The organism is Paralimibaculum aggregatum (genome assembly GCF_030270585.1).
GTDB classification, from domain to species: Bacteria; Pseudomonadota; Alphaproteobacteria; order Rhodobacterales; family Rhodobacteraceae; genus Thermohalobaculum; species Thermohalobaculum aggregatum.
Genome location: NZ_BSYI01000025.1, coordinates 1 through 51,827 on the forward strand (window position 1 = coordinate 1; position 51,827 = coordinate 51,827).

Consider the following 51,827-nt stretch of genomic DNA (forward strand, 5'->3'; position numbering starts at 1 on the left):
AACCTCGGGAAACGCGGTCGACCCACGGCGCGGTTCGTGCCGTGGGTTTCGCTATTCAAGGCACCGGACATGCAGATGGCAGCGATAGAGCGAGACGAGAGGGAGGCGGCCGGCGGCGCAACCGTGCCGTTCGCCGTCGATCTCGGCCCGTCGGCGCTGCCCTGCAGCGGCTGCGGCGGCATCGCGGGCAACCGCATGCTGTCGCTGCCGGGCGAGCCGGCGGCGACGGCGCCGGCGGCGCGGTTCGCCTACAGCCTCTGCGGCAGCTGCGAGAGCCTCGACCTGGTCGACGTGCCGGCGGAGATGGCGGGCTATTACGGCGGCGCGTACTACTCCTTCCGCAGCGGCGGGGCGGCGCGCGGGCTGAAGGCCGGCATCGCGCGGCTGCGCAACCGGGCGGAGGCCTTCGGCAGCGGCGGCCTCGGCGGGCTGCTCGCCCGGATCGCGCCGCATGCCCGGCTGCGCCAGCTCCGGCCGCTGGTGGCGGGCGCCGTCGGCAGGCCGCTCGGGCGCGACGCGCGGATCCTGGATCTCGGCTGCGGCGATGGCGGCTGGCTGCGCCAGCTGGCCGAGCTCGGCTTCCGCGACCTGACCGGGGCCGATCCCTATCTCGAGCCGTCGGAGGCGCCGGGGCTGCGGCTGATCCGGGCCGGCATCGACGAGGTCGAGGGGCGGTTCGACCTGGTGGCCTGCTCGCATGCGCTCGAGCACATGGCCGATCCGGAGGCGGCGCTGGCCGCGATGGCGCGGCTCGCCGGCCCGGACGGCGTGGTGATGGTCGCCATTCCGCTCGCCGCCTCCTATGGCTGGCGGCGCTATGGCGGGGAATGGGTGCAGCTCGACGCGCCGCGGCACCTGCACCTCTACAGCGCGCGGGGCTTCGCCTCGCTCGCCGGGCGCGCGGGGCTCGAGCTCCTGCGCACGACATTCGATGCGACCGAGTTCATGGTGCTTGGCTCCGAGGCCAGGCTGGCCGGGATCGGCCCGCATCAGCGCCGCGAGGGCCTCGGCGATGTGAAGGCGGCGATGCGCGCCTTCGATCGTGCCGGCGCCCGCCGGATCGCGGCGCTCACCAACCGCCTCGGCACGGCCGATCAGGCGACGTTCTATCTGAGATCAAAATCGGCGCCCGGGCGCCCAAGGCAAGGCTGAGACATGCAAGGTCAGAACATTCGCATTCGCCTCAAGGCGTTCGATCACCGGGTGCTCGATGCGAGCACCGCGGAGATCGTCAACACGGCCAAGCGAACCGGCGCCCAGGTGCGGGGGCCGATCCCTTTGCCGAACAAGATCGAGAAATTCACCGTTCTGCGTGGACCCCATATCGACAAGAAGAGTCGTGAGCAGTTCGAGATCCGCACGCACAAGCGCCTGCTGGATATCGTGGATCCAACGCCGCAGACGGTGGATGCGCTCATGAAGCTCGACCTCGCGGCGGGCGTCGATGTCGAGATCAAGCTCTGAGGAGGCGGCCATGCGAGCTGGCGTGATCGCAAAGAAGCTGGGCATGACCCGGCTCTTCATGGAGGACGGACGGCAGGTGCCGGTGACCGTTCTCCAGATGGAAAAGGTTCAGGTGGTGGCACAGCGCACCGCCGAGCTCGACGGCTACACCGCCGTCCAGCTCGGTGCGGGCATGGCCAAGCCGAAGAACGTGTCGCAGCCGATGCGCGGGCACTTCGCCCGGGCCAACGTGGCTCCCAAGCGCAAGCTGGTGGAGTTCCGGGTGGCGCCGGAGAACCTGATCGACGTGGGTGAGGAGATCACCGCTGACCACTACTTCGAGGGTCAGTTCGTGGATGTCTCCGGCACCTCGATCGGCAAGGGCTTCGCCGGTGCCATGAAGCGGCACAACTTCGGCGGCCTGCGCGCCTCGCACGGCGTGTCGATCAGCCACCGTGCGCATGGCTCGACCGGCCAGTGCCAGGACCCCGGCAAGGTGTTCAAGGGCAAGAAGATGGCCGGCCACATGGGCGATGCGCGGGTGACCGTGCAGAACCTGCAGGTGGTCCGCACCGATGCCAGCCGTGGCCTGATCATGGTCAAGGGCGCGGTGCCGGGCTCCAAGGGCGGCTGGGTGACGATCAAGGACGCGGTGAAGAAGCCCTTCCCCGAGAACGCGATCCTGCCGGCGGCGCTGAAGTCGAAGGCGGACGAGGCGGCCCGGCTTGCCGAGGAGGCTGCGGCCGAGGCGGCGGCGGCCGAGGCCGAGGCCGAGGCGGCGCGTCAGGCCGAGCTCGCGGCCGAGCAGGCCAAGGCCGCCGAGGACCAGGGCGCCGGTGACGATGCGGGCGGCGCGCCCGAAGGAGGCGATAAGGCATGAAGCTCGAGGTGATCAATCTGGAGGCTGCCGCGGCCGGCGAGGCTGAGCTCGCCGACGACGTCTTCGACGTCGAGCCGCGCGCGGACATCCTGCACCGGGTGGTGCGCTGGCAGCTTGCCGCGCGCCAGGCCGGCACGCACAAGGTGAAGGGCCGCTCGGAGGTCAGCTATTCCAGCCGCAAGATCGTGCGGCAGAAGGGCTCGGGCGGCGCGCGTCACGGCGACCGCAACGCCCCGATCTTCCGCAAGGGCGGCACCTACAAGGGTCCGACCCCGCGGAGCCACGCGCACGACCTTCAGAAGAAGGTCCGCAAGCTCGGCCTGCGCATGGCGCTCTCCGCCAAGGCGCGCGATGGCAAGCTGGTGGTGCTGGACGAGGCGAAACTGCCCGAGGGCAAGACCAAGGCGCTCAAGGAGCGCGTTGCGAAGCTCGGCTGGGGCAAGGCGCTGGTGATCGACGGGCCGGAGCTCGACGAGAACTTCGCCCGCGCCGCGCGCAACTTCGAGGGCGTGCAGGTGCTGCCGAGCCAGGGGGCCAATGTCTACGACATCCTGCGCCAGGACCTGCTGGTGCTGACGCGGGCCGGTGTCGAAGCGCTGGAGGCGCGGCTGAAATGACCGAGAAGGCAGAACTCTACGAAGTGATCCGCCGTCCGATCGTGACCGAGAAGACCACGAGTGCCTCCGAGCACAACGCCGTGGTCTTCGAGGTGGCGGTGGATGCGACCAAACCCAAGATAACCGAGGCCGTCGAGACGCTGTTCGGCGTCAAGGTGAAGGCGGTGAACACCGTGCTGACCAAGGGCAAGGTGAAGCGGTTCCGCGGCCGTCCCGGCCGCCGCCGCGATGTGAAGAAAGCCTATGTGACCCTCGCCGAGGGCCACATGATCGACGTGACCACGGGCCTCTGAGGCTCGCTGACAGCAAACGGGCGACAGCAAGATGGCGTTGAAAACATACAAGCCGACCACGCCAGGCCAGCGCGGGCTGGTTCTGATCGACCGTTCGGATCTGTGGAAGGGCCGTCCGGTCAAGTCCCTCACCCAGGGACTGACCGGCAAGGGCGGCCGCAACAACACCGGACGGATCACCATGCGCCGCCGCGGCGGCGGGGTGAAGAAGCTCTATCGGATCGTCGACTTCAAGCGGCGCAAGTTCGACGTGCCGGCGGTGGTCGAGCGGATCGAGTACGACCCCAACCGGACCGCGTTCATCGCGCTCATCAAGTATGAGGACGGGACGCAGAGCTACATCCTGGCGCCGCAGCGCCTCGCCGTGGGCGACACGGTGGTGGCCGGCGCCAAGGTCGACATCAAGCCGGGCAACGCGATGCCGTTCCGCGGCATGCCGATCGGCACCATCGTCCACAACGTGGAGATGAAGCCGGGCAAGGGCGGGCAGATCGCGCGCGCCGCGGGCACCTATGCCCAGTTCGTCGGCCGCGACGGCGACTATGCCCAGCTCCGCCTCAACTCGGGCGAGATGCGCATCGTGCGCCAGGAGTGCATGGCGACGGTGGGCGCGGTGTCGAACCCCGACCACTCGAACCAGAATTTCGGCAAGGCCGGCCGCATGCGGCACAAGGGCATCCGCCCGAGCGTGCGCGGCGTCGTGATGAACCCGATCGACCACCCCCATGGTGGCGGCGAGGGCCGCACCTCGGGCGGGCGCCATCCGGTGACCCCCTGGGGCAAGCCGACCAAGGGTCGTCGGACGCGCAGCAACAAGCAGACCGACAAGTTCATCATCCGGTCGCGCCACGCGCGCAAGGGCAAGTGAGGTTAGACGATGTCTCGATCCGTCTGGAAGGGTCCGTTCGTCGACCCCTATGTTCTGAAGAAAGCCGCCAAGGTGCGCGAGTCGGGCCGCAACGAGGTGATCAAGATCTGGTCGCGGCGCTCGACCATCCTGCCGCAGTTCGTGGGCCTGACCTTCGGCGTGCACAACGGCAAGAAGCACATCCCCGTGAACGTCTCCGAGGAGATGATCGGGCACAAGTTCGGCGAGTTTGCGCCCTCGCGCACCTATTACGGCCACATGGCCGACAAGAAGGCGAAGCGGAAATAAGTCATGGGTAAGGAAAAGAATCCCCGGCGCTGCGCCGACAACGAAGCGATGGCGGTCAACCGCATGCTGCGCACCTCGCCCCAGAAGCTCAACCTGGTGGCCGGGATGATCCGCGGCAAGCCGGTGGCCCGCGCGCTGGCCGAGCTCACCTTCTCGAAGAAGCGCATCGCGCAGGACGTGAAGAAGACGCTCGAGAGCGCGATCGCCAATGCCGAGAACAACCACGGCCTCGATGTCGACGAGCTGGTCGTCGCCGAAGCCTATGTGGGCAAGAACATGGTGCTGAAGCGCGGCCGCCCGCGGGCGCGCGGCCGGTTCGGGCGGATCGAGAAGCCGTTCAGCCAGCTCACGATCAAGGTGCGCCAGCCCGAGGAGAGTGCCTGATGGGACACAAGGTCAATCCGATCGGCCTTCGGGTCGGCATCAACCGCACCTGGGACAGCCGCTGGTTCGCCAACACCAAGGAGTATGGCGACCTGCTGCACGAGGATCTCGCGATCCGCGCCTTCATCAAGAAGGAGTGCAAGCAGGCCGGCGTCAGCCGCGTGGTGATCGAGCGTCCGCACCGCAAGTGCCGGGTGACGATCCACACCGCGCGCCCCGGCGTGATCATCGGCAAGAAGGGTGCGGACATCGAGAAGCTGCGCAAGAAGCTCTCGAAGTTCACCGACAGCGAGCTGCATCTCAACATCGTCGAGATCCGCCGCCCCGAGGTCGATGCCCAGCTGGTGGCCGAGAACATCTGCCAGCAGCTCGAGCGCCGCGTCTCGTTCCGCCGGGCGCTGAAGCGCGCCGTGCAGAACGCCATGCGGATGGGTGCCCAGGGCATCCGGATCAACGCCGCCGGCCGTCTCGGCGGCGCCGAGATCGCCCGGACCGAGTGGTACCGCGAGGGCCGCGTGCCGCTGCACACCCTGCGCGCGGATATCGATTACGCCCATGCCGAGGGCCTCACTGCCTATGGCGTGATCGGCGTGAAGGTCTGGATCTTCAAGGGCGAGATCATGGAGCATGATCCCTCCGCCCGCGACCGCCGCGAGAGCGAGATGCAGGAGACCGGCGGTGGCCGGCCCCGCGGACGCGACCGCGACCGCGATCGCGCGTGATCGGGAGCTGAGGAGGACTAGCGATGCTGCAACCGAAACGCACGAAGTTCCGCAAGGCCCACAAGGGCCGGATCAGGGGCGAGGCCAAGGGCGGCACGGAGCTCAACTTCGGCACCTATGGGCTGAAGGCCGACGAGCCCGAGCGCATCACCGCGCGGCAGATCGAGGCGGCGCGCCGCGCGATGAACCGCTACATGAAGCGCCAGGGCCGGATCTGGATCCGGATCTTCCCCGACGTGCCGGTGACCCAGAAGCCGACCGAGGTCCGCATGGGCAAGGGCAAGGGCTCGGTGGAATACTGGGCGGCCAAGGTGAAGCCCGGCCGCGTCATGTTCGAGCTTGACGGCGTGACCGAGCCTGTGGCACGAGAAGCGCTCCGACTCGGGGCCATGAAGCTGCCGATCAAGACCCGGATCGTCGTCCGCGAGGATTGGTGAGAAATGTGAGGCAGGGCCTTCGGTGGTCCTGCCGCGAAACTGTTTTCAGGGCGCAAGCCCCGAGAGGAGTCTGAAGCGATGAAAGCGATCGATCTGCGCGACAAGACGCCCGATCAGCTGCGCGACGAGCTCGAGGCGCTGAAGAAGGAGGCGTTCAACCTCCGCTTCCAGGCCGCGACCGGGCAGCTCGAGAACACCGGGCGGGTGCGCGCGGTGCGCCGCGACGCGGCGCGGGTGAAGACGGTTCTCAACGAGAAGGCGATCGAGGCGGCCCGTGCCGCGTCCTCGTCGGCGGCGGGCACGGAGTAAGGCATGCCGAAGCGAATCCTGCAGGGCAAGGTGGTGAGCGCCCAGAACGACCAGACCGTGACGGTCCTGGTCGAGCGTCGGTTCACCCACCCGGTTCTGAAGAAAACGATCAAGAAGTCGAAAAAATACCGGGCGCATGACGAGGCGAACGCCTTCAAGGCGGGCGACGAGGTCCGTATCCAGGAATGCGCCCCGAAGTCGAAGACGAAACGATGGGAGGTGGTGTCGCAGCTCAGCTGAGGCAGCATCTCCCTTCGAAACCCCGGGCGCATGCCCGAAGGTCGGAGGTTTGACCAATGATCCAGATGCAGACCAATCTGGATGTCGCCGACAATTCCGGTGCGCGCCGGGTCCAGTGCATCAAGGTGCTGGGCGGTGCGAAGCGGAAATACGCTAGCGTCGGCGACATTATCGTCGTTTCCGTCAAGGAGGCGATTCCGCGGGGCCGCGTGAAGAAGGGCGATGTGCGCAAGGCCGTCGTCGTTCGCACGGCCAAGGAGGTGCACCGTCCCGACGGCACCACCATCCGCTTCGACCGCAACGCGGCGGTGATCATCAACAACAACATGGAGCCGATCGGCACCCGCATCTTCGGCCCGGTGGTCCGCGAGCTGCGCGCCAAGGCCTTCATGAAGATCATCAGCCTCGCGCCGGAGGTGCTGTGATGGCGGCCAAGCTGAAGAAGGGCGACAAGGTCGTGGTCATCACCGGCCGCGACAAGGGCAAAGAGGGCGAGATCCTCGAGGTGCGCCCGAAGGAGGGCCGCGCCATCGTGTCCGGCGTCAACATGGTGATCCGGCACACCAAGCAGAGCGCGCAGAGCCAGGGCGGCCGGATTCCCAAGGAATCGGCGATCCAGCTCTCCAACCTCGCGCTGGTCGATCCCGAGAAGGGCGGCCCCACCCGGGTCGGCTTCAAGTTCCTCGAGGACGGCACCAAGGTGCGCTACGCCAAGAAATCCGGGGAGGTCATCGATGGCTGACGGTTCGCGTTATGTGCCCCGGCTGCGCACGCTCTATGCCGACGAGATCCGGCCGAAGCTGAAGGAAGAGTTCGGCTACAAGAACGACATGATGATCCCGCGGCTCGACAAGATCGTGCTGAACATGGGCGTCGGCGAGGCCGTGGCCGATTCGAAGAAGATCAAGTCGGCCCATGACGACATGATGAAGCTCTCCGGCCAGAAGCCGGTGATCACCCGCGCGCGGAACTCCATCGCCGGCTTCAAGCTGCGCGAGGGGATGCCGATCGGCGTGAAGGTGACGATGCGCCGCGAGCGCATGTACGACTTCCTCGACCGCCTGATCACCATCGCGATGCCGCGTATCCGCGACTTCCGCGGGGTGAACCCGAAGAGCTTCGACGGCGCCGGCAACTACGCCTTCGGAATCAAGGAGCACATCGTGTTCCCCGAGATCGAGTACGACAAGGTCGAGGCGATCTGGGGCATGGACATCATCATCTGCACCACCGCGGGCAATGATGATGAGGCGCGCTCGCTCCTTCGGCATTTCAACATGCCGTTCACGAAATAGGCGCGGGAGGGATTTGATATGGCGAAAGTCAGCATGGTCGAGCGCGAGAAGAAGCGCCAGCGCCTGGTCGCGAAGTACGCCGAGAAGCGTGCGGCGCTGAAGGCGGCTGCGACCAACGAGGACCTCTCCCCGGAGGAGCGGTTCAAGGCGCGGATGAAGCTCGCGAAGCTGCCGCGCAATTCGAGCCCGACCCGGTTGCACAACCGGTGCCAGGTGTCCGGCCGGCCCAAGGCCTATTATCGCAAGCTCAAGATGAGCCGTATCGCGCTGCGCGATCTTGCCTCCCGCGGCGAGATCCCGGGCATGGTCAAGTCGAGCTGGTGAGGGGGAGCGAATGTCTGTGAACGATCCGCTCGGGGATATGCTCACCCGGATCCGCAACGCGCAGATGCGCAAGCGGTCCACCGTGCGCTCGCCCAGCTCCAAGCTGCGCCTGCGCGTGCTCGAGGTGCTCCAGGAGGAGGGCTTCATCCGCGGCTACGAGGTGATCGACAAGGGCGACCACAAGCCCGAGGTCGAGATCAGCCTGAAGTATTTCGACGGCCGTCCGGTGATCCGCGAGCTCAACCGCGTGTCCACCCCTGGCCGGCGCTACTATTCCGGCGTGAGCGAGCTGCCGCAGGTGCGCAACGGGCTTGGCGTCTCGATCGTCTCCACGCCCAAGGGCGTGATGTCAGATGCGCGCGCGCGTGCCGAGAATGTCGGCGGCGAAGTGCTCTGCCAGGTGTTCTGAGGAGGGCCCCATGTCACGTATCGGCAAGCGACCCGTGGAGGCGCCGAAGGGCGCCGAGTTCAAGCTCAACGGGCAGACCGTGGAGTGCAAGGGCCCGAAGGGCACGCGCAGCTTCACCGCAAGCGAGGAAATCGAGCTCCTGCTCGATGGCAACACGATCTCCGTCAAGCCGCGCGCCGACACCAAGCGCGCCCGGCAGATGTGGGGCATGACCCGCAGCCAGATCGCCAATATCGCGCAGGGTGTGACCGAGGGCTTCAAGAAGGAGCTCGAGATCACCGGCGTCGGCTATCGTGCGCAGGTCCAGGGCAAGATGCTCAAGATGGCGCTCGGTTACAGCCACGACGTGGAGTTCCCGATCCCCGAGGGCATCGACGTGAAATGCGCCAAGCCCACCGAGATCGAGATCACCGGGATCGACCAGCAGCTCGTCGGCGAGACGGCGGCGAAGATCCGCGAGTGGCGGCCGCCCGAGCCCTACAAGGGCAAGGGCATCCGCTACAAGGGCGAGTACATCTTCCGCAAGGAAGGCAAGAAGAAGTAAGGGCACGCGATCATGGCGAACAAACGCGACTTGTTCCAGCGCCGCCGTATGCGCGTGCGCAACAAGCTGAGAAAGATGGCGGGCGACCGCCTGCGGCTGACGGTTCACCGCTCGTCGAAGAACATCAGCGTCCAGCTGATCGACGACGTGCAGGGCCGTACCCTGGCCGCGGCGTCGAGCCTCGAACCGGCGCTCGGCGTCGTCGGCAAGAACAACCTCGAGGCGGCGGCCAAGGTCGGCGCGGCGATTGCCGAGCGGGCCAAGGCCCACGGCGTCGAGGAAGTGTTCTTCGACCGCGGCGGGTTTCTCTATCACGGCAAGCTCAAGGCGCTGGCTGATGCCGCGCGCGAGGGCGGGCTGAAATTCTAAGGAGGCCAAGATGGCAGAACGGGACGGAGGCGGCCGCGGCCGCGGGGGTCATCACGACCGCCGGGACGACAGCGATCCCGAGCTTTCCGATCGCCTCGTGGCGATCAACCGCGTCTCGAAGACGGTGAAGGGCGGCAAACGCTTCGGCTTTGCGGCACTCGTCGTCGTCGGCGACCAGAAGGGCCGCGTGGGCTTCGGCTCGGGCAAGGCCAAGGAGGTCCCCGAGGCGATCCGCAAGGCCACCGAGGAGGCCAAGCGCACGATGATCCGTGTGCCGCTCCGCGAGGGCCGGACGCTGCATCACGACATCCGCGGGCGCCACGGCGCCGGCGTGGTGGAGATGCGGACGGCGCCGCAGGGTACCGGCATCATCGCCGGCGGCCCCTGCCGCGCGGTGTTCGAGATGCTCGGGGTGCAGGATGTCGTCGCGAAATCGACCGGCAGCCAGAACCCCTACAACATGATCCGGGCCACCTTCGACGGGCTGCTGCGCACGCAGTCGCCCCGCCAGGTGGCCTCGCGCCGGGGCAAGAAGGTCGCCGACATCCTCGGCGCCCGCGACGATCAGCCGGCCGCCGAGCCGGCACAGGCGGAGGCTTGATCCATGGCCAAGACCATCGTCGTCAAGCAGATCGGCTCGCCGATCCGCCGCCCGAAGGTCCAGCGCGAGACGCTGAAGGGCCTCGGCCTCAACAAGATGCACCGGACCCGCGAGCTTGAGGACACGCCCGCGGTCCGGGGCATGGTGGAGAGCATCCCGCATCTCGTCGAGATCGTCGAGGAGCGGGGCTGACAGCCTTGTGGCCCCGCGGGGCCGTTGTACAGGCCGTGGCGGCGGGGGCGCGCATCGCCCCGCCGATCCGGCATGAGGAGATGCGACAATGAGACTGACCGACCTCCGCGACAATCCGGGCGCGTCGAAGAAGAAGAAGCGCCTCGCGCGCGGCCCGGGCTCCGGCAAGGGCAAGACCGCGGGCCGCGGCATCAAGGGCTACAAGTCCCGCTCCGGCTCGACCGTGAACGGCTTCGAGGGCGGCCAGATGCCGCTCCACCGTCGCCTGCCGAAGCGCGGCTTCAGCAAGCCGTTCCGCAAGGCGTTCACGGTGATCAATCTCGGCCAGATCCAGCGCTTCATCGAGGCGGGCAAGATCAAGGCCGATGCCGAGATCACCGAGGCGGTGCTGCTCGAGTCGGGCCTGGTGCGGCGCATCAAGGACGGCGTGCGGGTGCTCGGCAAGGGCCTGGTGGATCACGAGGCGGAGGGCGGCGATGTCGTCGTCAAGCCGCTGACCAAGGGTCTGAAGATCACCGTCACCGGCGCCTCGCAGGGGGCGATCGAGGCGGTTGCGGCCGCCGGCGGCACCCTCACGGTGACCGCGCCGAAGGCCGAGGAAGCCCCGGCCGAGGGCTGATCCGATCCCGGGGCAGGGCGGCCGATGGTCGCCCCGCCCCGCCGATCGCGACGGGTCTGCCACAGGGCGGGCCCGGGGGGCTGACCCCAGACTTGACCACGGGCGCCGGAGGGTCGATGTGAGGGGACGCGCAGGTCGCGCCTCCATGCCGTCCGCGCGGCATGCCCACATACCGGGAGGATCCCCATGGCCTCGAGCACCGAACAGATGGCTGCCAATCTGAGCTTCGGCTCGTTCGGCAAGGCCAAGGACCTGCAGCAGCGGCTGCTCTTCACGCTCGCCCTGCTCTGCGTCTATCGGGCGGGGACGTTCATCCCCCTTCCCGGCATCGACACCGTCCAGCTGCAGCAGTTCATCGAGCAGACCCAGGGCGGCATCATCGGCGTCTTCAACATGTTCACCGGCGGCGCCGTGCAGCGCATGGCGATCTTCGCGCTCGGGATCATGCCCTACATCTCCGCCTCGATCATCATGCAGCTCGCCACCTCCATGGTGCCCGAGCTCGAGCGGCTGAAGAAGGAAGGCGAGGCCGGGCGCAAGAAGATCAACCAGTACACCCGCTACGGCACGGTGTTCCTCGCCACGATCCAGGCCTATGGCATGGCGGTCGGGCTCGAGGGGCAGGGCATGGCGGTGGAGCCGGGCATGTTCTTCCGGGCGACCGCGGTGATCACGCTGGTGGGCGGCGTGATGTTCCTGATGTGGCTCGGCGAGCAGATCACCGCGCGCGGCGTCGGCAACGGCATCTCGCTGATCATCTTCGTCGGCATCGTCGCCGAGCTGCCCGGCGCGCTGGCGCAGTTCTTCGAGCTCGGCCGCACCGGCCAGCTCTCCACGTTCGCGATCATCGGCATCATGCTGATGGCGATCGCCGTGATCTACGGCGTGGTCTATGTCGAGCGCGCGCAGCGGCGGATCCTGATCCAGTATCCCAAGCGCCAGGTCGGCCAGAAGATGTATGGCGGCGAGAACCAGTTCCTGCCGCTGAAGATCAACACCGCCGGCGTGATCCCGCCGATCTTCGCCTCCTCGCTGCTGCTGCTGCCGACCACGGTGGCGAGCTTCTCGGCGGCCGACGGCTCGGCCGGCTGGCTCGGCACGGTGGCGGCGCTGCTCGGCCATGGCCAGCCGCTCTTTCTGGTGCTGTTCTCGGCGCTGATCGTGTTCTTCGTGTTCTTCTACACCGCGGTGGTGTTCAACCCCGAGGACGTGGCGGAGAACCTCAAGAAGCATGGCGGCTTCGTGCCCGGCATCCGGCCCGGCAAGCGCACCGCGGAGTATCTCGACTTCGTGCTGACGCGGCTCTCGGTGGTGGGCGCGATCTACCTGGTGGTGGTCTGCCTGCTGCCGGAACTGCTGATCGCCGAGGTCGGCGTGCCGTTCTATTTCGGCGGCACCTCGCTGCTGATCGTCGTCTCGGTCACGATGGACACGATCACCCAGATCCAGAGCCATCTCATGGCGCACCAGTATCAGGGGCTGATCGAGAAATCGAAGATCCGCGGCAAGAAGCGCTCTGGACCGCGCCGAATCTAGGCTGCACACCCACTGCGTCGACTATCAGGTCAAGGTGAGAGAAGAAGACGTGGAGGGACGTTGATGAACATCATTCTGCTCGGGCCGCCGGGGGCCGGAAAGGGCACCCAGGCACGGATGCTGGTGGAGCGTGACGGCATGGTGCAGCTGTCGACCGGAGACATGCTGCGCGCGGCGGTGGCGGCGGGCACCGAGGTCGGGCAGAAGGCCAAGGCGGTGATGGAGGCCGGCGAGCTGGTCTCCGACGACATCGTCATCGGCGTGGTCTCCGAGCGGCTCGACGCGCCGGACGTCTCCCAGGGCGTGATCTTCGACGGCTTCCCGCGCACCGCGGCGCAGGCCGAGGCGCTCGACGGGCTGCTGGCCGAGAAGGGCCTGACGCTCGATGCGGTGGTCTCGATGGAGGTCGACGACGAGCTGCTGGTGGACCGCGTCTCCGGGCGCTACACCTGCGCCGGCTGCGGCGAGGGCTATCACGACCGGCACAAGAAACCGACCGCCGAGGGCGTCTGCGACAAGTGCGGCGGCACTGAGTTCAAGCGCCGGCCGGACGACAATGCCGAGACCGTGCGGGCGCGACTCGGCGCCTATCATGCCGAGACGGCGCCGCTGATCGCCTATTACCAGCAGGCCGGCAAGCTGAAGAGCGTCGACGGCATGGCCGAGATCGACGATGTCTTCGCGCAGATCCGCAAGGCCATGGGCCTCGGCTGACGATGCGGGACGGTTCGCGCGGGCGCGACGCGATTTGGGGGTTGCGCCCGGCAGCGGCATGGCTATATTGCGCGCTTCCTGAGGGCTGCTCGGTCACGGGTCGGAACCATCCGGCCCGCCGCGCGGCCTTCGCGCGATAAGGCGATACGGACAAACACGGACGAGCCAGGGCGGCATTGCCGCCGGCGCGAGCCGGCCACCGGAAGCGGGGCCGGAGCAGCAAGACGGAGAGACAGGTGGCGCGCATCGCAGGCGTTAACATTCCGACGGCCAAGCGTGTGCCGATTGCCCTGACCTATGTTCATGGCATCGGGCACACCACGGCCAACAAGATCTGCAACGATCTGAGCATTCCGATGGAGCGTCGTGTCAACGAGCTCTCGGACGCCGAGGTGCTCGCGATTCGCGAGTATGTCGACGCGAATCTCACGGTCGAGGGTGACCTCCGCCGCGAGCGCGCGGTGGACATCAAGCGGCTGATGGATCTCGGCTGCTATCGCGGCCTGCGGCATCGGCGCGGTCTGCCGGTGCGCGGCCAGCGCACCCACACGAATGCCCGCACCCGCAAGGGCCCGGCAAAGCCGATCGCCGGCAAGAAGAAGTAATTCGCAAGAGGTCCGAACATGGCGCGCGACAAGCGGGCGGTTTCCCGCAAGAAGGTCTCGAAGAACATCACCTCGGGCGTGGCCCACGTGAACTCGTCCTTCAACAACACGATGATCACGATTTCCGACGCGCAGGGCAACACGATCGCCTGGTCGTCCGCCGGCACGATGGGCTTCAAGGGCTCGCGCAAGTCGACGCCCTATGCCGCCCAGGTGGCGGCCGAGGATGCCGGCCGCAAGGCGCAGGAGCACGGCATGCGGACCCTCGAGGTCGAGGTGCAGGGGCCCGGCTCGGGTCGCGAATCGGCGCTGCGCGCGCTGCAGGCCGTGGGCTTTCAGGTGACCGCGATCCGCGATGTCACCCCGATCGCGCACAACGGCTGCCGGCCCCCCAAGCGCCGTCGCGTTTGACCAGATCCGGTCCAAGAGGCCCGGCCCGCGCTCCGCGCGGGCCATTTCGCATTTCCTCGGGTGTGACCGGCCTAGGGTCAGGCCGGTCACTGGCATGGAGGGCAGACGCATGATCCACAAGAATTGGCAGGAGCTCATCAAGCCGCGCGGCCTCGAGGTCACGCCCGGCCGCGACCCCAAGCGCGTCGCGACCGCCGTGGCGGAGCCGCTGGAACGCGGATTCGGCCTGACGCTCGGCAACGCGCTGCGGCGCGTGCTCCTCTCCTCGCTGCAGGGCTCGGCGATCACCGCGGTGCAGATCGACGGTGTGCTGCACGAGTTCTCGAGCGTGACCGGCGTCCGTGAGGACGTTACCGATATCGTGCTCAACCTCAAGGGGGTTGCGATCGCGATGGACGGCGACGGCAGCAAGCGGCTGCAGCTCTCGGCCTCCGGCCCGGGCGTGGTGACCGCGGCCGACATCGTCGAGATCGCCGGCGTGACCGTGATCAACAAGGATCACGTGATCTGCCACCTCGACGAGGGCGCGAGCTTCCATGCCGAGCTCACCGTCGGCGTCGGCAAGGGCTATGTCGCGGCCGACAAGAACCGGCCCGAGGACGCGCCGATCGGCTATATCCCGATCGACGCGCTCTACTCGCCGGTGAAGCGGGTGTCCTACAAGGTCGACCCGACCCGCGAGGGCCAGGTGCTCGACTATGACAAGCTCTCGATCACGGTGGAGACCGACGGCTCGCTGAGCCCGGACGATGCGCTGGCCTATGCCGCGCGCATCCTGCAGGACCAGCTCCAGACCTTCATCAACTTCGAGGAGCCGCAGGCCGCCTCGCGGGCGGAGGAGGAGAGCGATCTCGAGTTCAACCCGCTGCTGCTCAAGAAGGTCGACGAGCTCGAGCTCTCGGTGCGCTCGGCGAACTGCCTGAAGAACGACAACATCGTCTATATCGGCGACCTGATCCAGAAGACCGAGGCGGAGATGCTCCGGACCCCGAACTTCGGGCGCAAGTCGCTGAACGAGATCAAGGAGGTCCTCACCACCATGGGCCTGCATCTCGGGATGGATGTGCCGGAATGGCCGCCCGAGAACATCGAGGATCTCGCGAAGAAGTTCGAGGACCATCTCTGACGGTCCTCGCGACGACGGTACGGATGGGGGCCTCGGCCCCCCAACCAACAAAGCATAAACCCCGTAGACGGAGAACAGACCCATGCGCCACGGCAATGGCTACCGCAAGCTGAACCGCACCCACGAGCACCGCAAGGCGATGCTCGCCAACATGGCCTGCTCGCTGATCGAGCACGAGCAGATCAAGACCACGCTGCCCAAGGCGAAGGAGCTTCGCCCCTATGTCGAGAAGCTGATCACGCTGGCCAAGCGCGGCGACCTGCATGCCCGTCGCCTGGTGGCGGCGCAGATCCGGCAGGAGCCGGCGGTGAAGAAGCTCTTCGACACCCTCGGCGAGCGCTATGCCAAGCGCCCCGGCGGCTATTCCCGCGTGCTGAAGGCCGGCTTCCGCTATGGCGACATGGCGCCGATGGCGATCATCGAGCTGGTCGACCGCGATCTCGACGCCAAGGGCGCCATTGACCGCGAGCGCGTCGCCGCCGAGGAGGCCGCGGAGGCGTGAGCCGCGCCCTGGCGGGGGCCTGAGGGCTTTCGCCGCCGACACCGCTGGCCTAGGTTTGGGGTGTCGGTCGTGACACCGGGAGCCCGCCCATGAGCCTGCGTCTCGTCCTCGTTTCCCTGATCTTCGCGCTGGCCGCCTGTGCGGCCGGCGTCGAGCGTCCGGCTGCCGGCCCCGCGGCCGCGACCGATGCGCCCGGCACCGATGCGCCCGGCCCGGTCCGCGCGGCGCAGACCCGGACATCGCCGCAGCCGGAGCCGCGTCCCGCCCTGCGGGTGCCCGAGAGCCGCGGCCAGATCCAGCTCAGCTTCGCGCCGGTGGTGAGGAAGGCCGCGCCCGCGGTCGTCAACATCTATGCGCGCAAGGTGGTGGCCGGGCGCCGCAGCCCGTTCGGCAACGATCCGTTCCTGCGCGAGTTCTTCGGCGACGTGTTCCGCGACATGCCCGGCGCGCGGCGGATCGAGAACTCCCTCGGCTCTGGCGTGATCCTCGACCCGGCCGGCATCGTCGTCTCCAACCATCACGTGGTGGCCGGGGCGGACGAGATCACCGTGGTGCTCGCCGACAAGCGCGAGTTCGAGGGCCGGGTGATCTTCGCCGACGAGCAGTCCGACCTCGCGGTGGTGCAGCTCAAGGGCGCGCATGACCTGCCGGCGCTCGACATCCGCGACAGCGACACGCTGGAGGTCGGCGACCTTGTGCTGGCCATCGGCAACCCCTTCGGCGTCGGGCAGACGGTGACCTCGGGCATCGTCTCGGGGCTGGCGCGCAGCGGCGCCGGGCGGCGGCTGCGCGACGGCTACTACATCCAGACCGACGCGGCGATCAATCCGGGCAATTCCGGCGGCGCGCTGGTCGACATGGACGGCCGGCTGATCGGCGTCAACACCGCGATCCTGTCGCGCTCCGGCGGCTCCAACGGCATCGGCTTCGCGGTGCCGGCCAATCTGGTGGCGCGCGTGGTCGAGGCGGCGCGCACCGGCGAGGCGGAGCTCGAGCGGCCCTGGCTCGGCATCGACGGCGCCGCCGTCACCGGCGATCTGGCCGAGGCGCTGGGGCTCGAGGAGGCCCGCGGCGTGGTGATCGAGGCGCTGCACCCGGCGAGCCGGCTGGCCGCGGCGGGGCTCGAGCCCGGCGACGTGCTGACCGGGCTCGGCGGCCAGAAGGTCGACAGCATGTCCGAGCTCAACTTCCGCGCCGCGACGCTCGGCACCGGGCGCGGCGCCGAGGTCAGCTATCTGCGCGACGGCGAGCCGCGGCGCGCCTCGGTGCGGCTGGTGGCGGCGCCGGAGATCCCGCCCCGCGAGGAGACGCTGATCCGCCGCGGCGCGCTGCGCGGGCTGGAGCTGGTCAGCGTCAACCCGGCGGTGATCCAGGAGGCCGGGCTGCCGGTCACCACCCGCGGCGTGCTGGTGGTGCGGGCGCGCGACGTCTCGCGCCGGGTCGGGCTGCGCGGCGGCGACGTGATCCTCTCCGCCGACGGGCAGGAGGTGCGCAAGGTCGGCGAGCTGCTGGACGCCTTCCGCAGCGCCCGCACCCGCATCGTGCTGGAGATCCTGCGCAACGGGCGCCGCGGCCAGCTGGTGATCGGCGGCTGATGGGCGACCTGTTCTCCGCCGGGGCACCCGATGGCGGCGCGGCGGCCGCCGGCCCGCGCCCGCTGGCCGACCGGCTGCGCCCGGGCCGGCTCGCCGAGGTGATCGGGCAGGAGGGCGCGATCGGCCCGGACGGCCCGATCGGCGCGATGCTGCGGGCGGGCGAGCTCTCCTCGCTGATCCTCTGGGGCCCGCCCGGTGTCGGCAAGACCACCATCGCGCGCCTCCTCGCGGCCGAGACCACGCACCGCTTCGTGCAGATCTCGGCGATCTTCACCGGCGTCGCCGATCTGCGCCGGGTGTTCGAGACCGCCGAGCGCGCCCATGCCGCGGGGCAGGGCACGCTGCTCTTCGTCGACGAGATCCACCGCTTCAACAAGGCGCAGCAGGACGGCTTCCTGCCGCATATGGAGCGCGGCACGATCATCCTCGTCGGCGCGACCACCGAGAACCCCTCCTTCGCGCTCAACGCGGCGCTGCTGTCGCGCGCCGAGGTGGTGCGGCTCTACCGGCTCGGCGAGGATGCGCTGGCGGCGCTGCTGGCCCGCGCCGAGGCCGAGATCGGCGCCCTGCCGCTGACCGGGGAGGCGCGGGCGGCGCTGGTCGCGATGGCCGATGGCGACGGGCGGGCGCTGCTCAACCTCGCCGAGCAGGTCGGCCGGCTCGGCGCCGGGCCGCATGATGCCGAGGGGCTGCGCGCGCGCCTGACCCGCCGCGCGCCGGTCTATGACCGCGCCGGGGATGCGCATTACGGGCTGATCTCGGCGCTGCACAAGTCGGTCCGCGGCTCCGATCCGGATGCCGCGCTCTACTGGCTCGCCCGCATGCTCGAGGGCGGCGAGGACCCGCATTACCTGGCGCGCCGGCTGACCCGGATGGCGGTGGAGGATATCGGCCTCGCCGATCCGGAGGCGCAGGCCCATTGCCTCGCCGCCTGGCAGGTCTACGAGCGGCTCGGCAGCCCGGAGGGCGAGCTGGCGCTGGCGCAGGCCTGCCTCTATCTCGCGCTGGCGCCGAAATCCAATGCCGGCTATGCCGCCTACAAGGCGGCGCGCCGGATCGCCAAGCAGACCGGCTCGGCGCCGCCGCCGGACCATATCCTGAACGCGCCCACCGACCTGATGCGCGCGCAGGGCTTCGGAAAGGGCTATGCCTATGACCACGACGCGCCGGATGCCTTCTCGGGCCAGGACTATTTTCCCGACGGCATGGCCCGGGCCGAGCTCTACGAGCCGGTGGAGCGGGGCTTCGAGCGCGAGATGAAGAAGCGGCGCGACTATTTCGCCCGCCTGCGCCGGGAGCGGCAGGCATGAGCCCGCCGCCCCTGGCGATCGCGGCGGTGGCGGCCGGCGGCGCGATCGGCGCCTCGCTGCGCTTCCTGACCGTGGCCTGGATCGGCCGCCTGGCGCCGGGCTTTCCCTGGGGAACCCTGGCGGTCAACGTGCTCGGCTCGGCGCTGATGGGGCTGCTCGCGGTCGCGCTGATGGAGCGTTTCCCGGGCAGCTGGGGCCGGATGGCGCCCTTCCTGCTCACCGGCGTGCTCGGCGGCTTCACCACCTTCTCGGCGTTCTCGCTGGACGCGCTGACGCTGATCGAGCGCGGCCGCGGGCTGGCCGCGGCAGCCTATGCGGCGGCCTCGGTCGGGCTCGCGGTCGGCGCGCTCTGGGCCGGGCTGAAGCTCGGCCGCGCAATCTGGGGGCCGTGAGCGATGAGCGGTGTGCAGCATCTGACGATCGGCGCCGACGAGGCCGAGCAGCGGCTCGACCGCTGGCTGAAGCGCGCCTTCCCGGTGCTCACCCAGGGGCGGATCGAGAAGCTCTGCCGCAGGGGCGAGATCCGTGTCGACAGCGCGCGCGCAAAGCCGGCGACGCGGGTCGCGCCGGGCCAGGTGGTGCGGGTGCCGCCGCTGCCCGAGGCGCCGGCCCCGGCGCCGGAGGCCCGGCCCGCGATGCTCGATGCCGGCGAGGCCGAGGCGCTGCGCCGGCGGGTGCTCTACCGCGACGAGGCGATGCTGGTGCTCGACAAGCCGGCCGGGCTCGCGGTGCAGGGCGGCAGCGGCCAGGTGCGCCATCTGGCGGGCATGCTGCCGGCGCTGCGCTTCGAGCGCGAGGACGATCCGCGCCTCGTGCACCGGCTCGACAAGGACACCGCCGGCCTCATCGTGCTGGCGCGCACCGGCGCCGCCGCGGTGGCGCTGGCCCGGGCGTTCCGCTCGCGCGCGGTCGAGAAGATCTATTTCGCGCTGGTCGCCGGGCGGGTGCAGCCATCGGCCGGCACGGTGAGCTATGGCCTGGTGAAGGCCGGCCGGTCGGGCGAGGGCGAGAAGATGCGCATCCTGCACCCGGACGAGGTGGCCGCCACCGAGGGCGCCAAGCACGCGACCACCGATTTCAGGGTGATCGAGCAGGTCGGCGGGCGCGCCGCCTGGGTGGCGCTGCGCCCGGTCACCGGGCGGACGCACCAGCTGCGCGCGCATATGGCGGCGCTCGGCAATCCGATCGCGGGCGACGGGAAATACGGCGGGCGCGGGCAGGAGAATCTCGGCGATGGCTGGGGCGCCGGGCTCGGCGGCGCGGCGAGCCGCAAGCTGCATCTCCATGCCGCCCGGCTGGCCTTCCGGCATCCGCTGACCGGCCGGGCGCTGCGCTTCGCGGCGCCGCTGCCCGAGCACATGGCGCGGAGCTGGGAGCTGCTGGGGCTCGACCCGGCCGCGGTGCCCGAGCCGATCTTCGAGGACTGAGCCCGGCCGCCACGGCTATTGCACGATCATCTCGGCATGCAGCGCACCGGCGGCCTTGATCGCCTTCAGGATGTCGATGATGTCGCGCGGGCCGACGCCGAGCGCGTTGAGCCCGTCGACCAGATCCGCGAGGGTGACGTTCTGCTCGACGAGGGCGAGGCGGTTCTGGTCGTTCTCCTCGATGTCGATGCCGGTGCGCGGCACCACGATGCTCTCGCCATCGGCGAAGGGGTTGGGCTGCACCGCGAGCGGCGTCTCCTGCACGCGGATCGCGAGATTGCCCTGGGCCACCGCGACGCGGCTGATCTTCACATCGGCGCCGAGCACGATGGTGCCGGAGCGCTGGTCGATCACCACGCGGGCCTTGGTCGAGGGCGCGATGGCGAGGTTCTCGATGCGGGCGATCAGCGCGGCGGGGCCGAGCCCGGCGGCCTGCAGGTCGAGCGCCACGGTGCCGGCATCGCCCATCCGCGCCACCGGCCGGCCGAGGGCGCCGTTGATCGCCCGCTCGATCCGCAGGGCGGTGGTGAAATCGGGCTCGCGGAGCGCCAGGCGCAGGCGCTGCATCTCGCCGAAGACGAAGGGGATCTCGCGCTCGATGCGGGCGCCTCCGGGGATCGAGCCCGAGGTCGGCACGCCGATCTGCTCGGCGGCGCCGTCGCCCTGCGCGGCGATGCCGCCGGCCAGGATCGGCCCCTGGGCCACGGCATAGATCTCGCCGTCGGCGGCGTTCATCGGCGTCATGATCAGGGTGCCGCCGAGCAGGCTGTCGGCATCGCCGATGGCCGAGACGGTGACATCGGTGCGCGAGCCGGCGCGGGCGAAGGCGGGCAGGGTCGCGGTGACGATCACCGCGGCGACGTTCTGCGGCCGGAACGCCTCGCCCGAGACATTGACGCCGAGCCGTTCGAGGAGGTTGGCCAGCGCCTCCTCGGTGAACGGGCTGTTGCGGATGCTGTCGCCGGTGCCGGCCAGGCCCACGACGAGGCCGTAGCCCACCAGGTCGTTGCCGCGCACCCCTTCGATCTCCACGAGGTCCTTGATCCGCGGGCTGGCGCGGGCGGCCGGCGGGGCGGCCGTCGCGGCGGCGAGCGCGAGGGCGGCGAGCAGGAGGATCGCGCGGATCATGGGCGGCCTTTCTGGCGCGCTGGGCTCAGCGCAGGAAGTTGACGAGCGAGAGATTGGCGAGGCGCGCCGTGGTCAGGAACAGCACCTCGATCTGGCCCTCCACCTCCTGCAGATGGGAGGCGGCGAGCAGCGTGTCGGCGCCGGTCAGCGCGTTGTAGCTGCGGGTCAGGGCGGCTTCCTCGGTGACGTGGCGGGCCTTCACCGTCTCGATGCGGGCCTCGGCCACGCCGACCCTGGCGCTAAGCCGGTTGATCGGCTCGACGGTGTCGCGCAGGTCCCGCACCGCGCTCTCGGCGAGCTTGCGCCGGTCGTCCCCGGTGAGCACGGCATCCGGGTCGTAGGCGGTGGCGAGGGCGGCGACGGCGCGGAGCAGGTCGCGGATCGCCGGGTCGTCGGCCCGGGCACCGTGATCCACGCGCTCGCCGGCGGCGACCTCGGCCGAGGGGGCATCGCCGTTGCCGCCAAGATAGAGCGCGGTCTCGAAGAGCCCGCCGGCATCGTCGAAGGCGGCGCGCAGATCGGCCGCCGCGATCCCGGCATTGGGCGCGGCCTCGACGATCGTCGTGACCTCGGCCAGGATCGTCCCGGCCTCCACGATCGCCGGGCTGTCGCCGGCGTTGCCGGCGAAGATGCTGCGCCCGCCCACCCGGGTGTTGAGCGCCGAGGTGAGCGTGAAGAGCGCCTCGCCGGCGACGGTGGAGGCGATCTCGAGCCCGCCGGTGGTCTGGTTCTCGAGCGCGACCTGGGCCTGGTTGGCGAGGTCGTCGGTCAGGCCCCGGATCTGCTCGAAGACCGCCTGGGTCGCCTGCGCCCGGGTCTCCGCCAGGGCGATGCTGCTGCGATAGCCGGCGATGCTCTCGAGCGCCCGCTCGATCGAGAGCGCCTCGCCGATGCGCCCGTCGAGCGCCGCGACCGGGTCGGCAAGGCGGCCGGTGATCGCCTCCTCGCGCCGGATATCGGCGGTGTCGCCGAGCTCGGTCATCAGGTTGCGCAGCAGCGCGGGGGTGCGCTGGGGCGGGAAGCCATAGGGCGTGTCGATCATCACTGGATCCTCTGGAGCTCGTCGAGCATGCGCGCGGCGGTCTGGATGACCTGTGCATTGGCGGCATAGGCCTGCTCGATCTCGACGAGGCGCGAGAGCTCGAGGTCGGTATCGACCCCGAGGCGGGCGGTCTCCTGCGAGGCGAGCGCCTCGCGCGCGGCGGAGAGCGTGGTGACCTCGAGCTCGGCGCCGACGCGGGCGGTGCCGATGCGCTCCACCACCCCGTCGATCCGCTCGGCGAGGGAGAGCTGGCCGGCGAGGCCCGGGGTGGCGGGCGGCGCCGTCACGTCGCGCGGCGCGCTCAGCGCATCGGCGAGGGCGCGCAGCAGCCCGTCCTCCGAGGAGGGGCCGGGGCTCGCGGCATTCAGCCCGTCGCGCAGCAGCGCCGGGTCGCCGCCCTCCGCCGGATCGACGGCGGCGTTCAGCGCGATGCGGCTGGCGATGCCGGTGATGTCGGCCAGTGCGAAGGCGCTGCCGCGATCGGTGAAGAGGCCGGCATCGCCCGGCGCCAGCGTGGTGTCGATGGCGGGATCGGCGAGCCGGGTGACGAGATCGGCGGCGAGGCTGTCGAGCTGGGTCTCGATCTCCGGCGCGACCGTGTCGCGGGTCTCGAACAGCCCGGCCAGCGCGCCGCCGCGCACCGCCTGCGCGCCGGGCCCGCCGGGGGTGATGTCGATGCCCTGCAGGGTGAGGCCGGAGAGCGTGCCGGCGCCGTCGTCATAGCGCAGCCCCGGCTCGTAGACCGGCGTCGCGGTGTAGTCGAGCCGGCGCGCGGTGACATCGGCGAGGCCGATCCCCTCCAGCGTGCGCAGCTCGATCACGCCGTCGGGGCGGATGCTCTGGCGGACCGGCAGGGCCTGGGCCACCTGGTCGATCAGCGCCTCGCGCCGGTCGATCAGCGGCGCGGTCTCGCGCCCCGCGGCGACGGCGATCTGGATCTGGCGGTTGAGCCTGGCGACGCCCTCGAGCGCGGTGTTGGTCGCTTCGACGGTGCTGGCGATCCCGCGGTCGGTCTGCGCGCGCAGATCGGTGACCGCCTGGCCGAGCGCGTTGAACTTTGCCGCGAGGTCGCCCGCCGCCTCCGCCGCGGCCTGCTGGCGGGGGCCGTTCTCCGGCGTGTCGCCGAGGGCGCGCAGGCTCGCCTCGAACCGCGCGAGCAGGGCGCCGAGGCTGCCCGGATCCTCGAGCGTGCCGAACGCCGCCTCGAGCCGTTGCAGCGCGGAATGGCCGGTCGCGCGCTCGGCCAGATCGCCGTCGGCCATGCGCCGCGCGGTGGAGAGCTCGGGGTCGGTCACCCGCACCACGCCGGCGACGCGCACGCCGGTGCCCTGCGTGCCGGTGACCGAGGAGGCCAGCGCCACCTCCTGCCGCCCGTAGCCGGGGGTGAGCGCATTGGCGAGGTTGCCGGCGGTGATGTCCGCCAGCCGGCCATTGGCGCGCAGGCCCGAGAGCGCGTTGTTCAGGGCATTGGTGATGGACATGGCCGCTCCCGGTTCTCAGCCCGCGCCTCAGCGCTTGAGGTTGGTGGTTTCCTGCAGCATCTCGTCGACCGTCTGGATCACCGTGGCGTTGGAGGAATAGGCGCGCTGGGTGGCGATCAGGTCGGTCAGCTCGCGGGCGATGTCGACCGTGGACTGCTGCAGCGAGAAGCTCTCGATCGAGCCGACCGGGCCTGTATTGGCATCGTGCAGGAAGACGTTGCCCGATTGCGGCGAGAGCGCGAAGGCCTGGTTGGAGAGCGCGGTCAGGCCGTTCATGTTGGGCACGTCGGCGATCGGGATCTGGTAGAGCGCCACCCGCTGGCCGGTGTCGTAGACCCCGAGCAGCACGCCGCGCTCGTCGACCTCCAGCGAGGAGAGCGTGCCGGCCGGGGCGCCGTCCTTGATGATGTTGGTCGGCGCGAACTCGGCGTCGAGCTGGCTCAGCCCGCCGGCGACCGTGGGCTCGGGCGAGCCGATGAAGATCTCGATCGGCACATCGCCGTCGGAGGCCTGCACGGTGAGATAGCCGGTCAGCGGGTCGAAGGTGGCGGGGCTGTAGCCGGTGGGCTCGCCCGGGGTGCCGGTGAGATCGACCTCGGTGACGCCGCCGGGATTGAGCAGCACGCCGCCCTGGGTGTCGTCGAATGCGAGGTCGAGCGAGGCGATCGGCTCGGCCGGGTCCGGCCCCGCGCTGTCGAAGAAGGCGATGTTCCACTGGTTGGTCGGCGGGTCGCCCGGCGCGGCCGGCAGCACCGGGGTATAGACGATGCTGAGGGTCTTCTCGCGGCCGACGCTGTCGAAATACTGGATCGGGCTCTCGAGCACGGTGGGGGCGCCGGCGGTGTATTCGGTCTCGCGCGCCGGCAGGTTGACGCCGAGCGAGATCTCCGAGGTCTGCTGCGCCGCGGTGAGGAAGGGCGAGACCTGCACCGGCTCGAGGCTGGAGGTGCCGTCGCGCACCACGGCGCCGTCGAGATTGCCGGCCGAATCGGTCGGGAAGCCGAGCAGCGCGAGGCCCGACTGGGTGACCAGATAGCCCACCTCGTTGGTGCGGAAGGAGCCGGTCGGCACCATCATGAAGGGGCGCTCGTTGTCCGGCAGGTCGACCCGGGTCGCATCCGTGACCGGCAGCATGCCGTTGCCCGCCACGGCGAGATCGGTGGAATTCGAGGTCGGCGACAGCGATCCCGAGGTCTCGACATCGCGGAAGGAGATCGAGCGCACGCCGGCGGCGGTGTAGATCGAGGTGCGCGGATCGGCGGTGACCAGCGAGGCGAACTCCACCGTCGCGCGGCGATAGCCCGGGGTCGCCGAATTGGCGATGTTGTCGGAGATCGTGGCGAGCTTGGTGGCATTGACCAGCAGACCGGCCACGCCGGCGTTCAGGGAAGAAGACAGGGACATGGACCGACCTCTCTGCGTGTTATCGTCACCGGAGCGTATCGGGCTGCGGTTAAGGCACGCCTAACGGGGCACGTGGCGCAGCAGGGTGAGCGCGATGCGGCGGTTCTCGGGCGCGTGCGGATCCTCCGAGAGCGGCTCCCGCGCCGCCCGGCCGCTGACCCGCGCGAGCCGCGCCTCGTCGAGCCCCGCGGCCAGCATCAGGCGCCGCGCCGCATTGGCCCGCTCGGTCGAGAGCACCCAGTTGTCCGAACCGGCGCCGGTAAAGGGGCTCGCATCGGTGTGCCCGACGATGGCGATCGGGTTGGTGGTGAGCCCGAGCACGGGCACGATCACCGCCATAAGCTCGGCGAGCTTCGGCGCCGGGGCGGCCGAGCCGCTGGCAAACAGCGGTGCCTGCCCGGTATCGGCGATCTCGATCACCAGGCCCTCCGGCGTCATGCGCACGAGAAAATGCGCGTCGAACCCGCCGCCCGCCGCCGAGACCGCCGCGCGGACCTCCTCGGCGAGCTGCTCGAGGCGGGCCTCCTCGGCGCGGTAGGCGGCCTCGTAGGCTCCCGCCCCGGCATCCGCTCCGGCGGGATCGTGCGGGGCCGAGCCGGAGGTCGCGCGGCCGCCGCGGGCATGCGGGCTCGGATCCGGCAGCGTCCGGTCGATCAGCACGGTTTCGGGGCCGACATCCTCGGCCTGCGGCGGCTTCGAGCCCGACCGGCGCTGCCGCGCCACCACCGAATCACCGTCGAGCACGTTGTTGCCGCCGGCGGAGATCCGCGCCAGCGGGATCGACGGGTCGAAATAGTCGGCGATGCCCTTTCGCTGCTTCTCGGTGGTCGCGTTCAGCAGCCACATCAGCAGGAAGAAGGCCATCATCGCGGTCACGAAATCGGCATAGGCCACCTTCCAGGCGCCGCCGTGATGGCCGTCGCCGCCGCCCTTGACCACCTTCTTCACGATGATCGGCGCCTTCTCGTTCCCGCTCATCCGCCTGCCTCGCTGCCTGTGCCTGCCGCCGGCCCGAACGATCCCGGCGCCGGCGGCCCCGGCCTGAACCACCCGGGTGACCGCATTGCAGGCGAGTGTGGTTAAGGATTTGTGGAGATTGCCCGGCGATGCTGCATCGCGCGGGCCATTGCGGGGCCGCGGCAGGCAGGGAGGAGCGGCGATGGCGGATGGCGGTCCGGCAACGGAGAACGTGCTCGCGCGCAAGGTGCGCGGGCCGAAGATGCGGCTGGCGGGCTTCCCGCCGATGGACGCGCTCTGCCATACCTTCGCCAGCATCGCGGCGACGCGGGTGCGCGCCGAGCTCAGGCCGGGGATCGACGTCTCGGTCTATGGCTTCGAGGTGGCGCGCCACGGCGACTATCTGCGCAACCTCTTCGCGCCCTCGGCGATCTATCTGCTCGGCTTTCCCGGCAAGCTGGGGATGGCCCTGACCAAGGCGCATCCGCGGCTGCTCGGCAAGGTGCTCGACATCTATCTCGGCGGCGACGGCTCCTTCGAGGAGAGCAACTTCCAGCGCTCGCTGACCGCGATCGACCTGTCGATCTATGGCCGCTTCGTCGACATCGTGGCGCGCTGCTTCGACGACGCGGTGCGCGAGCACTGCACCCGCTCGGCGATCGGCGTCGCCAGCCGCACCCGCTTCGAGCAGCAGCCGGGCATGGTGCGCATCGCGCCCGACCAGGCGGAGGTCTTCATCATCAAGCTCAACTTCCACATGAACGAGGACAAGCGCGGCGCCGGGCTGGATTTCGTCGTGCCGGTCTCGGTGCTGGAGAACCTGAAGCGCGACCTGATCGCGGCGCAGGGCGCAGGCTCCGACAGCATGCGCGGCGCCTGGGCCCGGCACATGATGACCGAGGTGATCGAGAGCCGGCTTCCGCTGCGCGCGATCATCCCGGCCGGCACCCACACCGTCGGCCGGCTGGCGCGGCTCACCCATGGCGACCTGCTCGAGCTGCCGGCCCATGCGCTCGGCAAGATCGAGCTGCGGGTCGAGACCGCGGCGGGCCCGACCTGCGTCGCCTGCGGCAAGCTCGGCGCGGTCGACTGGTCGAAGGCCGTCCGGCTCGAGACCGATCCGGACGAAAGCTTCCTCGAGCCGCTGATGCGCCGGCGCGCCGCCCTCGGCGGCGACTAGGCGCGCCTGCCCGCCGCGGCGGCGATCGGCCTGCGGATCGCCCGGAGCCCTTTCGCCGCCGCGCCGGCCGGGGCATACTTCGCGCCGAACCGGGAAGGGGAGAATCCCATGCGGGCAACCATGCGCATCGCCATCCTGCTCGCAGCCGCCCTCGCGGCCCTGGCCGGGCCGGGCAGCGACCGGGCAGGGGCGGCGGAGCGCCCGGCGAAGGAGCTCTTCGGCGCCGAGGCCGCGCCCAGCGGGGACGTGCCGACGCCGCTCGGCTCCTATGCCCGCGGCTGCATCGCCGGCGCCATGCAGCTCGCCGAGACCGCGCCCGGCTGGCAGGCCATGCGGCTCAGCCGCAACCGCAACTGGGGCCACCCCGCAGCCATCGCCTATATCGAGCGCCTGTCGGAGCATGTCCGCCGGATCGGCTGGCCGCGGCTCTATGTCGGCGACATCTCGCAGCCCCGCGGCGGGCCGATGCTGACCGGCCACCGCTCGCACCAGATCGGGCTCGACATCGACATCTGGTTCCGCCGGCCCTCCACCGAACCGCTCAGCCGGCAGAACCGGGAGCGGATCTCCTCGACCCTGCTGGTCGATCGCAAGGCGATGACCACCAACGGCAACTGGACCGACGAGCACCTGCGCATCCTGCGCGCCGCTGCCTCGGACCGGGTGGTGGCGCGGATCTTCGTCCATGCCGCGATCAAGCGCCGGCTCTGCAGCGACGCCACCGGCGACCGCGCCTGGCTCCGCCGGATCCGGCCCTGGTATGGCCATGACAGCCATTTCCACGTGCGCCTCGCCTGCCCGGCGGATGCCGCGGGCTGCACCGACCAGGCGCCGCCGCCGGCGGGGGAGGGCTGCGGCGCGGAGCTCGACTGGTGGTTCTCCGACGAGGCGCTGAACCCCAAGCCGAAGCCGGGCAAGAAGCGCGGGCCGCTGACGCTCGCCGACCTGCCCGCCGCCTGCAAGCGCCTGGTGGCGCCGTGAGCCGCCGCCGCGCCGCCGCCCTGGCGGCCGCGCTGGCCGTTGCCGCGCCGACCGTTGCCGCGCCCGCCGCTGCGGAGGACCTTGCCGCCCATGGCCGGGATTTCCGGCTGACCGCGGAGCCGGTGGCGCTCGGCCCCGGCGATCTCCACGGCCGGGTGCAGCTCGTCGGCGCCTGGAAGCTGCGCGGCCGCGACGCCGCCTTCGGCGGCATCTCCGGGCTGCTGATCGAGGGCGAGCGGTTCCTCGCCGTGACCGACCGGGGCAGCTGGATCACCGCGCGCTTCACGCCGGCGGCCGACGAGATCCTCTCCGGCGCGCGGATCGCGCCGATCCTCGATGCCGAGGGGCGCGCCCTGCCGGCCGAGACCGGCACCGATGCCGAGAGCCTCGCCCGCTCCGGCGAGACGGTCTTCGTCTCCTTCGAGAAGGACCAGCGAATCGCCCGCCATCTCGGCGCCGGCCGGGTGGGCGACGAGATCCGCCCGCCGGGCGCTTCCGAGCTCGACGGCAATGCCGGGCTCGAAGCGCTCACCGCGCTGCCCGACGGCCGGCTGCTGGTGCTGGCGGAGGACCGGCGCAGCGGCGGCTTCCCCTACTGGATCCTCGGGCCGGAGGGCGTCGAGGCCGAGGGCAGGCTGCCGGTGCTCACCAAGCACGACATCACCGCCGCCGCCATCGGGCCGGACGGGATGCTCTACATCGCCCAGCGGCACTACTCCTTCGCCGATGGGGTCTCGCTCCGCCTGCTGCGCTACGGGCTCGACGACGAGGGCCGCCCGCTGCCCGAGAGCGCGACCCGGCTCGCCGCCTTCGACAGCGCCTCGGGCATCGACAACATGGAGGGGCTGGCCCTCACCGAGGGGCCGGAGGGGAGCATCATCCTCTGGCTGATCTCGGACGACAACTTCAACCCGGCGCAACGCACGCTGCTCCTGGCCTTCCGGCTCGACGGCTGAGCCGCGCAGCGGCCCGCGCGCCGGGCCCCGGCCACCCTGGGCCGATTGTCTTCCACCGCCGGGCAGGGTAGCGTCCCCGGCCAGTATTCAAGGGGAACACGCAAGATGAACCGTGACGAGATCGCAAAGGCAGTCGACGCCGCCTGGGAAGAGCGCGACACGCTCAATCCCGGCTCCGGCGGCACCTCGCGCGAGGCGATCGAGATCGCGCTCGAGCAGCTCGACCGTGGCCAGATCCGCGTTGCCGAGCGCCGCGAGGATGGCAGCTGGTTCGTGAACCAGTGGGCCAAGAAGGCGGTGCTGCTCTCCTTCCGCCTGCACGACATGGGGCCGATCTCCGGCGGCCCCGGCGAGGCCGACTGGTGGGACAAGGTGCCCTCCAAGTTTGCCGGCTGGGGCGGCGACCAGTGGCGCGCCGCGGGCTTCCGCGCGGTGCCGACCGCGGTGGTCCGCCGCTCGGCCTATATCGCGCCCGGCGTGGTGCTGATGCCCTCCTTCGTCAATCTCGGCGCCTATGTCGGCGAGGGCACCATGGTCGATACCTGGGCGACGGTGGGCTCCTGCGCGCAGGTCGGCAAGAACGTGCACCTCTCCGGCGGCGTCGGCCTCGGCGGCGTGCTCGAGCCGCTGCAGGCGGGCCCGGTGATCATCGAGGACGGCGCCTTCATCGGCGCGCGCTCCGAGGTGGTCGAGGGCGTGATCGTGCGCGAGGGCGCGGTGCTCGGCATGGGCGTCTATCTCGGTGCCTCGACGCCGATCGTCGACCGCGCCACCGGCGAGATCACCCGCGGCGAGGTGCCGGCCTATTCGGTGGTGCTGCCGGGCACGCTGCCGGGCAAGCCGCTGCCGGACGGCTCGCCGGGGCCGGGGCTCTACTGCGCGGTGATCGTCAAGCGGGTGGATGCCGGCACGCGGGCCAAGACCGCGATCAACGAGCTGCTGCGCGACTGATGGCCAGGAAGGATGGGGCCCGGCCCGCGGCCGAAGCCGGCTTCGGCCAGGTCTTCCTGCTGATGGTGGAGGTCGGCCGCGCGCCGGAGGACGGGCTGCCGCCGGACTGCGACGGTGCGGCGCTGCTCTGCTTCGCCACCGGCACGACCGAGCAGGAGGCGGTGAACGAGACCGTCGCGGTGCTGCGCCAGGCGGAGATGGCGCCGCTCTCGGTCGAGTCGCATGGCAACCTGGCCGAACGGCTGTCCGCGGGGCACCCGCTCTCCGACGAGGACCGGGCGCTGGCCCGGCGGGCGCTGGCCGAGAATGCGGTGATCGTCGCGCAGATCGTGCCCTTCGAGGGCGACGAGGACGACGACGAGGACACGGAAGACGACGAGGACGCGCGATGACCGCCACCGACGAGACCCCGGGCGAGCTCCGGGCCGCCGATCCGGTGGCGCTGACCGCCGAGCTGATCCGCTGCCCCTCGGTGACGCCGGAGGAGGGCGGCGCGCTGGCGCTGCTCGAGGGCCTGCTGGCCCCCGCCGGCTTCGCCTGCCACCGGATCTCGCGCGGCGGGGTGGAGAACCTCTACGCCCGCTGGGGTACGGGCGGGCCGGTCTTCGGCTTCGCCGGGCATACTGACGTGGTGCCGGTCGGCGATGTCGCGGACTGGACCGCCGATCCCTTCGGCGGCATGGAGGCCGACGGCGTTCTCTGGGGCCGCGGCGCGACCGACATGAAATCCGGCGTCGGGGCCTTCGTCGCCGCGGCACTCGACTTCGTCGGCAGCACGCCGCCCGAGGGCTCGGTGGCGCTGCTGATCACCGGCGACGAGGAGGGGCCGGCGGAGCACGGCACCCGCGCGATCCTCGACTGGATGGCGGAGAACGGCGAGCAGCTCGACTTCTGCCTCGTCGGCGAGCCGACCTCGGTGACCCGTCTCGGCGATGTGGTGAAGATCGGCCGGCGCGGCTCCATGACCGCCGAGCTCACGGTCTTCGGCACCCAGGGCCACACCGCCTATCCCGACCGCGCGACCAACCCGCTGCCGGCGCTGGCGGCCGCCTGCCTGCGGCTCGCGCGGACGCCGATCGACCTCGGCAGCACGCATTTCCAGGCCTCGACCCTGGCGCTCACCTCGATCGACACCGGCAACCCGGCGAGCAACGTGATCCCCGCCTCGGCAACGGCGCGGTTCAACATCCGCTTCAACGACCTGCACGAGCCCGAGAGCATCAGGATCTGGGTCGACCAGCAGATCGAGGAGGCGCTGGTCGGCACCGGCTGCAACGCCGAGATCGACTGGACGGTCTCCGGCGAGAGCTTCCTGACCAGCCCGGGCCCGCTGACCGACATCGTGGTGGATGCGATCACCGACCGGCTGCTCGAGCGCCCGGCGCTGACCACCGGCGGCGGCACCTCGGATGCGCGCTTCATCAAGGACCATTGCCCGGTGGTGGAGTTCGGCCTCGTCGGCGACACCATGCACCAGGTCGACGAGCGCGTGCCGGTGGCCGATATCCGCCGCCTGGCGGAGCTCTATGGCGACATCCTGCACCGCTTCTTCGGCCGCTGAGCGCGCCCGGGCGGCATGGGGCCGGGCCGGCATGAAAAACGCCCGCGGGCGGAACCCGCGGGCGTCGATTTCTCGGGCTGGCGCCCAGATCGGGAGATCAGGCAGCCTTGGCGGTGAGCACCGTCTCGACCCGGGCAGCGGCGTCGCCCTCGTCGAGCTCCTCCACCGCCGCGACCTCGCGGGTCAGCCGCTCCAGCGCCGCCTCGTAGAGCTGGCGCTCGGAATAGGACTGCTCCGGCTGGTCCTCGGCACGGTGCAGGTCGCGCACAACCTCGGCGATAGAGATCAGGTCGCCGGAGTTGATCTTCTGCTCATACTCCTGCGCCCGGCGGGACCACATCGCGCGCTTGACCTTGGCGCGGCCCTTCAGGGTCGCCAGGGCCCGCTCGACGATGTCCGGCGAGGCGAGCGAACGCATGCCCGTCGCGGTCGCCTTCGCCGTGGGCACGCGCAGGGTCATCTTGTCCTTCTCGAACGAGATCACGAAAAGCTCGAGACGGGTCCCGGCGACCTCCTGCTCCTCGATCGAGAGGATGCGACCGACGCCATGGGCGGGGTAGACCACATAGTCATTGGGCCGAAACTGCGCGTTGCTCATGTCTTTCTTCGCCATAGTCTCTCCACTCCAGCGGTACTGTCCCCGGTGAGACCGCAAAAAAGCGGGCCTAACGCGCCTTGCGGGCTCGTTCGGTCCTGATTTTCTGCCTTGTCCCCACAAAGCGGCCTCACGCCCGATTCGGGCGCCGTGCCGTTGTTTTTGATGTCTGATACAGTTTTGTAACACATTTCCGGGTTTGGCGCCACCACCAATACCCCAATAGGATGAGGGTCACGCTCACGGAAGCGTGTCCGGCCGCGCCGCGGAAGGAGGAACGGGCAGCCCCCGGAGGGGCCGCGGTTCAGTCGCCCTCGCCGGGCTTCTCGGAGAAATGCTTCTCCAGCTTGCCCTCGACCCCGTCGAACGCCTCCGCCTCGGGCAGCGGGTCCTTCTTGGTGGTGATGTTGGGCCATGCCTCGGACCACTTGAGGTTGAAGCCGACCCAGCTCTCGGTGCCCGGCTCGGTGTCGGGGCGGATCGCGTCGGCCGGGCATTCCGGCTCGCAGACCCCGCAGTCGATGCATTCGTCGGGGTGGATCACCAGCATGTTCTCGCCCTCGTAGAAGCAGTCGACCGGGCAGACCTCCACGCAGTCGGTGTATTTGCACTTGATGCAGTTGTCGGTGACCACATAGGTCATTGGGGTCTCTCCTGACTGGTCGTGCCGGAACTCGGGCCGGGTCGCGGCTGGCCTCGGGCGTGCTGTCGGTCGGGCGGCGGCCGTGGGCCTGGGCCCGGCGAAGCACCGCAGATGGTTCCGGTATGGCTTAAGTATGGGCTTTCTGGGGATCAAGGCCCCTGACGGCGCATCCGCGCGATTTCCCGACGCACCCGGCGGTCCGGCCGGCCGGCCCCGGCTCCGGGATCGGCGGCCGCCACCGTCTCGACCGCGGCCGGTGCCGGCTCGAGATCCTCGTAGAGCGCCTGCGCCTCGGCCGCCGGTCCGCGCCTCGCCCCGATCGCCGCGATGCGGATCACCCTGACCCGCCCGCCCTGCGGGAAGGTCAGCACGTCGCCCGGCGCCACCTGCTGCGCCGGCTTCTCGCAGCGCTGGCTGTTGATCCGCAGGCGCCCGGAGCCGGCGCAGTCCGCCGCCAGCCCGCGGGTCTTGAAGAACCGGGCATGCCAGAGCCACTTGTCGACGCGCAGCCGCGGCGCACCCGGTTCGGCCATGCCTCAGCGGTTCTTGAGCTGCTGCAGGATGGCGAAGGGGCTGTCCGGGTCGACCGGCTTGTCGTCGCGCGGCTTGCCCTGGCCGCGGCCCTGCTGGCGGCCGCCGCCCTCCTGCTCGCGCGGCGGCTTGCCCTTGCCCTTGCCGCCGGGGCCGCCCTGGCGCTCGCGGTTGCCGGGGCCGGCCTCGGCGCCCTGCGCAGCTGGCCGGGACCGGTCGCGCCCGCCGCCATTGCCGCCGCCGCTGCCGCGCTGCTGCTGGCCGCCGCGCGGGCCACGGCGCTGGCCCTCGGGGCGGGCCTCCTGCCCGGCCTCGCCCTCGGCACCCTGCGGGCCGCGGCGTCGCTTGCCGCCGCCGCCGGGGGCGCGGCGGGGGCGGAGGGTGAAGGTGAAGAAGACCTCCTTCTCGGCCGCCGGGGCAACCTCGCCGGAAGCGCTCTCGGTGGTGGCCACTGCGGAGGCCGCTTCCGGTTCCGTCGCCTCCGCCTCAGGGGCCGGGGTCTCGGCTGCCGCCTCTGCCGGGGCCTCGGACCCGGCCGCGGCGGTTTCGGCCGCCGGCTCGGTAGATGCCGCGGCCTCGGGGGCAGGGGTTTCGGCTGCCGCCTCCGCCGGGGCCTCGACCCCGGAGACCGCGGTTTCGGTCGCCGCCTCTGCCTGGGCTTCCGACTCGGGAGTCGCGCTCTCGGTCACCGCCTCTGCCGGGGCTTCTGCCTCGGGCGCAGGGCTTTCGGCTGCCGCCTCAGCCGGGGCTTTGGCCTCGGAGACCGAGGACTCGGATGCCGCCTCGGCCGGAGCTTCGGCCACGGAGGCCGGGGTCCCGGTTGCCGCCTCGGCCGGAGCTTCGGCCTCGGAGGCCGGGGTCTCGATTGCTGCCGCGGCTGCGGGAGCCGCAGTCTCGGTCTGCGCCTCTGCCTCGGCCGCGGTCTCGGCCGCCGCCTCCGACGGTGCTTCGGCTGCCGGGGCGGGGGGCTCGGCGGCCGCTTCCGCCTCGGGCTCGGATGCCGGCGCATCCGCTGCCGGGGCCCCCTTGGCGCCGCCGCCGGCGCGCGACTGGGTGCGCGCGGTCTTCTCGCGCTCGCCGCGCTCGGCCTGGAAGCCGAGGCCGTTCATGATCTCGGCAAACTGCTCCAGGGTGCAGCCGGTGATCGAGAGCATGTCCGGGGTCGCCTCGAAACCTGCCTTGGCGTCGAGCGGGCGGATCATGTCGGCCAGGCGCTCGAGCATGTCGATGCGCACCGCGCGGGCGCCGCAGAGCCGGTAGCCGGCCTTGTCCCAGTAGCCCGGCGGCATGCCCTCGACCTTCGGCACGGTGACATGGCCGGCGGGCGGCGGCGCCGGGATCTCCTCATGGCCCTCGGAAAGGCTCCAGAGCAGCAGGCGCAGCTGCGTCGGCTTCGGCTTCAGCAGCGCCGGCATGAAGATCGTGTGCTGGCCGAAGCGCACCCCGTGCTTGCGCAGCAGCGCACGCTCCTCCTGCGCCAGCGCCTTGATGTCGTCGGCGATCTGGCGGCGCGGGATCACGCCCATGGCCTCGACCATCTGGAACGCGACGCCGCGGGCCAGCCCGGCCACCGTCTCGTCGTCGCGCATCGCCAGCAGCGGCTCGAACTGCGCGGTGATCCGGCGCTGGATCCAGTGCCCTAGGCGGCGCTCGATCTTCTCCTTCACCGTCGGCTCGGCGCTGTCGTCGACGAAGGCCTCGATCTTCGGCGCCAGCAGCTCGTCGCCCCTGACCAGCTTGCCGACGACGTTCTCGTCCCAGACGAAGCCGCCCTGCTCGGTGAGCGAGATCGCGGTGTCCGGCGCGAGATAGAGCCGGTCGGCCCGCCGCGCGAGCTCGCCCTGCAGCGCGCCCATCGAGGCCGAGCGCAGGGTCTTGATCTCGTCCGGGCTGGCGGTTTCGTCGAGGGTGAAGCGGAACCCGTCGATCCGGCCGAGATACTCGCCCTCGACCGAGACCTCGCCCTTGTCGTTCACTTCGGCCACGAGCCGCTCCTTCTGCTTCAGCCGGCGCATCAGGACGCTGGTGCGCCGGTCGACAAATCGCTGTGTCAGCCGCGCATGCAGGGCATCCGACAGCCGATCCTCCACCGCGCGGGTCGTGGCCTGCCATTCCGCGGCATCCTCGACCCAGGCGGCACGGTTGGCCACATAGGTCCAGGTGCGGATATAGGCGAGCCGCTTGGCCAGCGCATCGATGTCGCCCTCCGGACGGTCGATGCGGCGGACCTGCCCCGCGATCCAGTCGGAGGGTATACAACCCGATGGCCCGAGCAGGAACCTGTAAATGCGCCCGACAAGCGCGACATGCTCGGTGCCGGCCACCTTTCGGAAGTCCGGGATCTGGCAGGTGTCCCACAGCAGGCGCACCCGGTCGGGCCGACCGGCCAGCGCGCGGACCTCGCCATCCTCCCAGAGCGCGCGCAGCGTCGCCTGGTCCTCGGCCTCGCGGGCGCGGGCGAGATCGGGGCTCTGCGGCGCCTCGTCGAGGCTGGCCATCAGCCGCGGCACCGAGCCGAAGTCGAGCCGCGAATTGCGCCACATGAGCCGCTGGATCGGCTTGAAACGGTGGTTTTCGATGGCATCGACCACTTCCGGCTCGAGCGGCGCGGCCTCGCCGGTGATGCCGAAGGTGCCGTCGCGCACATGCCGCCCGGCGCGCCCGGCGATCTGCGCGAGCTCGTTGGCCTGCAGCCGGCGCACGCCGCGGCCGTCGAATTTCGAGGTGCCGGCGAAGGCCACGTGGTCGATGTCGAGATTGAGCCCCATGCCGATCGCGTCGGTCGCGACGAGGTAATCCACGTCGCCCTGCTGATATAGCGCGACCTGCGCATTCCGGGTCCGCGGCGAGAGCGCGCCCATCACCACGGCGGCTCCGCCGCGCTGCCGGCGAATCAGTTCGGCGATGGCGTAGACCTGATCGATGGAGAAGGCGACGACCGCCGAGCGCGGCTTCAGCCGGCTGATCTTCTTCGAGCCGGCATAGGTCAGCGTCGAGAACCGCTCGCGCCCCATGAAGCGCGCCTTGGGCACCAGGTTGGCAATCCGCGCCCGCGCCGCGTCGGAGCCGAGGAACAGGGTCTCGAAACGCCCGCGCGCGTTCAGCAGCCGGTCGGTGAAGACATGGCCGCGCTCCGGGTCGGCGCACATCTGCACCTCGTCGATGGCGACGAAATCCACCATCCGGTCGAGCGGCATCGCCTCCACGGTGCAGATGAAATAGCGCGCGGTCTTCGGCAGGATCTTCTCCTCGCCGGTGATCAGCGCCACCGCGCCGGGGCCGCGCAGCCCCACCACCTTGTCGTATACCTCGCGGGCGAGCAGGCGCAGCGGCAGGCCGATCACCCCGTCGGCGCGCGCCAGCATCCGCTCGATGGCGTAGTGGGTCTTGCCGGTATTGGTGGGCCCGAGCACCGCGATGACGCTGCGCTCGGCCTCAGGGATTGGCGCGCCCATGGTCATCCCGGCTGCCTCCCTGCCTGCGTCCGTCCACCCCGGCCCCTTTAGACGCCCGGCCGGGGGGGCATCAAGGGCGGATCGCAGAGTTGCCCTCTGCGACCGGGCAACCTAGCCTTTCCGCTGCAACGGGCACGAGGTGCAGAGATGGACGTGAACCTTCAGGTTCCCAAGCCGACGGTGAAGACCTTCCCGGTGACCGGCAAGACGCGCGACGAGCTGCGCGCCTCGCTCAACAGCAAGCGCTACTGGGCCCGCTATCACCCGCATCCGTCCTTCCAGCAGAAGGAGAAGGACGGCACCGTCCTCGCCGTGCGCATCGTCGCCAAGCCGGTGATCGAGTATCCCGCCTGGAAGGACTATGCCAAGGCCGAGAAGGACCTGAAGAAGGATTGGGACAAGCTCCTCAAGTTCATGAAGAAGCACGAGGAGATGCACCACAAGATCTTCGAGAAGGCGGTGAAGGACTTCGCCAAGCACCTGCAGAAGGCGGAGGATCATACGCCGGAGATGGTGAAGGCGCGGATCCTGGCCTTCTTCGACACGCTCGAGGAGCGGCAGAAGAAGGTGCACGACAAGTTCCCGAAGGGCGACGGGCACAAGATCATTTCGGGCTGAGTGCCGGGCTTCCCGGTTCTCGTCCCGGGCGACCTGTGGCAGGATGAAACCGCGACAGGGGTGGCGACGGGTGGGGCCTGCAGGAGGGTCCGATGAAAGGCGTGCTCAAGCTCTCGAAGCCGTCGGTGAAGGAGTACAAGGTCTCTGGCAAGGTCCTGAAGGACGTGCTGAACGTGCTCAACAAGCGCAAGTGGTGGGGCCGCTACCAGTCCCACGAGAGCGCGGCCTATGCCGCCGATGCCAAGGCCAAGCCCAAGATCGGCACGATCACGGTGACCGCCAAGCCGACCATCGACATGCCGAAATGGTCCGACTACGCCAATGCCGACGACCGCGAGAAGAAAAGCTGGGACGCGATGGTGAAGAACCTCCGCGCCCATGAGGACGAGCATCACAAGATTTTCAAGGAGGCGGCAGAGTATTTCTGCAGCGAGCTGCAATACGACGATCCGATGGAAAAGAAGGACGCGGTGAAGAAGTTCAACACCTTCAAGAAGGATACACAGAAGGAACAGGACAGCTTCGACAAGGGCAAGGATAGCTGCGCAAATATCGAGCTGGTCTATTACGACGACGCGCAACCCAAGAAATGAGCGGGCGGCGGTGAACCGATTTCGCGGTGCCGGGCACCCATTGCACGGCACGGCAGGACCGGCAGCAGCATGGGAAAGGGCAGGCGGCGATGGCAGGCAATCCGTTCGACTATCTCTGGCGCGAGGTGGACGCCTACAGGCAGGTCGGCGAGCGCTGGGTGAACAAGGCGCAGAACGCCCCCAAGGCGACGATGCAGGAGATCCTGCACAAGGCCAATGACGAGCTGAACGGGAAGTATCCCGTGGCGCACGAGTTCATGAAGCGCTCGATCGAGGGCAAGGGCAACATCAACTATGCCCCCGGCAGCCCGGTGGCGCAGGCGATCCTGAAATCGCCGGAGTTCCAGAAGATCATCAAGAAGAAGGGCCAGAGCTTCTGCTTCGGGAAGACCTCGATCAAGTTCCGCTCCGACAACAACCTGAAGCGGTCGATCCATGACGGCACGATCTGGGGCGACCTGACGGTGGACGGCAAGAAGTGGAGCTTCAAGGGCACGCTGACCGACAAGTACGACTTCCGCTATGACCTGCTGCCGAAGACCAAGACGGTGAAGGGCTTCTTCCTGCGCCAGGCCGGCAACGTGGCAAAGGCCTGCACCGATCTCGGGCTGATGAAGGAGTACAAGGTGACCGTGAAGCTCGACGGCAGCGGCAAGTTCTGAGCGCCGGCCGCGGCGGGGCGGTCAGAGCGGGCGGCCCTCGACATCCGGCGCGAGGCGCTCGACCGCCGCCCTGGCGCCCTCGAGATGCGGGTGGATCTCCAGCGCCCGCTTGAACACGCGATAGGCCTCGGCATCGCGGTCGAGCCGGTCGAGGATGATGCCGAGCCCGGCCAGCGCCCCGAAATGCCGCGGCTCGAGCGCCAGGGTGCGCTGGATGTCGGCGACCGAGTGGCCATAGCGCTCCTCGAGGAAATGCACGGTGGCGCGGCGGTTCCAGGCCTCGGCATAATCCGGCGCGAGGCGCACCAGATCGTTCAGGAAGAGCAGCGCCCGGGGATAGTCCTTGGCCTCCATCGCGCGCGTGGCACGGGCGAGCAGGAGCGTCATCGAGGGCGAGGCATTGCGCGCCCAGGTGGCCTGGATCTGCTGCTGCAGCGGCTGCCATTCCCGCTCGCCCGAGGCGGCGAGCGCGGCGAAGAGCGCGTCCAGCGCTGCGGCGCGGTCCTCGATCTCGGGCTCCGGCGGCAGCGCCAGCGGCTCCGGGGTGGCGGGGATGTCGACCGGCGGCTCGGCCTCGGGCGGAACGAGCTCGGGCGCGCGCTGCGCATGCGCGCTGCCCGCCGCAACCGCCAGGGCCACCGCAAGGGCGGCAAAGATGTGGATTCCATCAGCCATCATCCGAGTATATGCAACCCGGATAGACGAAACCAAGCGGTCGCTGCGGATTCGCGGCCGCGGCCCGGTCGCGCGGGCTGCATCTCGAGAGGTAGATCCATGAGTGCCGATTTCGACGCCGCCGTCGAGAAGCTCCGGGGCAGGCTTGCGCAGAACCCGGTCGAGGGAAGCTTCAAGTTCGAGATCGCCGAGGAAGGCGTGATCGTGATTCGCGACGGCGCGGTGAGCACCGAGGACGGTCCGGCCGATGTCACCGTGCGCGCCGACATGGACACCTTCAAGGAGATGTTCGGCGGCGAGCTCTCCCCGGCCGCCGCCTTCATGACCGGCCGCGTGGATGTCGAAGGCGACATGAGCGCGGCGATGCGCCTCTCGACGCTGGTGGAATGACCGATACGGCCTGGGCGTCGCCGGACGGTCCCGGGGCGCCGCGGCCGGAGCAGCTGTTCTGCGTCCGGGCAGCCGACGGCACCGGCCTGCGCGCGGCTCTCTGGGGGGCTGCCGGGCAGGCGCCGCCGCGGGGGCTCGCGCTGGTGCTGCCGGGCCGGGCGGAGTTTCTCGAGAAGGTGGCGCTCGGCGTCGGGCCGCTGATCGCGCGGGGGTTCGCGGTGGCCAGCCTCGACTGGCGCGGGCAGGGCCGCTCCGACCGGCTCGCGGTGCCCCGGGCCAAGGGCCATGTCACCGATTTTCACGACTATGTGCGCGATCTCGAGGCGCTGGTCGCGGCGCCGGAGCTGGCCGGCCTCGGGCCGCCGCGGCTGGTGCTCGGCCATTCCATGGGCGGTCTGATCGCGGTGATGGCGACGGCGGAGGGGCGCATCCGCGTGCCGCTGCTGCTCTCGGCGCCGATGTTCGGGATCGTGGTGGCGCCGGCGGCGCGGCGCTTCGCCGGCGGCCTCGGCTGGCTCGCCGAGCGGGTCGCGCTGGGTGCGCTCTGGCCGCCGGTGCCGGGGGTGCGCCGGCCCTATCCGCTCTCCACCTCCTTCGGCGAGAACCTGCTGACCGGCGACCGCGAGGCATGGGACTGGATGGTGACGGTGCTGCGCCGCGACCCGGCGCTCGGCATTGGCTTCCCGACGCTCGGCTGGCTGCGCGCGGCGGAGCGGGCGATGCTCGGGCTCGGCGGCATGGGTGCGCTGGGCGTGCCGGGGATGGCGTTCTACGGCAGCGCGGAGCAGGTGGTCTCGCCGCAGGCGGTGGAGGCGGTCTCGGCGCGGCTCGGCTTCGGCGCGGTGCGGCTCGAAGGCGCGCGGCACGAGCCGCTGATCGACCTCGCCGAGCACCGTGCGGCGGCCTGGGCGGCGGCGGACCGGTTCTTCGCCGGGGCCGGGATCTGAGCGCGGCCGGCGCCGCGCGATGCGGGCCGGGCGCCCGCTGGCCTCTGCAGCGATGGGCGCGTGCCGCCGGGGGCAGGGGAGCGGTTCAGCCGGCGAGCAGCTCGAGCGCGGCGCGATGCACCCGCGGGTCGCCGGCAGCGATGACGCGCCCGCCCCAGCGCGGATCGCCGCCGTCCCAGTCGGTCACGATGCCCCCCGCCGCTCGGATCAGTGCGGCCGGGGCGGCGATGTCATAGGCGGCGAGGCCGGCCTCGATCACCAGGTCGACCTGCCCGAGGGCGAGCAGCGCATAGGCGTAGCAGTCGATGCCGTAGCGGGTGAGCCGTGCCGCCCGGCTGACCCGGGCGAAGCCGGCTGCCTCCTCGGGCGAGAAGACCTCCGGCGCGGTGGTGAAGAGCGTCGCCTCGGCGAGACCGGGGCAGGCGCGCACGCGCATCGGCCGGCGCTCGGCCCCGCGGCGAAACTCCGCCCGGCCGCCGCCGGCCGCGTTGACGCCGGTGAAGCGCTCGCCGGTAAAGGGCTGATAGACCACCCCGATGCGGCCCGAGGCGCCATCGTCGAGTGCGATCAGCACCCCCCAGGTCGGCAGGCCGGAGATGAAGGCGCGGGTGCCGTCGATCGGGTCGATCACCCAGGTGAGGCCGGAGCGGCTCGGCTTCGGTGCCTCCTCCTCGCCGAACACGCCGTCGAGCGGCCTGGTCTCGTCGAGCAGCGCGCGGATCGCCGCCTCGGAGCCGCGGTCGGCCGCGGTCACCGGGTCGAAGCCGGTGCTGTGCTTGTTGTCGGCGGTGAGCGCTGCGGTGCGGAAATGCGGGAGCGCCGCCGCGCCGCCGGCATCGGCAAGGCGATGGGCAAGCGCCAGCAACTGCTCGAGCGCATCGGCGTCGAGGTGCGGGGCAGCGGGTTCTGGGATCTGGGTCACCGGGGCCGGGCTCCCTGCTCGGGGGTCCCGGTCTCTGTGCCGAAGCGGCGCGCCCCGGTCAAGCCTCGCGGGTCATGCAAGGCGTGCCGGGGCGGCGGTCGGCGGGCCTGCCGGATCTCAGGCGGCCTGGGCGCTCAGCACCTGCGCGAGATCGAAGAGGCTTTTGCGCTGGTGCTCGGGAATCGCGTAGTAGGCGCGCACGAGGTCGAGCGCCTCCTTGTCGGTCATCACGTCGCCCTGCGGGCTGACGACTTCCTCGGCATGGTCGAGGCCCTCGAAGAAGAAAGAGACCGGCACGTCGAGCGCATCGGCGATGTCCCAGAGCCGGGAAGCCGAGACGCGGTTGGCGCCGGTCTCGTATTTCTGGATCTGCTGGAACTTGATCCCGACCTTGTTGGCCAGCTGCTGCTGCGTCATTCCGATCATCCAGCGCCTCTGGCGTACACGCTGCCCGACATGAACATCTACCGGATGGGCCATGCTTTTCCCCTGTACCACTGTGTTTGCAAGGGCCGCGAAGAGCGGACCTTCAGGGGGATGAAGCAAGCGCCGTGCCAATCATTTTGGCGAGGCTTTCCACGTGCTGGAGCAGGTCGCGGGGCAAAACGCAGCCCGGAAGCCTCGGAATTCGTCTGGTTGTAGAGCGGCTGTCAACCAGAGATTGTGCAATTTGCACAACTGTAACGCGCATTTTCGCATTATGCTAACCACAATGCGAATCTTTCAACCCAAGCGTTTTTCATTTCGTTGTCTATCACGCCTTCTGGCCAGGCCAAAGGCGCGGATCGCCAGCCGCGTCATCTGCGGCCGGGCCGCACCGGCGCAAGCGCGCCGGCGGGGGAGGCACGGCTCGGCCCGGCTCAGGCGGTCGCCTTGCGGGCCTCGCGCTTGCGCTCGTGCGGGTCGAGATGGCGCTTGCGCAGGCGGATGGATTTCGGCGTCACCTCGACCAGCTCGTCATCGTCGATATAGGCGATGGCCTCCTCGAGGCTGAACCGCGCCGGGGTGGTCAGCTTCACCGCGTCGTCCTTGCCGGCGGCGCGGATGTTGGTGAGCTGCTTGCCCTTGAGCGGGTTGACCTCGAGATCGTTGTCGCGGCTGTGCTCGCCGATGATCATGCCCTGATAGACCTTCTCGCCGCCGCCGATGAAGAGCCGGCCGCGATCCTCGAGGTTGAACAGGGCGTAGGGCACCGACTCGCCGGCATCCATCGCGATCAGCACGCCGCGCTGGCGCCCCGGGATCGACCCCTTGAACGGCGCCCAGCTGTGGAACACGCGGTTGAGCACGCCGGTGCCACGGGTGTCGGTGAGGAACTCGCCATGATAGCCGATCAGCCCGCGCGAGGGCACATGGGCGACGATCCGGGTCTTGCCGGCGCCGGCCGCGCGCATCTCCGCGAGCTCGCCCTTGCGGGTGGAGAGCTTCTCGACCACGGTGCCGGCATATTCCTCGTCGACATCCACCGTGACCTCCTCGATCGGCTCGAGGCGCTGGTCGTTCTCCGAGCGGAACACCACCCGCGGGCGCGAGATCGAGAGCTCGAAGCCCTCGCGGCGCATGTTCTCGATCAGCACGCCCATCTGCAGCTCGCCCCGGCCGGAGACCTCGAAGGCCTCGCCGCCCGGGGTGTCCTCGACGCGGATCGCGACGTTGGATTCCGCCTCGCGCATCAGCCGCTCGCGGATCACGCGGGATTGCACTTTCTTGCCGTCCTGCCCGGCCAGCGGCGAATCGTTGATGCCGAAGGTGACGGTGATGGTCGGCGGGTCGATCGGCTGCGCCGGGATCGCGGTCTCCACCGCCGGGTCGCAGATCGTGTCGGCCACGGTGGCCTTCGCCATGCCGGCCAGGGCCACGATGTCGCCGGCCTCGGCGCGCTCGATCGGCTGGCGGGCGAGGCCGCGGAAGGCCAGAACCTTGGAGACGCGGAAACGCTCGATCTCCTTGCCGTCGCGCGACAGCGCCTTGACCGTGGCGCCGGCGGCAAGGCTGCCCTGCTCGATCCGGCCGGTCAGCAGGCGGCCGAGGAAGGGGTCGGCCTCGAGCGTGGTGGCAAGCATGGTGAAGGGCGCATCGGCCTTCGCCACCTGCTCCGGCGGCGGCACATGGGCGACCACCAGATCGAAGAGCGGGCGCAGGCTGTCGCGCGGGCCGTCGAGCTCGGTATCGGCCCAGCCGGACCGGCCGCTGGCATAGAGCACGGGGAAGTCGAGCTGCTCCTCGTCGGCACCGAGATTGGCGAAGAGGTCGAACACCTCGTCGAGCGCGCGGTCGGGCTCGGCATCGGGCTTGTCGACCTTGTTGAGCACCACGATCGGGCGCAGCCCGAGCGCCAGCGCCTTGGAGGTGACGAACTTGGTCTGCGGCATCGGGCCCTCGGCGGCGTCGACCAGCAGCACCACGCCGTCCACCATCGACAGGATGCGCTCGACCTCGCCGCCGAAATCGGCATGGCCGGGGGTGTCGACGATGTTGATCCGGGTCTCGCCCCAGTTCACCGAGGTCGACTTGGCGAGGATGGTGATCCCGCGCTCGCGCTCGAGATCGTTGCTGTCGAGGGCGCGCTCGGCGATGGCCTGACCCTCGCGGAAGGAGCCGGACTGCTTGAGCAGGGCGTCGACGAGGGTGGTCTTGCCATGATCGACATGGGCGATGATGGCGATGTTGCGCAGATCCATGGGAGGTCCTCGGCGAGCATTGGTAAACGGGGTTGGCCCGCATATGGCCGGAATTGTGCGCTGCGGCAAGGTCTATTCCGCAAGGGACGCATGAAGCCGTCCTATCTGGCGCTGCTGTGTGACTTTTCCCGCAAAGCTGCACCGCAATATTCGATGATGCGAGCAACAGGGGCGCAACAATATTGCTTCCATTCTGCGAAAAATCCTTTGTTCGCGGAAACTTAGCGGTCGAAAACCCGGGTGGTCCGACCCATAACCCGTCAGGAGAGATTTCCGGTTGCCAATTCCATCCTGTGGAGGACCCCATGACCGCCAAGAAGACCGTCCTGATCCTCGGTGCTTCCTACGGCACGCTGCTTGCCACCAAGCTCGCGCTCGCCGGGCATGACGCGACTCTCGTCTGCCTGCCGGCGGAGGCGGAGGCGATCAATGCCGGCGGCACGCGGGTGCGCATCCCCGTCCGCGGCCGCGAGGGCAAGATCGAGGTTGCCAGCAGCGCGCTGCCCGGGCGCATCGCCGCCACCACCCCCGATGCCGCCGACCCGGCGGCGTTCGACCTCGTGGCCCTCGCCATGCAGGAGCCGCAATACCGCGCGCCGGAGATCCGGGCGCTGCTCGGCCGGGTGGAGGCCGCCGGCAAGCCGATGATGTCGATCATGAACATGCCGCCCTTGCCCTATCTGGCGCGGCTGCCGGGCGTCGATGTCGCGACGATCCGCAATGCCAGCGCCGATGCCAGCGTCTGGGGCGGGATCTCGCCGAGCCGCATGACGCTGGCCAGCCCCGACCCGCAGGCCTTCCGCCCGGACCCGCAGGACCCGACCCTGCTCGAGGTGAGCCTGCCGACGAACTTCAAGGTCGCGGCCTTCGAGGACCCGGCGCATACCGCGATCCTCGAGGCGCTGGCGGCGGATATCGAGGCGGCGCGCTTCGAGCACGAGGGCGAGGCGATCGCGCTGCCGGTCAAGCTGAAGGTCCATGCGAGCCTCTATGTGCCGCTGGCGAAATGGGCGATGCTGCTCACCGGCAACTACCGCTGCGTGCAGGACGATACGGTGATCCCGATCCGCGAGGCGGTGCATGCCGATCCGGCGGCCTCGCGCGAGGTCTACGAGTGGGTCTGCCGGCTCTGCGTCGAGATGGGGGCGGCGCCGGAGGACATGGTGCCCTTCGAGAAATACGCCAATGCCGCGCAGGGGCTGGCCAAGCCGTCCTCGGCGGCGCGGGCGCTGGCCGCCGGCGCCCCGGCGATCGAGCGGGTGGACGCCCTGGTTCAGGCGCTTGGCCGCGCGCGGGGGATGTCGCATCCCTCGGTGGACCGCACGGTGGCGCGGGTCGATGCCTGGCTGGAGCGCAACCGCGCCAAGGCCGGCTGAGGGGCGGAAGCGCCGGTCCGGCGGCTCAGCGCAGCATCCGGACCGCGAGCCAGATCGCCAGCCCCATCACCCCCAGCAGCAGCACGCAGAAGGCGGCGAAGGCCCAGGGTGCCTCGGCATAGGGGATGCCGGCGAGGTTGACCCCGAGCAGCCCGGTGAGCGCGGTGATCGGCAGGAACACCACCGAGACGGCCGAGAGCGTCAGCATCACCCGGCTGGTGCGTTCGGTCACCGCCATGCTGGCCTCCTCCGCCACCAGCTGGGCGCGGGCGCGCACCGCCTCGAGATCCTGCGCGATGCGCTGGAAGGCCGCCGCCTCGGAGCGCAGCCGCCGCCTCGAGCCGAGCCAGCCGGGCTTGAGCCCGGCCAGTGTCTCCAGCGCATGGGCCTGGGGCGCGATGTAGCGGGTGAGCTGGATCGCGTCCTGCCGGGCGTCGATCAGCAGCGCGCGCTCGTCCTTGCCGAGCTCGGCGCCGACCCGCAGCAGCCGGCGCTCCAGCCCGTCGATGTCGCGCTCGAGGCCGTCGAGCACCGGCTCCACATCGGCGCGCAGCAGCTCGACCAGGCGGGTGACGAAGGCGCCGGGCGTCGCCGGCGGCTCGCCGCGGCGGAACGCCTCGATCATCCGGTCGATCTGGCGCAGGCGGCGGAACTCGAGCGAGAGCACGCGCTGCTCGCTGATCACCAGGCGGAGCGAGATCATGTCCTCGGGCTCGGCGCCCTCGAGCTGGTTGATGCCGCGCAGGATGAGCAGCGTGCTGCCCTCGACCGTCAGCACCCGGGGCAGGGTGTCGCGCTCCAGCAGCGCATCGGCGATCTCCTCGGCGAGGCCGATCTCGTCGCGCAGCACGCCCTCGGTGCGGGCGGAGAAGCAGAGATGGGTCCAGCGCCAGCGCGCGCCATCGGCGCCGGCCTCGACATCGACGACCGGCCGGCCCCAGTCTTCCGCGATCTCGACCACCATCGGCGCGCCGCCGCGGGCTCAGGCGGCAGCGCCGGCCGCGACCGCGGCCTCGGCGGCCTGCCCGACCCAGGCGCGGGTCCAGCCGACCGCATCGGCGGCCTGGTCGCGGTGGCGGGTGGTCAGCTCCAGGTTGGCGACCGCCGGGCCGCCATAGGGCAGCCGGGCGAGGCGCTCCCAGGGCAGGCTGCCGCGCCCGGGCGGCAGGTGCAGATCGCCGATGCCGAAGAGGATCGCCTCGGAGCGCGAATAGGGGCTGAAGCTGCGCGGCAGGGCGAAGCTGTCATGCACGTGCAGATGCGCGGCCAGCGGCGCCAGCTCCTCGAGCTCCTCCATCGGGTCGAAGCCGCGCTCGGCGGCGTTGAGGAAGACATGGCTGAAATCGATCGTCGCGCGGATGTTCGGATGGTCCACCGCGCGGATCTGCCGGGCCAGCTCGGCGGGCGAGGCGGTCCATTCCTCGAGCCGGCCGAACAGGGTCTCGACGCAGAACACCACGCCATGCGCCTGCGCCACCGGGGCGATCTCGGCCAGCGCCTCGCGCTCGATCGCCAGGAGGTCCTCGCGCTGCTCCACCGAGCAGACCGGCAGCAGCCCCGCATGATGCACCTGGGCGGTGGCGCCGAGGCTGCCCGAGACCTCGAGGCAGGCGGCGGCGGCGGCCTTCTGCAGCGCCAGATGCGTGCGGTCGGTGAAGCTCGAGAGGATCGGCCCGTGCACGGTGTAGCCGAAGGGCCGGTCGGCGCAGATCCGGCGCAGCTCCTTCAGCCGGTCGCCATAGATCTGGCAGCCGCCGATCACCTCGAAATTCGAGAGCGAGAGCTCGACCGCATCGACCCCCAGCTGCTCGAACCAGTCGAGCGCCGGACCGAGCTCGCGGAGCGTCAGGGCGTAATCCGCCGTGCTGAGCCCCACACCGGTAATCGCCGCCATCGCTGCCTCCAAAGCCTGAAAATCCCGCGGGCAACCTGCGGCAAAGCCGGCCCCGGCGCAAGGGCGCGCGGCGGCGATCCGGGGCGGGCAGGGGGCCGGGCGCTTGCGCCGCCGGCGCCGGATCGGCTAGCCGGGAGAGCGGTTGGCGAGAGGAGGCCGGACATGCTGGCGATGCGGGTGCAGGAACTGGGCGGAGCGCTGGTGGCGGAGGAGGTCGCGGCGCCGGAGCCCGGCCCCGGCGAGGCGCTGGTCCGGGTGGCCGCGGCGGGGGTGAACTTCGCCGACACGCTGATGGTGCAGGGCCGGTATCAGGAGCGCCCGGAGCCGCCCTTCGCGCCGGGGCTCGAGGTCGCCGGCGAGGTGATCGCCCTCGGCGCGGGGGCGGCGGGCCCGGCGCCGGGCACGCGGGTCGCCGCGGTCTGCGGCCATGGCGGCTTTGCCGAGCAGGTCTGCGTGCCGGCCTCGGCCTGCGTCGCGCTGCCCGATGCGATGGAGATGGCCGAGGCGGCGGCGCTGCAGGTTGCCTATGGCACCGCGCATCTGGCGCTCGGCCGGCGGGCCCGGCTGCAGCCCGGCGAGCGGCTGCTGGTGCTCGGCGCGGCGGGCGGCGTGGGGCTGACGGCGGTGGAGATCGGCCGGCTGATGGGAGCGGAGGTGATCGCGGTCGCCCGCGGGGCTGACCGGCTGGCCCGTGCCGAGGCCGCCGGCGCGCGGCATCTCCTCGACAGCGACACCGCGGATATCCGCGCCGAGGTCAAGGCGCTCGGCGGGGCGGATGTGGTCTTCGACCCGGTCGGCGGCGAGCTCTGGGTGGCGGCGCTCCGGGCCTGCAACCCGGAGGCGCGGCTGCTGCCCATCGGCTTTGCGAGCGGCGAGGTGCCGCAGATTCCGGCCAATATCCTGCTGGTGAAGAACCTCACGGTGATCGGGCTCTACTGGGGGGCCTACTACCGTTTTGCGCCCGAGGTGATGGGGGAGAGCCTGCGCCAGCTCATCGCCTGGCACGGCGAGGGGCGGATCCGCCCGCATATCTCGCACCGGCTCCCGCTCGCCGAGGCCAACGAGGCGCTGCGCCTGCTGCGCGACCGCGAGGCGACCGGCAAGGTGGTGCTGACCGTCTGAGCCTGCCTCAGGCGCCGCCTTCGGGGGGCCGCGAAAGCGCCGCGGGCAGGGCCATCAGCCCGGCCAGCCCGCACATCGCGATGGGGAACATGGTGAAGACCCCGAACCCGAAGCCCCAGAACATGCCCGCGGCCGAGGCGATCAGCAGCGCCGCGCCCGGCCCCGGCCGGCCCGGCGCCATGGCGCCGCCGGCGATGCCGAGGATGGGCGCGAAGAGCGAGATCAGCCGGGTGACCATCGGGTCCTCCGGCGGCTGCTGCAGATCGGCCTGGAAGCCGGTCTGCGCCTCCATCTGCTCGATCGCGCCGAACAGCATGGTCCAGAGCTCGGCGAAGCCGTAGCCGAAGAAACCCACCAGCATCCCGACAACCCCGCCGATGATCCCGAGCACCATGGCCGCGTTGAGCATGTTCCCGCCCCCGTTTCTCGCTGCGGCGCCCTTCTAGCGGATGCCAGGCCGGCAGGCCACGCCTAGCAGGCCACCGGCGGCTCGGTCTCGGAGGGCGGCGGCGGGCCCGGGCTGGCGGCGGCGAAAAGCGCGGCGCTGTCGAAGAACTCGCGGACCTCCACCGCGCGGCCGCCGCGGAAGGTCCAGATATCGGCCTTCGGGGTCTCGATGAGCTTGCCGGTCCTGCGGTTGGCCCAGGTGGCGGTGCCCATGGCGGCGACGCGGTTGCCCTGCTCGATGAAGTCGTCGATGGGCTGATACAGCATCTCCCAGCCGCGCGAGAGCGAGGTCAGGTAGATCAGCGCCTCGTCGCGGCTGCGGCAGGCGGCGCTGAACTCGGCGCCGTGCCGGCCCGCGCCGACCGAGAAGAGATGGAAATCATCGGCCATCAGGTCGGTCCATACAGCGGGATCGGTGCCGCGGCATGCCTCCCAGCGGAGATAGGCCTCGCGCAGAAGCTCCGTGTAATGCCCTGCCGGACGGTCTGCCAATTCCGTCAAAACCTGCCTCCGTGACCAGAACTGCCGCCCCCAATGGGTCCGACGCTACCACGGGTGGTATTCTAGACAAGCCGCAGGGTCCCGTGGGCCGCCCTGCCTACTCCGCCGCGAGGCTCAGGCGGCCGGAATAGGCCTGGCGCAGCATCTCGGCGAGCCCGTCCACCGGCGCCCCCTGCGCCTTGCGCGCGCGGTAGAGCACGATCTTCGAGGAGGGCAGGTCCGGCAGCACGCCGCCATGCTGGATCGGCTCGAGATGGGGGCTGGTCGCCACCTTGAGCATCGCATGGACCGCGAGATCGGCCGAGACGCTCGCCTCCACGGTGCGCGTGGCGCGGGTGTCCACCGCCATCTCCCAGGGGATGCCGGCCCGGTCGAGCGCCTCCTGCGCCCAGGGGCGGAACAGGCATTGCTGCTCGAAGGCGAGGCGCAGCGGGCGCGAACGCCAGGCCGAGCCGCCGGGCGCGCCGACCCAGACCAGCGGCTCGTCGGCCAGCACCTCGCCGCCCTCGGAGGGATGATTCTCGGTGGTCAGGATCAGGTCGCGGTCGCCGGATTCGATCAGGTCCTTGAGCTGGCGCGTGTAGGACGAGACCAGATGGATCTTCACCCGCGGGAACTCGCGGTCGAACTGGCGCAGGATCCGCGGGATGTGCGGATAGACGATGTCGGTCGGCACGCCGAGGCGGACCTCGCCCTCGAAGGCGTCATGCATCATCCGCGTGATCGCCTCGTCATTGACCGCGAGGATACGGCGCCCATATCCCAGCAACTGTTCGCCATGCGCGGTCAGCGTGACGCCGCGGCCGGCGCGGTCGAGAAGGGGGAGCTGCAGCATCTCCTCCAGCCGCTTGATCTGCATCGAGACCGCCGACTGCGTGAGGTGCAGCTGCTGCGCCGCGCGGGTGACGCCGCCGGTCTCCGCCACGGTGACGAAACTGCGCAGCGCCGTCAGGTCGATGTTCCGGATCATCACATCATCCTTCCTGATGGGTTCCCCAAAGAATATTCATTTCCATGATGGAAATCCAGCGCCTATCTTCATCACAGACGATGATCGAAAGCGATCGAAACATCAACCACAGGAATGCAGGAGTGACCCCAATGTCCGTCATCGCCACCCTGATCGACACCGCTACCCCCCGCGCGTCGTTCCACTTCCCGGTTGCGCGCTGGATCGCGGTGGCCCGCGAGCGCCGTGCCCTGGCTGCCAAGACCGATCGCGAGCTCGCCGACATGGGCATCTCGCCCGAGGCCGCCCGGCGCGAGGCCGCCCGCCCGTTCTGGGACACCGCGCGCCGCTGAGCCCGCTGCAGCCGCCCCGGCTCGGGGCGGCTCAGCCGAGCGGATACTCCGCCAGCGCCTCATAGGCCGCGCCGTTCGCGGTGAGATGCGAGCGGAACAGCACGAATTCAGCGATCTCGAAGGGCGGCGAGACCAGCGCCGCCCGCGAGCCGACGAAGCCTTCCAGCGCCGCCTGCGCCTCCGGCCCCGGCGGCCGCGAGAACCGGGCCAGCGTCACATGCGGCACGTAGCGCTCGCGCGGCATCTCGATGCCGGTCATGCGCGCCGCGGTCAGCACCCGCTCGCGCAGCCGCGACAGCGCCCCGTTCGGCCGGATCGCGGCATAGAGCACACGGGGCCTGGCGCCGCCGAAGATGCCGAGCCCGTCGATCTCGAGCGCCAGCGCCGGCGCCCGGATCGCCGCGAGCCCGTGGTGGAGATCCTCCAGCACCGGCCCGGGCTGCTCGCCGAGAAAGGCGAGCGTGACATGCAGCGTGCCGGCCCCGACCGGACGCCCGGCGGGCAGGCCGGCCTGTACCCGTTCCAGCCGCGCCGCCACGGCATCCGGCAGCGCGATCCCGACGAATGCGCGTATCATGCAGGTCCTCTCTCCCGGTTGGCGCTTGAAACCCAGCCTTGCATGGCCGATATCTGGTCAGGAAGTGGAGTGGTTTGCACAGGGCCGCTCCCCATCGCTACGTGAAACCAGGAGAAGGTGCGAGATGGCCAACCCGAATTATGTGCGCAGCCACACGATTGACCGCGCTCAAGCCGCCGAGATCGATGCTGGCCT

Annotated in this window: 66 protein-coding genes (1 of these 66 running past the window's edge); 47 read left to right on the forward strand and 19 right to left on the reverse strand. The window is 70.3% G+C overall.

Going from position 1 to position 51,827, the window contains the following annotated elements:
• Nucleotides 1-75: 75 nt before the first annotated feature.
• The 32 genes from QSJ97_RS15080 (at nt 76) to QSJ97_RS15235 (ending at nt 20,060) form a co-directional block, all read left to right on the forward strand.
• A complete protein-coding gene (locus QSJ97_RS15080) occupies nt 76-1,152 on the forward strand; it encodes a class I SAM-dependent methyltransferase (RefSeq protein ID WP_285672633.1) in 1,077 nt (358 codons plus the stop codon).
• Nucleotides 1,153-1,155: 3 nt separating this feature from the next.
• A complete protein-coding gene (rpsJ, locus tag QSJ97_RS15085; protein ID WP_285672634.1) occupies nt 1,156-1,464 on the forward strand; it encodes a 30S ribosomal protein S10 in 309 nt (102 codons plus the stop codon).
• A 10-nt stretch (nt 1,465-1,474) separates the two neighbouring features.
• Entirely contained in the window at nt 1,475-2,323 is an 849-nt protein-coding gene (rplC, locus tag QSJ97_RS15090; RefSeq protein ID WP_285672635.1) for a 50S ribosomal protein L3, read from the forward strand.
• Nucleotides 2,320-2,940, forward strand: coding sequence for a 50S ribosomal protein L4 (gene rplD / locus QSJ97_RS15095; protein WP_285672636.1), 621 nt, complete (start codon nt 2,320-2,322; stop codon nt 2,938-2,940). The genes rplC and rplD overlap by 4 nt, the downstream gene beginning before the upstream one ends.
• Nucleotides 2,937-3,233 (forward strand): 50S ribosomal protein L23, encoded by a 297-nt coding sequence (locus QSJ97_RS15100; RefSeq protein ID WP_285672637.1) that lies wholly within the window; start codon nt 2,937-2,939, stop codon nt 3,231-3,233. The genes rplD and QSJ97_RS15100 overlap by 4 nt, the downstream gene beginning before the upstream one ends.
• Before the next feature lie 31 nt (nt 3,234-3,264).
• Nucleotides 3,265-4,101 carry a 50S ribosomal protein L2 gene (gene rplB, locus QSJ97_RS15105; RefSeq protein ID WP_285672639.1) on the forward strand — a complete coding sequence of 279 codons (837 nt, stop codon included), beginning with the start codon at nt 3,265-3,267 and terminating at the stop codon, nt 4,099-4,101.
• 9 nt (nt 4,102-4,110) lie between these two features.
• A complete protein-coding gene (gene rpsS, locus QSJ97_RS15110) occupies nt 4,111-4,389 on the forward strand; it encodes a 30S ribosomal protein S19 (RefSeq protein WP_285672641.1) in 279 nt (92 codons plus the stop codon).
• A gap of 3 nt (nt 4,390-4,392) precedes the next feature.
• Nucleotides 4,393-4,773, forward strand: coding sequence for a 50S ribosomal protein L22 (gene rplV, locus QSJ97_RS15115; RefSeq protein WP_285672642.1), 381 nt, complete (start codon nt 4,393-4,395; stop codon nt 4,771-4,773).
• Entirely contained in the window at nt 4,773-5,495 is a 723-nt protein-coding gene (gene rpsC / locus QSJ97_RS15120; protein WP_285672643.1) for a 30S ribosomal protein S3, read from the forward strand. Before rplV ends, rpsC begins: the two co-directional genes overlap by 1 nt.
• Nucleotides 5,496-5,518: 23 nt before the next feature.
• The gene (gene rplP, locus QSJ97_RS15125; protein WP_285672644.1) at nt 5,519-5,932 is read left to right on the forward strand and encodes a 50S ribosomal protein L16; all 414 of its coding nucleotides are present in this window, start codon (nt 5,519-5,521) and stop codon (nt 5,930-5,932) included.
• Between the two features lie 78 nt (nt 5,933-6,010).
• Nucleotides 6,011-6,241, forward strand: a complete 231-nt coding sequence (rpmC, locus tag QSJ97_RS15130) for a 50S ribosomal protein L29 (RefSeq protein WP_285672645.1) — start codon at nt 6,011-6,013, stop codon at nt 6,239-6,241.
• Between the two features lie 3 nt (nt 6,242-6,244).
• Nucleotides 6,245-6,481, forward strand: a complete 237-nt coding sequence (rpsQ, locus tag QSJ97_RS15135) for a 30S ribosomal protein S17 (protein WP_285672646.1) — start codon at nt 6,245-6,247, stop codon at nt 6,479-6,481.
• A 56-nt stretch (nt 6,482-6,537) separates the two neighbouring features.
• Nucleotides 6,538-6,906, forward strand: coding sequence for a 50S ribosomal protein L14 (gene rplN, locus QSJ97_RS15140; RefSeq protein ID WP_285672647.1), 369 nt, complete (start codon nt 6,538-6,540; stop codon nt 6,904-6,906).
• Nucleotides 6,906-7,223, forward strand: a complete 318-nt coding sequence (rplX, locus tag QSJ97_RS15145; protein WP_285672648.1) for a 50S ribosomal protein L24 — start codon at nt 6,906-6,908, stop codon at nt 7,221-7,223. Before rplN ends, rplX begins: the two co-directional genes overlap by 1 nt.
• Complete coding sequence (rplE, locus tag QSJ97_RS15150) at nt 7,216-7,776, forward strand: 50S ribosomal protein L5 (RefSeq protein WP_285672649.1); 561 nt, start codon at nt 7,216-7,218, stop codon at nt 7,774-7,776. Before rplX ends, rplE begins: the two co-directional genes overlap by 8 nt.
• A gap of 18 nt (nt 7,777-7,794) precedes the next feature.
• Nucleotides 7,795-8,100 carry a 30S ribosomal protein S14 gene (gene rpsN, locus QSJ97_RS15155; RefSeq protein WP_285672651.1) on the forward strand — a complete coding sequence of 102 codons (306 nt, stop codon included), beginning with the start codon at nt 7,795-7,797 and terminating at the stop codon, nt 8,098-8,100.
• A 10-nt stretch (nt 8,101-8,110) separates the two neighbouring features.
• Entirely contained in the window at nt 8,111-8,509 is a 399-nt protein-coding gene (gene rpsH / locus QSJ97_RS15160; RefSeq protein ID WP_285672653.1) for a 30S ribosomal protein S8, read from the forward strand.
• A 10-nt stretch (nt 8,510-8,519) separates the two neighbouring features.
• Nucleotides 8,520-9,053, forward strand: a complete 534-nt coding sequence (gene rplF / locus QSJ97_RS15165; RefSeq protein WP_285672655.1) for a 50S ribosomal protein L6 — start codon at nt 8,520-8,522, stop codon at nt 9,051-9,053.
• A 12-nt stretch (nt 9,054-9,065) separates the two neighbouring features.
• Nucleotides 9,066-9,422 (forward strand): 50S ribosomal protein L18, encoded by a 357-nt coding sequence (rplR, locus tag QSJ97_RS15170; RefSeq protein WP_285672656.1) that lies wholly within the window; start codon nt 9,066-9,068, stop codon nt 9,420-9,422.
• Between the two features lie 10 nt (nt 9,423-9,432).
• A complete protein-coding gene (gene rpsE, locus QSJ97_RS15175) occupies nt 9,433-10,023 on the forward strand; it encodes a 30S ribosomal protein S5 (RefSeq protein ID WP_285672657.1) in 591 nt (196 codons plus the stop codon).
• A gap of 3 nt (nt 10,024-10,026) precedes the next feature.
• Nucleotides 10,027-10,215: a 50S ribosomal protein L30 gene (gene rpmD, locus QSJ97_RS15180; RefSeq protein ID WP_285672658.1), complete on the forward strand. Its 189-nt coding sequence runs from the start codon at nt 10,027-10,029 to the stop codon at nt 10,213-10,215.
• Nucleotides 10,216-10,303: 88 nt separating this feature from the next.
• A complete protein-coding gene (gene rplO / locus QSJ97_RS15185) occupies nt 10,304-10,834 on the forward strand; it encodes a 50S ribosomal protein L15 (protein WP_285672659.1) in 531 nt (176 codons plus the stop codon).
• Nucleotides 10,835-11,020: 186 nt separating this feature from the next.
• On the forward strand, nt 11,021-12,370 hold the full coding sequence (gene secY, locus QSJ97_RS15190; RefSeq protein WP_285672661.1) for a preprotein translocase subunit SecY: 1,350 nt from the start codon (nt 11,021-11,023) through the stop codon (nt 12,368-12,370).
• Nucleotides 12,371-12,433: 63 nt separating this feature from the next.
• Nucleotides 12,434-13,084, forward strand: a complete 651-nt coding sequence (locus QSJ97_RS15195) for an adenylate kinase (RefSeq protein ID WP_285672663.1) — start codon at nt 12,434-12,436, stop codon at nt 13,082-13,084.
• Nucleotides 13,085-13,320: 236 nt separating this feature from the next.
• The gene (rpsM, locus tag QSJ97_RS15200; RefSeq protein WP_285672664.1) at nt 13,321-13,689 is read left to right on the forward strand and encodes a 30S ribosomal protein S13; all 369 of its coding nucleotides are present in this window, start codon (nt 13,321-13,323) and stop codon (nt 13,687-13,689) included.
• An 18-nt stretch (nt 13,690-13,707) separates the two neighbouring features.
• A complete protein-coding gene (gene rpsK / locus QSJ97_RS15205; protein ID WP_285672666.1) occupies nt 13,708-14,100 on the forward strand; it encodes a 30S ribosomal protein S11 in 393 nt (130 codons plus the stop codon).
• A gap of 109 nt (nt 14,101-14,209) precedes the next feature.
• Complete coding sequence (locus QSJ97_RS15210; protein WP_285672668.1) at nt 14,210-15,226, forward strand: DNA-directed RNA polymerase subunit alpha; 1,017 nt, start codon at nt 14,210-14,212, stop codon at nt 15,224-15,226.
• Between the two features lie 82 nt (nt 15,227-15,308).
• Complete coding sequence (gene rplQ, locus QSJ97_RS15215; protein WP_285672669.1) at nt 15,309-15,728, forward strand: 50S ribosomal protein L17; 420 nt, start codon at nt 15,309-15,311, stop codon at nt 15,726-15,728.
• Nucleotides 15,729-15,817: 89 nt separating this feature from the next.
• Nucleotides 15,818-17,323, forward strand: coding sequence for a Do family serine endopeptidase (locus QSJ97_RS15220; RefSeq protein WP_285672670.1), 1,506 nt, complete (start codon nt 15,818-15,820; stop codon nt 17,321-17,323).
• Nucleotides 17,323-18,633, forward strand: a complete 1,311-nt coding sequence (locus QSJ97_RS15225; protein ID WP_285672672.1) for a replication-associated recombination protein A — start codon at nt 17,323-17,325, stop codon at nt 18,631-18,633. The genes QSJ97_RS15220 and QSJ97_RS15225 overlap by 1 nt, the downstream gene beginning before the upstream one ends.
• A complete protein-coding gene (crcB, locus tag QSJ97_RS15230) occupies nt 18,630-19,025 on the forward strand; it encodes a fluoride efflux transporter CrcB (protein ID WP_285672673.1) in 396 nt (131 codons plus the stop codon). Before QSJ97_RS15225 ends, crcB begins: the two co-directional genes overlap by 4 nt.
• Nucleotides 19,026-19,028: 3 nt before the next feature.
• A complete protein-coding gene (locus QSJ97_RS15235) occupies nt 19,029-20,060 on the forward strand; it encodes an RluA family pseudouridine synthase (RefSeq protein WP_285672674.1) in 1,032 nt (343 codons plus the stop codon).
• Nucleotides 20,061-20,075: 15 nt separating this feature from the next.
• On the opposite strand, the gene QSJ97_RS15240 is transcribed toward QSJ97_RS15235, so the two are convergent.
• The 5 genes from QSJ97_RS15240 to QSJ97_RS15260 are packed head-to-tail and all read right to left on the reverse strand — an operon-like array spanning nt 20,076 to nt 26,093.
• Nucleotides 20,076-21,188 carry a flagellar basal body P-ring protein FlgI gene (locus QSJ97_RS15240; protein ID WP_285672675.1) on the reverse strand — a complete coding sequence of 371 codons (1,113 nt, stop codon included), beginning with the start codon at nt 21,186-21,188 and terminating at the stop codon, nt 20,076-20,078.
• Nucleotides 21,189-21,213: 25 nt separating this feature from the next.
• A complete protein-coding gene (locus QSJ97_RS15245) occupies nt 21,214-22,230 on the reverse strand; it encodes a flagellin family protein (RefSeq protein WP_285672676.1) in 1,017 nt (338 codons plus the stop codon).
• On the reverse strand, nt 22,230-23,711 hold the full coding sequence (flgK, locus tag QSJ97_RS15250; protein ID WP_285672677.1) for a flagellar hook-associated protein FlgK: 1,482 nt from the start codon (nt 23,709-23,711) through the stop codon (nt 22,230-22,232). Before flgK ends, QSJ97_RS15245 begins: the two co-directional genes overlap by 1 nt.
• Before the next feature lie 27 nt (nt 23,712-23,738).
• Nucleotides 23,739-25,115: a flagellar hook protein FlgE gene (locus tag QSJ97_RS15255; protein ID WP_285672679.1), complete on the reverse strand. Its 1,377-nt coding sequence runs from the start codon at nt 25,113-25,115 to the stop codon at nt 23,739-23,741.
• A 60-nt stretch (nt 25,116-25,175) separates the two neighbouring features.
• The gene (locus QSJ97_RS15260; RefSeq protein ID WP_285672680.1) at nt 25,176-26,093 is read right to left on the reverse strand and encodes a flagellar motor protein MotB; all 918 of its coding nucleotides are present in this window, start codon (nt 26,091-26,093) and stop codon (nt 25,176-25,178) included.
• 181 nt (nt 26,094-26,274) lie between these two features.
• On the opposite strand from QSJ97_RS15260, the gene QSJ97_RS15265 reads away from it, so the two are divergent.
• From QSJ97_RS15265 to dapE, 6 genes are all read left to right on the forward strand, one after another.
• Nucleotides 26,275-27,252: a flagellar motor switch protein FliM gene (locus QSJ97_RS15265; protein ID WP_285672681.1), complete on the forward strand. Its 978-nt coding sequence runs from the start codon at nt 26,275-26,277 to the stop codon at nt 27,250-27,252.
• Between the two features lie 108 nt (nt 27,253-27,360).
• Nucleotides 27,361-28,233 carry a penicillin-insensitive murein endopeptidase gene (mepA, locus tag QSJ97_RS15270; protein ID WP_285672683.1) on the forward strand — a complete coding sequence of 291 codons (873 nt, stop codon included), beginning with the start codon at nt 27,361-27,363 and terminating at the stop codon, nt 28,231-28,233.
• Nucleotides 28,230-29,189, forward strand: coding sequence for an esterase-like activity of phytase family protein (locus tag QSJ97_RS15275; protein ID WP_285672685.1), 960 nt, complete (start codon nt 28,230-28,232; stop codon nt 29,187-29,189). Before mepA ends, QSJ97_RS15275 begins: the two co-directional genes overlap by 4 nt.
• Before the next feature lie 105 nt (nt 29,190-29,294).
• Complete coding sequence (gene dapD / locus QSJ97_RS15280; RefSeq protein ID WP_285672687.1) at nt 29,295-30,140, forward strand: 2,3,4,5-tetrahydropyridine-2,6-dicarboxylate N-succinyltransferase; 846 nt, start codon at nt 29,295-29,297, stop codon at nt 30,138-30,140.
• On the forward strand, nt 30,140-30,532 hold the full coding sequence (locus QSJ97_RS15285; RefSeq protein WP_285672688.1) for a DUF8846 family protein: 393 nt from the start codon (nt 30,140-30,142) through the stop codon (nt 30,530-30,532). Before dapD ends, QSJ97_RS15285 begins: the two co-directional genes overlap by 1 nt.
• Entirely contained in the window at nt 30,529-31,701 is a 1,173-nt protein-coding gene (gene dapE / locus QSJ97_RS15290; RefSeq protein WP_285672689.1) for a succinyl-diaminopimelate desuccinylase, read from the forward strand. Before QSJ97_RS15285 ends, dapE begins: the two co-directional genes overlap by 4 nt.
• A gap of 97 nt (nt 31,702-31,798) precedes the next feature.
• On the opposite strand, the gene QSJ97_RS15295 is transcribed toward dapE, so the two are convergent.
• The 4 genes from QSJ97_RS15295 to QSJ97_RS15310 form a co-directional block, all read right to left on the reverse strand.
• Complete coding sequence (locus QSJ97_RS15295; RefSeq protein ID WP_285672690.1) at nt 31,799-32,314, reverse strand: CarD family transcriptional regulator; 516 nt, start codon at nt 32,312-32,314, stop codon at nt 31,799-31,801.
• A 286-nt stretch (nt 32,315-32,600) separates the two neighbouring features.
• Nucleotides 32,601-32,939 carry a ferredoxin FdxA gene (fdxA, locus tag QSJ97_RS15300; RefSeq protein ID WP_285672691.1) on the reverse strand — a complete coding sequence of 113 codons (339 nt, stop codon included), beginning with the start codon at nt 32,937-32,939 and terminating at the stop codon, nt 32,601-32,603.
• Between the two features lie 149 nt (nt 32,940-33,088).
• Nucleotides 33,089-33,472: an RNA-binding S4 domain-containing protein gene (locus QSJ97_RS15305; protein WP_285672692.1), complete on the reverse strand. Its 384-nt coding sequence runs from the start codon at nt 33,470-33,472 to the stop codon at nt 33,089-33,091.
• 3 nt (nt 33,473-33,475) lie between these two features.
• The gene (locus QSJ97_RS15310; protein ID WP_285672694.1) at nt 33,476-36,925 is read right to left on the reverse strand and encodes a helicase-related protein; all 3,450 of its coding nucleotides are present in this window, start codon (nt 36,923-36,925) and stop codon (nt 33,476-33,478) included.
• Between the two features lie 147 nt (nt 36,926-37,072).
• On the opposite strand from QSJ97_RS15310, the gene QSJ97_RS15315 reads away from it, so the two are divergent.
• The 3 genes from QSJ97_RS15315 (at nt 37,073) to QSJ97_RS15325 (ending at nt 38,798) form a co-directional block, all read left to right on the forward strand.
• Complete coding sequence (locus tag QSJ97_RS15315) at nt 37,073-37,543, forward strand: DUF922 domain-containing protein (RefSeq protein WP_285672695.1); 471 nt, start codon at nt 37,073-37,075, stop codon at nt 37,541-37,543.
• 92 nt (nt 37,544-37,635) lie between these two features.
• Nucleotides 37,636-38,136 (forward strand): DUF922 domain-containing protein, encoded by a 501-nt coding sequence (locus QSJ97_RS15320; protein ID WP_285672697.1) that lies wholly within the window; start codon nt 37,636-37,638, stop codon nt 38,134-38,136.
• An 89-nt stretch (nt 38,137-38,225) separates the two neighbouring features.
• A complete protein-coding gene (locus tag QSJ97_RS15325; protein ID WP_285672698.1) occupies nt 38,226-38,798 on the forward strand; it encodes a hypothetical protein in 573 nt (190 codons plus the stop codon).
• Nucleotides 38,799-38,819: 21 nt separating this feature from the next.
• Here the strand turns inward: QSJ97_RS15325 and QSJ97_RS15330 are convergent, their stop codons facing one another.
• Complete coding sequence (locus tag QSJ97_RS15330) at nt 38,820-39,476, reverse strand: tetratricopeptide repeat protein (RefSeq protein ID WP_285672699.1); 657 nt, start codon at nt 39,474-39,476, stop codon at nt 38,820-38,822.
• A 96-nt stretch (nt 39,477-39,572) separates the two neighbouring features.
• Between QSJ97_RS15330 and QSJ97_RS15335 the strand changes: the two genes are divergently transcribed.
• Nucleotides 39,573-39,863, forward strand: a complete 291-nt coding sequence (locus tag QSJ97_RS15335) for an SCP2 sterol-binding domain-containing protein (protein WP_285672701.1) — start codon at nt 39,573-39,575, stop codon at nt 39,861-39,863.
• On the forward strand, nt 39,860-40,810 hold the full coding sequence (locus QSJ97_RS15340) for an alpha/beta fold hydrolase (RefSeq protein ID WP_285672702.1): 951 nt from the start codon (nt 39,860-39,862) through the stop codon (nt 40,808-40,810). Before QSJ97_RS15335 ends, QSJ97_RS15340 begins: the two co-directional genes overlap by 4 nt.
• A gap of 85 nt (nt 40,811-40,895) precedes the next feature.
• Here QSJ97_RS15340 and QSJ97_RS15345 read toward each other — a convergent pair whose 3' ends face one another.
• The 3 genes from QSJ97_RS15345 to typA form a co-directional block, all read right to left on the reverse strand.
• Nucleotides 40,896-41,732, reverse strand: a complete 837-nt coding sequence (locus QSJ97_RS15345) for an inositol monophosphatase family protein (RefSeq protein WP_434220925.1) — start codon at nt 41,730-41,732, stop codon at nt 40,896-40,898.
• A 117-nt stretch (nt 41,733-41,849) separates the two neighbouring features.
• Nucleotides 41,850-42,212 carry a helix-turn-helix domain-containing protein gene (locus tag QSJ97_RS15350; RefSeq protein WP_285672703.1) on the reverse strand — a complete coding sequence of 121 codons (363 nt, stop codon included), beginning with the start codon at nt 42,210-42,212 and terminating at the stop codon, nt 41,850-41,852.
• 380 nt (nt 42,213-42,592) lie between these two features.
• Nucleotides 42,593-44,413, reverse strand: a complete 1,821-nt coding sequence (gene typA / locus QSJ97_RS15355) for a translational GTPase TypA (RefSeq protein WP_285672704.1) — start codon at nt 44,411-44,413, stop codon at nt 42,593-42,595.
• A gap of 305 nt (nt 44,414-44,718) precedes the next feature.
• Between typA and QSJ97_RS15360 the strand changes: the two genes are divergently transcribed.
• Entirely contained in the window at nt 44,719-45,789 is a 1,071-nt protein-coding gene (locus QSJ97_RS15360) for a Rossmann-fold NAD(P)-binding domain-containing protein (protein ID WP_285672706.1), read from the forward strand.
• 25 nt (nt 45,790-45,814) lie between these two features.
• Here QSJ97_RS15360 and QSJ97_RS15365 read toward each other — a convergent pair whose 3' ends face one another.
• Complete coding sequence (locus tag QSJ97_RS15365; RefSeq protein ID WP_285672707.1) at nt 45,815-46,753, reverse strand: CorA family divalent cation transporter; 939 nt, start codon at nt 46,751-46,753, stop codon at nt 45,815-45,817.
• 18 nt (nt 46,754-46,771) lie between these two features.
• On the reverse strand, nt 46,772-47,683 hold the full coding sequence (locus QSJ97_RS15370; RefSeq protein WP_285672708.1) for a sugar phosphate isomerase/epimerase family protein: 912 nt from the start codon (nt 47,681-47,683) through the stop codon (nt 46,772-46,774).
• Nucleotides 47,684-47,845: 162 nt separating this feature from the next.
• Here QSJ97_RS15370 and QSJ97_RS15375 point away from each other — a divergent pair, with 162 nt between their 5' ends.
• Nucleotides 47,846-48,805 (forward strand): NADPH:quinone oxidoreductase family protein, encoded by a 960-nt coding sequence (locus QSJ97_RS15375; RefSeq protein ID WP_285672709.1) that lies wholly within the window; start codon nt 47,846-47,848, stop codon nt 48,803-48,805.
• Between the two features lie 7 nt (nt 48,806-48,812).
• On the opposite strand, the gene QSJ97_RS15380 is transcribed toward QSJ97_RS15375, so the two are convergent.
• The 3 genes from QSJ97_RS15380 to QSJ97_RS15390 form a co-directional block, all read right to left on the reverse strand.
• Nucleotides 48,813-49,214, reverse strand: a complete 402-nt coding sequence (locus QSJ97_RS15380; RefSeq protein WP_285672711.1) for a hypothetical protein — start codon at nt 49,212-49,214, stop codon at nt 48,813-48,815.
• Nucleotides 49,215-49,276: 62 nt separating this feature from the next.
• Nucleotides 49,277-49,753, reverse strand: a complete 477-nt coding sequence (locus QSJ97_RS15385) for a nuclear transport factor 2 family protein (protein ID WP_285672712.1) — start codon at nt 49,751-49,753, stop codon at nt 49,277-49,279.
• Between the two features lie 97 nt (nt 49,754-49,850).
• Nucleotides 49,851-50,723, reverse strand: coding sequence for a LysR family transcriptional regulator (locus QSJ97_RS15390; RefSeq protein WP_285672716.1), 873 nt, complete (start codon nt 50,721-50,723; stop codon nt 49,851-49,853).
• A 44-nt stretch (nt 50,724-50,767) separates the two neighbouring features.
• On the opposite strand from QSJ97_RS15390, the gene QSJ97_RS15395 reads away from it, so the two are divergent.
• On the forward strand, nt 50,768-51,055 hold the full coding sequence (locus QSJ97_RS15395; protein ID WP_285672718.1) for a DUF1127 domain-containing protein: 288 nt from the start codon (nt 50,768-50,770) through the stop codon (nt 51,053-51,055).
• A 31-nt stretch (nt 51,056-51,086) separates the two neighbouring features.
• Here the strand turns inward: QSJ97_RS15395 and thpR are convergent, their stop codons facing one another.
• Nucleotides 51,087-51,632, reverse strand: a complete 546-nt coding sequence (gene thpR / locus QSJ97_RS15400; protein ID WP_285672720.1) for an RNA 2',3'-cyclic phosphodiesterase — start codon at nt 51,630-51,632, stop codon at nt 51,087-51,089.
• A 124-nt stretch (nt 51,633-51,756) separates the two neighbouring features.
• Here thpR and QSJ97_RS15405 point away from each other — a divergent pair, with 124 nt between their 5' ends.
• Nucleotides 51,757-51,827, forward strand: the 5' portion of a protein-coding gene (locus QSJ97_RS15405; RefSeq protein WP_285672721.1) for a Bax inhibitor-1/YccA family protein. 703 nt of this gene lie beyond the right edge of the window; 71 of the gene's 774 nt are visible here — the first part of the coding sequence; its start codon is at nt 51,757-51,759; the stop codon falls past the right edge of the window.

Bases quoted from the DNA above. Each gene is read 5' to 3' on its own strand.
- QSJ97_RS15080 (WP_285672633.1), top strand. From the start codon at position 76: ATGGCAGCGATAGAGCGAGACGAGAGGGAGGCGGCCGGCGGCGCAACC.
- rpsJ (WP_285672634.1), top strand. From the start codon at position 1,156: ATGCAAGGTCAGAACATTCGCATTCGCCTCAAGGCGTTCGATCACCGG.
- rplC (WP_285672635.1), top strand. From the start codon at position 1,475: ATGCGAGCTGGCGTGATCGCAAAGAAGCTGGGCATGACCCGGCTCTTC.
- rplD (WP_285672636.1), top strand. From the start codon at position 2,320: ATGAAGCTCGAGGTGATCAATCTGGAGGCTGCCGCGGCCGGCGAGGCT.
- QSJ97_RS15100 (WP_285672637.1), top strand. From the start codon at position 2,937: ATGACCGAGAAGGCAGAACTCTACGAAGTGATCCGCCGTCCGATCGTG.
- rplB (WP_285672639.1), top strand. From the start codon at position 3,265: ATGGCGTTGAAAACATACAAGCCGACCACGCCAGGCCAGCGCGGGCTG.
- rpsS (WP_285672641.1), top strand. From the start codon at position 4,111: ATGTCTCGATCCGTCTGGAAGGGTCCGTTCGTCGACCCCTATGTTCTG.
- rplV (WP_285672642.1), top strand. From the start codon at position 4,393: ATGGGTAAGGAAAAGAATCCCCGGCGCTGCGCCGACAACGAAGCGATG.
- rpsC (WP_285672643.1), top strand. From the start codon at position 4,773: ATGGGACACAAGGTCAATCCGATCGGCCTTCGGGTCGGCATCAACCGC.
- rplP (WP_285672644.1), top strand. From the start codon at position 5,519: ATGCTGCAACCGAAACGCACGAAGTTCCGCAAGGCCCACAAGGGCCGG.
- rpmC (WP_285672645.1), top strand. From the start codon at position 6,011: ATGAAAGCGATCGATCTGCGCGACAAGACGCCCGATCAGCTGCGCGAC.
- rpsQ (WP_285672646.1), top strand. From the start codon at position 6,245: ATGCCGAAGCGAATCCTGCAGGGCAAGGTGGTGAGCGCCCAGAACGAC.
- rplN (WP_285672647.1), top strand. From the start codon at position 6,538: ATGATCCAGATGCAGACCAATCTGGATGTCGCCGACAATTCCGGTGCG.
- rplX (WP_285672648.1), top strand. From the start codon at position 6,906: ATGGCGGCCAAGCTGAAGAAGGGCGACAAGGTCGTGGTCATCACCGGC.
- rplE (WP_285672649.1), top strand. From the start codon at position 7,216: ATGGCTGACGGTTCGCGTTATGTGCCCCGGCTGCGCACGCTCTATGCC.
- rpsN (WP_285672651.1), top strand. From the start codon at position 7,795: ATGGCGAAAGTCAGCATGGTCGAGCGCGAGAAGAAGCGCCAGCGCCTG.
- rpsH (WP_285672653.1), top strand. From the start codon at position 8,111: ATGTCTGTGAACGATCCGCTCGGGGATATGCTCACCCGGATCCGCAAC.
- rplF (WP_285672655.1), top strand. From the start codon at position 8,520: ATGTCACGTATCGGCAAGCGACCCGTGGAGGCGCCGAAGGGCGCCGAG.
- rplR (WP_285672656.1), top strand. From the start codon at position 9,066: ATGGCGAACAAACGCGACTTGTTCCAGCGCCGCCGTATGCGCGTGCGC.
- rpsE (WP_285672657.1), top strand. From the start codon at position 9,433: ATGGCAGAACGGGACGGAGGCGGCCGCGGCCGCGGGGGTCATCACGAC.
- rpmD (WP_285672658.1), top strand. From the start codon at position 10,027: ATGGCCAAGACCATCGTCGTCAAGCAGATCGGCTCGCCGATCCGCCGC.
- rplO (WP_285672659.1), top strand. From the start codon at position 10,304: ATGAGACTGACCGACCTCCGCGACAATCCGGGCGCGTCGAAGAAGAAG.
- secY (WP_285672661.1), top strand. From the start codon at position 11,021: ATGGCCTCGAGCACCGAACAGATGGCTGCCAATCTGAGCTTCGGCTCG.
- QSJ97_RS15195 (WP_285672663.1), top strand. From the start codon at position 12,434: ATGAACATCATTCTGCTCGGGCCGCCGGGGGCCGGAAAGGGCACCCAG.
- rpsK (WP_285672666.1), top strand. From the start codon at position 13,708: ATGGCGCGCGACAAGCGGGCGGTTTCCCGCAAGAAGGTCTCGAAGAAC.
- QSJ97_RS15210 (WP_285672668.1), top strand. From the start codon at position 14,210: ATGATCCACAAGAATTGGCAGGAGCTCATCAAGCCGCGCGGCCTCGAG.
- rplQ (WP_285672669.1), top strand. From the start codon at position 15,309: ATGCGCCACGGCAATGGCTACCGCAAGCTGAACCGCACCCACGAGCAC.
- QSJ97_RS15220 (WP_285672670.1), top strand. From the start codon at position 15,818: ATGAGCCTGCGTCTCGTCCTCGTTTCCCTGATCTTCGCGCTGGCCGCC.
- QSJ97_RS15225 (WP_285672672.1), top strand. From the start codon at position 17,323: ATGGGCGACCTGTTCTCCGCCGGGGCACCCGATGGCGGCGCGGCGGCC.
- crcB (WP_285672673.1), top strand. From the start codon at position 18,630: ATGAGCCCGCCGCCCCTGGCGATCGCGGCGGTGGCGGCCGGCGGCGCG.
- QSJ97_RS15235 (WP_285672674.1), top strand. From the start codon at position 19,029: ATGAGCGGTGTGCAGCATCTGACGATCGGCGCCGACGAGGCCGAGCAG.
- QSJ97_RS15240 (WP_285672675.1), bottom strand. From the start codon at position 21,188: ATGATCCGCGCGATCCTCCTGCTCGCCGCCCTCGCGCTCGCCGCCGCG.
- QSJ97_RS15245 (WP_285672676.1), bottom strand. From the start codon at position 22,230: ATGATCGACACGCCCTATGGCTTCCCGCCCCAGCGCACCCCCGCGCTG.
- flgK (WP_285672677.1), bottom strand. From the start codon at position 23,711: ATGTCCATCACCAATGCCCTGAACAACGCGCTCTCGGGCCTGCGCGCC.
- QSJ97_RS15255 (WP_285672679.1), bottom strand. From the start codon at position 25,115: ATGTCCCTGTCTTCTTCCCTGAACGCCGGCGTGGCCGGTCTGCTGGTC.
- QSJ97_RS15260 (WP_285672680.1), bottom strand. From the start codon at position 26,093: ATGAGCGGGAACGAGAAGGCGCCGATCATCGTGAAGAAGGTGGTCAAG.
- QSJ97_RS15265 (WP_285672681.1), top strand. From the start codon at position 26,275: ATGGCGGATGGCGGTCCGGCAACGGAGAACGTGCTCGCGCGCAAGGTG.
- mepA (WP_285672683.1), top strand. From the start codon at position 27,361: ATGCGGGCAACCATGCGCATCGCCATCCTGCTCGCAGCCGCCCTCGCG.
- dapD (WP_285672687.1), top strand. From the start codon at position 29,295: ATGAACCGTGACGAGATCGCAAAGGCAGTCGACGCCGCCTGGGAAGAG.
- QSJ97_RS15285 (WP_285672688.1), top strand. From the start codon at position 30,140: ATGGCCAGGAAGGATGGGGCCCGGCCCGCGGCCGAAGCCGGCTTCGGC.
- dapE (WP_285672689.1), top strand. From the start codon at position 30,529: ATGACCGCCACCGACGAGACCCCGGGCGAGCTCCGGGCCGCCGATCCG.
- QSJ97_RS15295 (WP_285672690.1), bottom strand. From the start codon at position 32,314: ATGGCGAAGAAAGACATGAGCAACGCGCAGTTTCGGCCCAATGACTAT.
- fdxA (WP_285672691.1), bottom strand. From the start codon at position 32,939: ATGACCTATGTGGTCACCGACAACTGCATCAAGTGCAAATACACCGAC.
- QSJ97_RS15305 (WP_285672692.1), bottom strand. From the start codon at position 33,472: ATGGCCGAACCGGGTGCGCCGCGGCTGCGCGTCGACAAGTGGCTCTGG.
- QSJ97_RS15310 (WP_285672694.1), bottom strand. From the start codon at position 36,925: ATGGGCGCGCCAATCCCTGAGGCCGAGCGCAGCGTCATCGCGGTGCTC.
- QSJ97_RS15315 (WP_285672695.1), top strand. From the start codon at position 37,073: ATGGACGTGAACCTTCAGGTTCCCAAGCCGACGGTGAAGACCTTCCCG.
- QSJ97_RS15320 (WP_285672697.1), top strand. From the start codon at position 37,636: ATGAAAGGCGTGCTCAAGCTCTCGAAGCCGTCGGTGAAGGAGTACAAG.
- QSJ97_RS15325 (WP_285672698.1), top strand. From the start codon at position 38,226: ATGGCAGGCAATCCGTTCGACTATCTCTGGCGCGAGGTGGACGCCTAC.
- QSJ97_RS15330 (WP_285672699.1), bottom strand. From the start codon at position 39,476: ATGATGGCTGATGGAATCCACATCTTTGCCGCCCTTGCGGTGGCCCTG.
- QSJ97_RS15335 (WP_285672701.1), top strand. From the start codon at position 39,573: ATGAGTGCCGATTTCGACGCCGCCGTCGAGAAGCTCCGGGGCAGGCTT.
- QSJ97_RS15340 (WP_285672702.1), top strand. From the start codon at position 39,860: ATGACCGATACGGCCTGGGCGTCGCCGGACGGTCCCGGGGCGCCGCGG.
- QSJ97_RS15350 (WP_285672703.1), bottom strand. From the start codon at position 42,212: ATGGCCCATCCGGTAGATGTTCATGTCGGGCAGCGTGTACGCCAGAGG.
- typA (WP_285672704.1), bottom strand. From the start codon at position 44,413: ATGGATCTGCGCAACATCGCCATCATCGCCCATGTCGATCATGGCAAG.
- QSJ97_RS15360 (WP_285672706.1), top strand. From the start codon at position 44,719: ATGACCGCCAAGAAGACCGTCCTGATCCTCGGTGCTTCCTACGGCACG.
- QSJ97_RS15365 (WP_285672707.1), bottom strand. From the start codon at position 46,753: ATGGTGGTCGAGATCGCGGAAGACTGGGGCCGGCCGGTCGTCGATGTC.
- QSJ97_RS15370 (WP_285672708.1), bottom strand. From the start codon at position 47,683: ATGGCGGCGATTACCGGTGTGGGGCTCAGCACGGCGGATTACGCCCTG.
- QSJ97_RS15375 (WP_285672709.1), top strand. From the start codon at position 47,846: ATGCTGGCGATGCGGGTGCAGGAACTGGGCGGAGCGCTGGTGGCGGAG.
- QSJ97_RS15380 (WP_285672711.1), bottom strand. From the start codon at position 49,214: ATGCTCAACGCGGCCATGGTGCTCGGGATCATCGGCGGGGTTGTCGGG.
- QSJ97_RS15390 (WP_285672716.1), bottom strand. From the start codon at position 50,723: ATGATCCGGAACATCGACCTGACGGCGCTGCGCAGTTTCGTCACCGTG.
- QSJ97_RS15395 (WP_285672718.1), top strand. From the start codon at position 50,768: ATGATGGAAATCCAGCGCCTATCTTCATCACAGACGATGATCGAAAGC.
- thpR (WP_285672720.1), bottom strand. From the start codon at position 51,632: ATGATACGCGCATTCGTCGGGATCGCGCTGCCGGATGCCGTGGCGGCG.